Raw genomic sequence first — 54,530 nt, forward strand, 5'->3', positions numbered from 1 at the left:
TGCGATTTGTCACGGCGACAATGGCGAAGGGCAGAAGGTGGCGGGCGAGTACGTGATGCCGCCGTTGTGGGGCAAGGACTCCTACAACTGGGGCGCCGGCATGCACCGGATCAATACCGCGGCGTCGTTCATCAAGTACAACATGCCGCTGGGCAAGCCGGGCAGCCTTAGCGATCAGCAGGCCTGGGATGTGGCGGCCTGGGTCAACCGCCATGAACGGCCGCAGGATCCGCGGCTGGTGGAAGGCTCCATCGAGAAGACGCGGGTGAAGTTCCATGCCAATGACGGGGTGAACCTGTATGGGCAGAAGGTCGATGGTGTGCTGATAGGGCAGGGCACCGGTAGCTGATGTATTGCCTGTACTGGCCTCCTCGCGGGCTTGTCCGCGAAGAGGCCAGTACAGGAAACCCCGATTTCCTGTCATCCAACGGGCATGGATGACAGCAATATTTACGATCCACCGGAACTATCTACACTAGGTTATCTCTATCTTCCCATCGATCGGCCACAGGTAGGGCATTGTAAGGTGACTGCCGCCTGATTAGACTGCGCCGAATTCCACTGGCCTAGCCTTTTGTAAGGACGTATATGATCAAAAAATGCTTGTTCCCGGCAGCCGGTTACGGCACCCGCTTCCTGCCCGCTACCAAAGCCATGCCCAAGGAAATGCTGCCGGTGGTCAACAAGCCACTGATCCAGTATGGCGTTGAAGAGGCACTGGATGCCGGTCTGAACGAGATCTCCATCGTCACCGGGCGCGGCAAGCGTGCTTTGGAAGACCACTTCGACATCAGCTACGAGCTGGAAAACCAGATCAAGGGCACCGACAAGGAAAAATACCTGGTTGGTATCCGTCGCCTGCTCGACGAGTGCTCGTTCTCCTACACCCGCCAGACCGAAATGAAAGGCCTGGGCCACGCCATCCTGACTGGCCGCCCGCTGATCGGCGACGAGCCGTTCGCCGTGGTGCTGGCGGACGACCTGTGCGTGAACCCGGAAGGTGACGGCGTACTGACCCAGATGGTCAAGCTGTACAACCAGTTCCGTTGCTCGATCGTCGCCATCCAGGAAGTCGATCCGCAGGAAACCAACAAGTACGGCGTGATCGCCGGCGACATGATCCGTGACGACATTTTCCGTGTCACCAACATGGTCGAGAAGCCAAAGCCGGAAGACGCCCCGTCGAACCTGGCGATCATTGGTCGCTACATCCTGACCCCGGACATCTTCGACATCATCGCCAACACCGAGCCGGGCAAAGGTGGCGAGATCCAGATCACCGACGCCCTGATGCAACAGGCGCAGAACGGCTGCGTGATCGCCTACAAGTTCAAAGGCAAGCGTTTCGACTGCGGTGGCGCCGAGGGTTACATCGACGCGACCAACTTCTGCTTCGAGAACTACTACAAGACTGGCAAGGCTTACTGATAAGCCGCTACTTGTATCAAAGCTGATAACTGGGGCTGCTTTGCAGCCCTTCGCGGGCACGCCCGCTCCTACAGGTATTGTGCAGGCCTTTAAGGTTGCGCCGGTACTGTGGAGCGGGCGGGCCCGCGAAGGGTCGCAAAGCGGCCCCAGTGCGTTATGCTGGGCGCCTGCCTAGGAGAGTGAATACATGGCCTACGATTTTGATCTGTTCGTGATTGGTGCCGGGTCCGGCGGTGTGCGCGCGGCGCGGTTTGCCGCCGGCTTCGGGGCAAAGGTGGCAGTGGCAGAGAGCCGCTACCTGGGCGGCACCTGCGTCAACGTCGGCTGCGTGCCGAAAAAGCTGCTGGTGTACGGCGCACACGTCGCCGACGAACTGGAGCAGGCCGCAGGCTTCGGCTGGACCTTGGAAGAAGGGCACTTCGACTGGGGCACCCTGATTGCCAACAAGAACCGGGAAATCGAGCGCCTCAACGGCATCTACCGCAACCTGCTGGTCAACAGCGGGGTTACCTTGCTGCAGGGGCATGCGCGCTTGACCGGTGCCAATGAAGTGGAAGTGGAAGGCCAGCGCTACACCGCCGAGCACATCCTCATCGCCACCGGTGGCTGGCCACAGGTGCCGGACATTCCGGGCAAGGAACTGGCCATCACCTCCAACGAAGCCTTCTACCTCAAGGACCTGCCACGCCGGGTGCTGGTGGTGGGCGGTGGCTACATTGCCGTCGAGTTCGCCGGCATCTTCCAGGGCCTGGGGTCGGCTACCACACTGCTGTACCGTGGCGACCTGTTCCTGCGTGGCTTCGACGGTTCGGTGCGCACGCACCTGAAGGAAGAACTGGAAAAGCGCGGCCTCGACCTGCAGTTCAATGCCGACATCCAGCGCATCGACAAGCTCGAGGACGGCAGCCTCAAGGCCACCCTCAAGGATGGCCGCGAGCTGGTCACCGATTGCGTGTTCTATGCCACCGGCCGGCGCCCGATGCTGGACAACCTGGGCCTGGAAAACACCGGCGTCGAGCTGGATGCACGCGGTTACATTCGCGTTGACCAGCAGTACCAGACGACCGCGCCGTCGATCCTGGCCATTGGCGACGTGATTGGCCGCGTGCAACTGACCCCGGTGGCTCTGGCCGAGGGCATGGCCGTGGCCCGGCGCCTGTTCAAGCCTGAGCAATACCGCCCGGTGGACTACCAGAACATCCCCACCACAGTCTTCAGCCAGCCTCCCATCGGTACCGTGGGCCTGACCGAGGAGCAGGCGCTGGAGGCCGGGCACAAGGTGCAGGTATTCGAGAGCCGCTTCCGTGCGATGAAACTGACCCTGACCGACATCCAGGAAAAGACCCTGATGAAGCTGGTGGTCGATGCCGAGACCGACAAGGTGCTGGGCTGCCACATGGTTGGCCCCGACGCCGGCGAGATCATCCAGGGCCTGGGCATTGCCCTGAAGGCCGGTGCGACCAAGCAACAGTTCGACGAAACCATCGGCGTGCACCCGACGGCGGCCGAAGAGTTCGTGACCATGCGCACCGCGACGCGCTGACTCAACGGAACGCATACCGTTGTAGGAGCGGCCTTGTGTCGCGATGGGCTGCGAAGCAGCCCCCAGTATTTCTGCAATCGTGAGATACACAGGGGCTGCTTCGCAGCCCATCGCGACACAAGGCCGCTCCTACAGGAGTGACACGACCATGGAGTCAGGGGCATGACCCCGCAATCCTTTGCTCAGCCCATTCCCTTCTATTAGTTACTACCGGTTATAGCCAAAACCAATCAAAAGCATGAGCTTTGCCAATGAGCCTTTATCGGGACCAGCGGTTAGGATTCTCTCCATCAACTGATTCCAACCCCATGAAGGAGCGTCTCTCATGCCAATTATCAACAGCCAGGTCAAACCGTTCAACGCCACCGCCTACCACAAAGGCGAGTTCGTCCAGGTCAGCGAAGCCGACCTGAAAGGCAAGTGGTCTGTCGTGTTCTTCTACCCGGCCGACTTCACCTTCGTCTGCCCGACCGAGCTGGGTGACCTTGCTGACAACTACGCCGAGTTCCAGAAGCTGGGCGTGGAAATCTACGGTGTGTCCACTGACACCCACTTCACCCACAAAGCCTGGCACGACACTTCGGACACCATCGGCAAGATCCAGTACCCACTGATCGGTGACCCGACCCACGTCATCTCGCGCAACTTCGACGTGCTGATCGAAGAAGCCGGCCTGGCCGATCGCGGTACCTTCGTGATCAACCCGGAAGGTCAGATCAAGATCGTCGAACTGAACGACGGTGGTGTAGGTCGCGATGCTGCCGAACTGCTGCGCAAGGTGAAGGCTGCCCAGTACGTTGCCGCTCACCCAGGCGAAGTTTGCCCGGCCAAGTGGAAAGAAGGCGAAGCCACCCTGGCCCCGTCGCTGGACCTCGTCGGCAAGATCTAAGCCGATGTGTATGTCGCGGGCGGTAGCCAGCCGCCAAAGCTGAAGTACCTACCGCCCCGTAAAGCGCCCGGGCGAGTTCGCCTGGGCGTTTTTGTATCCGAGTTTTGAAAAAGGAATCGCCCGTATGTTGGACGCCACGCTTAAATCGCAACTGAAAACCTACCTGGAGCGGGTCACCCAGCCGATCGAGATCGTTGCCTCCCTCGACGACGGCGCGAAATCCCGCGAATTGCACGACCTGCTGGTGGAAATTGCCAGCCTGTCGAACCTTATTACCTTCAGCGCGGACGGCAGCGATGCCCGTCGTCCATCGTTCTCGCTGAACCGCCCGGGAGCCGACATAAACCTGCGCTTCGCCGGCATCCCCATGGGCCACGAATTTACCTCGCTGGTGCTGGCACTGCTGCAGGTCGGGGGCCACCCGTCCAAGGCCAGTGCCGAAGTGATCGAACAGATCCAGGCGCTGGAAGGCGAGTTCACCTTCGAAACCTACTTCTCGCTGTCGTGCCAGAACTGCCCGGACGTGGTCCAGGCGCTGAACCTGATGGCGGTCCTCAACCCCAACGTACGCCACGTGGCCATCGATGGCGCGCTGTTCCAGGCGGAAGTGGAATCGCGCAAGATCATGGCGGTGCCGAGCATTTACCTGAACGGCGAAGTGTTTGGCCAGGGCCGCATGGGCCTGGAAGAAATCCTCGGCAAGATCGACACCAACGCAGGCAGCCGTCAGGCCGAAAAGATCAACGCCAAGGACGCCTTCGATGTGCTGGTGGTCGGTGGTGGCCCGGCCGGCGCCTCGGCAGCCATCTATGCCGCGCGTAAAGGCATCCGCACCGGTATTGCGGCCGAGCGTTTCGGCGGCCAGGTGCTCGATACCCTGGCCATCGAGAACTTCATCTCGATACAGGAAACCGAAGGGCCGAAGCTGGCCACGGCGCTGGAAGAGCACGTCAAGCAGTACGACGTGGACATCATGAACCTGCAGCGCGGTGAAGCGCTGATCCCGGCCACCGATGGCGGCCTGCACGAAGTACGTCTGGCCGGCGGTGCCTCGCTCAAGGCCAAGACCGTGATCCTGGCTACCGGTGCCCGCTGGCGTGAGATGAACGTGCCGGGCGAACAGGAATACCGCGCCCGTGGCGTGGCTTACTGCCCGCACTGTGACGGCCCACTGTTCAAGGGCAAGCGCGTGGCGGTGATCGGTGGAGGCAACTCGGGTGTGGAAGCGGCCATCGACCTGGCGGGTATCGTCGCCCAGGTAACGCTGATCGAGTTCGACAGCCAGCTGCGTGCCGATGCGGTACTGCAGCGCAAGTTGCACAGCCTGCCGAACGTGAATGTGATCACCAGTGCGTTGACCACCGAAGTGCTTGGCAATGGCGAAAAGGTGACTGGCCTGCGCTACAAGGACCGCACCACCGACCAGCAGCATGAAGTGGCGCTGGAGGGCATCTTCGTGCAGATCGGCCTGCTGCCGAACACCGACTGGCTGAAAGGCACCGTCGAGCTGTCGCCACGTGGCGAGATCATCGTCGATGCCAAGGGCCAGACCAGCATCCCTGGTGTGTTTGCGGCGGGTGACGTGACGACTGTGCCGTACAAGCAGATCGTGATTGCGGTAGGTGAGGGGGCCAAGGCATCGCTGGCGGCCTTTGACCACCTGATCCGCACTTCGGTACCGGCATAAGCCTGTACCGGCCCTTTCGCGGGCATGCCCGCAGGTTCTGCACAGGTCTTGAGATTTGTGAGGAACCCTGTAGGAGCGGGCATGCCCGCGAATGCGTCAGAACTGACAAAGCTGAATCTGAGGATGTCTATGATTACTGCAGACACCCTCAGGAATCACACCCATGACCCTGATCAGCCGCGAACCCTGGTGGCTAGTCCCCCCGAAGCCCGGGCAGCAAGAGCAGGACCTGCACTGGGGCTACCTGGAAATCTATGCCGACGGCCGCACCGTGTTCGTCGACCAGCGCCCCAGTGACCGGGAGCTGGCCGAGCGCAAGAGCTGCCGCAACTTCCCCGACCCCGAGCCGTGACGGCTCAGCCTTCCAGTTCGGCCAGGCGTGCTTCCAGCGCCGCGATGCGCGCTTCGAGGGCTTCGATGCGTTCTTCCGACACATTGCCGCCGCTGCTGCGTGCCCCACCTTCTTGTTGCCGGGCAGCCAGGATTGCCTCGATTTCGGCCGGGTCGCCCAAAGCATGGGTGTAACGGTCTTCGCGCTGGCCGGCCTGACGCGGCAGGTGCAAGGCCAGGCCGCGCGATATCAGGCGCTCCAGCTGGTGCTGGATCTGCTCGGTGTCGTCGAAGTCGTGCAGGCGGTTGCTGCGGGTCAGCAGTTCGTTGAGGGTTTGCGGCCCGCGCAGGAACATCAGGCCCATCAGCACCAGTTGCGCCGGCACCAGCTCAAGCGCCTTGTCCACCCGTTGTTCCCAACGGTCGGCGCGGCTGCCCATCTGCAGGCGGGTCATGTCCTGCCCTTCGAGGGCGCGCAGGGCTTGGCCGACCTGGCCTTGGGTGAGGTTCATGACCGGCTCGCGACTGGTCTTCTGGTTGCAGGCCAGGACCAGGGCGTTGAGGGTCAGCGGGTAGCTTTCCGGGCTGGTGGCCTGCTTCTCGATCAGCGAGCCGAGAATACGGATCTCGATGCTGTTGAAGCGGCCTTCGCCGGCGGTTTCGTGTTCTGACATGGCCCTGTCTCATTGCTGGGGAAAGGCCACTAGCCTAGGTAAAGCGCCAGGCTTAAGCAATCACTGGGATCATCGCCGGCAAGCCAGCTCCCACAGGTACAGCACAAGCCGTAAGGCCGGCACTATCCCTGTGGGGGCTGGCTTGCCTGCGAAAGGGCCGCAAAGCGGCCCCGGCAAACTCAAGCGTTGCGCCGCTCTTCAGCCTGGCACGCCGCCGCGGTAAACAGCACATCGGTCGAAGAATTCAGCGCCGTCTCGGCCGAATCCTGCAGCACGCCGATGATGAAGCCAACCGCCACCACTTGCATGGCAATTTCGCTAGGGATACCAAACAGGCTGCACGCCAGTGGAATCAGCAGCAGCGAGCCACCGGCCACGCCCGAGGCGCCGCAGGCACAGACCGCCGCCACCACGCTGAGCAGCACGGCGGTCGGCAGGTCCACCATAATACCCAGAGTATGCACCGCCGCCAGGGTCAGCACGGTAATGGTGATGGCGGCGCCGGCCATGTTGATGGTCGCACCCAGCGGGATCGACACCGAATAGGTGTCCTCATGCAGGCCAAGGCGCTCCGACAGGGCCAGGTTGACCGGGATGTTGGCTGCCGAGCTGCGAGTGAAGAACGCGGTGATACCGCTTTCGCGCAGGCAGAGCAGGGTCAGCGGGTAGGGGTTGCGGCGGATTTTCCAATATACGATCAGCGGGTTCATCACCAGCGCCACGAACAGCATGCAGCCGATCAGCACCGCCAGCAGGTGCAGGTAGCCGAGCAGGGCGCCCAGGCCCGATTGGGCCAGCGTGGCGCTGACCAGGCCAAAGATGCCCACCGGGGCGAAGCGGATGACCACGCGTACGATCAGGGTCACGCCATTGGACAGGTCCTCTACCACGGTGCGGGTGGTTTCGCCGGCATGGCGCAGGGCTACGCCCAGGCCGATGGCCCAGGTCAGTACGCCGATGAAGTTGGCGTTGAGCAGGGCGTTGATCGGGTTGTCGACCGCACTCAGCAGCAGGTTCTGCAGCACCTCGGTAATGCCCCCCGGCGCGCTCAGCGCAGCGTCGCTGGTAGTCAGCACCAGGTTGGACGGGAACAGCATGCTGGCGACCACGGCGACTACCGCAGCGCTGAAGGTGCCCAGCAGGTACAGCCAGAGAATCGGGCGAATATGGGTTTCCTGGCCGTGACGGTGGTTGGCGATCGATGCCATGACCAGAATGAACACCAGCACGGGCGCCACCGCCTTGAGGGCGCTGACGAAGACTTTCCCGAGGAAGGCCATGTCGCGGGCGATGGCGGGCGCAAGCAGGGCCAGGGCGATGCCGGCGATCAGGCCGATGACGATCTGCGTCACCAGGCTGGTTCGGTTGAGGAAGCGGAGGACGGGGGTCATGTGCAACGATATCCCAGCATGTTCAAAAAGGGCGCGACTTTACCATAGACCTTCGTCGAGCAGGGCGGCCTGAAGAAGTCAGCGCCCGCGCCGCCGCGACACCCGCGCCTCGATGTTCTTGCGCCCGATCAGCAGTGGCGGCTTCTCCACTACCGGCTCGTCCGCCAGCCATTTGTACATCACCAGGCAGTCCACCAGCCCCAGGCGGGCATGGCGGTAGGCCTTGGGCAAGCGGCCAACGGTTTCGAAGCCCAGCTTGTGCCACAGCGCCACTGCCACCTCGTTGGTGGCCACCACCGAGTTGAACTGCAGGGCCAGAAAGCCCTCCTGGCGTGCCTGTTTCTGTGAGTGCTCGCACATCAAGCGCGCGACGCCGCGGCCGCGTGCCGTTTCACAGACCATGTAGCCGCAATTGCCCACGTGCCCACCGGGCCCGGCGGCATTGGCCTTGAGGTAATACGACCCCAGCATCGCGCCGTCTTCCTCGGCCACGAATGTGCGCATGGGCAGTTCCAGCCACAGCTGGCGGGCCTGTTCAAAGCTGAGGGCCGGGTCGAATGCGTAGGTTTCACGGGCTTGTACGACGGCCTGGAAGGTGGGCCAGAAGCGCTCGAAGTCTTCCGGCGTCATGGGGCGGATGTGGATCATGCGGGTTCCTGCAAGGGCTGGGCCGCCCAGTCTGGGTGGCGCGGCGCCGTCGCGCAAGGGCGGCGACGCCATTTGCGCTCAGCTGTTGGCCTTGCCCACTGCATCCATGGCACGTGCCGAGTAGACCAGCGCGGCGCCGGCATTCATCGCCACGGCCACGCCCAGGGCCTCGGCGATTTCCTCGCGGCTGGCGCCGTGTTTGACGGCCTGCTGTGAATGCACGGCGATGCAGCCATCGCAGCGGGTGGTCACGGCCACGGCAAGGGAGATCAGCTCGCGGGTCTTGGCGTCCAGGTGGTTGGTCTTGGCCCCTGCGCCGCTGGCGGTCATGTAGCCAGCCACGGTGTCAGGGGATAGCTGCTTGAGATCGCCGATGCCGGCCATCAACTGCTTACGGTAGGCGTCCCAGTCCATCATGCTCATCGTCTTCACCTTGGGGAGGTTGCGAGTGGAGCTTTCAGGCTAGTCGAAGAGTGGAAAGTGTGAGGCTTGTACTTTGGTTGTTTGCGCGCAGGCCTTTGGACTGCGCGCAACCATATCGATCAGATATAGATGAACACCAGCACCAACGCCGCGACGAACGCCCACTTCTCCAGATAGTAGCGCGTGCGGTTGCGCTTCTTCAGCGCCTTGCCACGTTCGCGGATCTTGTAGATGCGGGTGAACAGCCGGTTGATGCCACCGGTCTTGTCGCCGGCATCGTTGGGGGCGGCGGCAGCGGCCATGACGTTGCGGCTGAACCAGCGGTTGAACGCGGTTGCCCAGCGGTACTTGAGCGGGCGTTCCACGTCGCAGAACAGGATGATGCGGTTGTGCTCGGTGGTATTGGCCGCGTAGTGGATGTAGGTCTCGTCGAAGACCACGCCCTCGCCATCGCGCCAGGAATATTTCTCACCGTCCACATCGATGTAGCAGCCATCGTCGTTCGGCGTGTCCAGGCCCAGGTGGTAGCGGTACGAGCCGGCATACGGGTCGCGGTGGCGCACCAGCTTGGCGCCCGGTGGCAGGGTGGCGAACATGGCGGCCTTGACCGTGCCGATGCCTTTGAGCAACTCGGTGGTGCGTGGGCACAGGGTCATCGCCGACGGGTGGCTTTCGCCGTACCACTTCAGGTAGAAGCGCTTCCAGCCGGTCTTGAAGAATGAGTTGAAACCGACATCATCGTAATTGTCGGACTTCTTGATTTCGCCCACATGCAGCAGTTGCTGGGCTTCCTGGCGGATTTCCTGCCAATGGTCCTGCAGCGTCTGCAGTTCGGGGAAGGCCTCCACCGGCAGGTACGGCTTTGCAGGGTGCCGGGAAAACAGGTACAGGAAGCTGTTGATCGGCGCCAGGAAGCTGGAGTGGTCGCCCAGCTGACGGGTCAGCTTGTGGCGGACGCGACCGCGCAGGTGAACATAGGCGATCGAGAGGATGAAGATGAGGACTAAGGCGATTTTCATGGGCGGATACGTCAAGTAATGGCCATGCGTGATGGCTAAGCCCGCCAGCATAAACAATCGAGCCGATGCTTTGTAGGAGAATGTTACGCAGCGATGGCAGACCTTGGTACAAGCGTCACCGCTGTACCAAGGTCTGCATGGCGATGCATCAGGCCAGAGTGACCTCGATGCGGCCATCCGTGATGCGATGGTCCCTGCCTTGGTAACTGACTACATAATCAGTAAAGTCGGCGGTCAGGGTCTTTTTATCCACGTTCCACTCATGCTGCAGGCGGCCTCCGCTCAAGAGATAGTGCATACCGCCAATCGAGAAGAACAGGCGTGCATGTTGTTCACTGAACAGCATCATGATGCCTTGGATTGCGTTGTCCACTTGCTGTCTGGCGATGAGTTGGATGCGGCCGTCCTGAAGTATCTTGGATTCGATGGTTTGAGCGTCAAGGTTACCCAGCGAGGGGAAAATGGCGGGGTCGAGGTTGGCGGTGACCCGGCCGGTGCCGTTGGTCCTTGCATCTTTGGCCAGTGACAAGGACAACGAGCCATCCACGATCTCGACCATGCCCATGGTGTGTTCAATGGTGTAGTGGAACGTTGCGGCAAATGCCTTGGAAGCCTCATCCATCTCGGTAATATCGATTGAGCCCCCGGTCGCCCAACCTGAGCGACCAATCGAAGTCGAACCGAAATAGGCGTTGATCTCGGCTTTCTCGCCTGCACCGATCTTGAGGGATGCGCCCGCCACCAGGTAACGTTCCGGGATATTCAGGAATATATAGCTATAAGCGGTATCTGATCCCTCCGTGTACTGAATGGCGAAAAATGAGCGGTTGCCATTACTGACATCTGTATCTATGGCATCAGTCGTGAACTCGCGCTCACGCTGGTTGCCCCACTTCAGTTTCGCTTGCATGGCAGGCTGGGTATTCCGTGTTTGCTGGTGCTGTTTCATGGCCGTATCTATGTGATTGAATTGAGGCCTCAGCGTATGGTTTGGGTGCCTGCCCGCGAAACTGACAGACCTGCGGGTTTCCCAACGCATCAGTACGTGCTTTGCCATCTCGAGGAGCGGCACGATGACACCGGTCAGCGGACGTATCGAAAAACCATTCAAGCGCCTGTTCTTCGCCTTGCCGGTCAGCGATGCCCAGCGCCGCGCCCTGGCCCAGTGGCGACGTGGCCTGAACCTGCGCAGCGGCAAGCCGGTGCCGGCCGCCAACTTCCATGTGACACTGCTGTTTCTCGGCGATGTGGATACCGCCCATGTGCCTGCTATTTGCGCGGTGGTCGACCAGCTGGCGCTACCGGCCACGGCACCACGGTTGTTGCTGGACCGCCTGCAGGTATGGCAGCGGGCCAGTGCACTGGTGCTGGAGGCGCAGCAGACCCCACCGGCCCTGTTGCAACTGGTGTACAGCTTGCAGCAGGCGCTGCTGCCGTTGGGGGTGGAAGCGGCCGACCGCGAGTATCGCCCGCACCTGACGCTGGCCAGGGATTACCGCGGCCAGCCGCCAGAAGCCAGCAGCGCGCCGGATTTCTACCTCGCCGCCCGCCATTTCACACTGTACGAGTCGCGCAAGGGCGCTTACTGGCCATTGGCGCAATGGCCGCTTTCAGGCTGATTCAGGCCATGGCCTCGCAGTCTGCGAACATCTGCTCGCCCAGCGTGCGTGCAGTGTGCAGGTGCAGTGCCGGGGCTGCGCCCTCGCTGTCGTCCAGCAGGGTGGAGCTGAGTACCTCGGCGCCGCAGTAGTCGAAGATGCCGTGCTCGATCTGCACGCGCATCGCCTCGCCATAGCCGTGACGTTCGAAAGTGCCGCTGTCGGCACCGGCGACACCGACCAGGTGCACCTTCATGCCGCGCAGCTTCTTGACGGTGATGCCCCCTTCATAATCGAAGGCCCAGCCATTGCTGAACACCCGCTCGACCCAGCCTTTGAGCAAGGCCGGCAGCGACCACCAATAGATGGGGTAGACCAGCACCAGCGCATCGGCGCGTTCAATACGCGCCTGCTCCCTGAGTACATCCGCCGGCGGGGCTGCCAGCCTGCGGTGCACCGCATGGTCGGCCAGGCCGAAGTGCGGGTCGAAACCTTCACTGGCCAGGTCGGCGATTTCGCTGCCGTGGCCGGCGTTGGCCAGGCCGGCGGCGATCTGTCGGGCCAGGGCATGGGTGAGGGATTGCGGGTCGTGATGACCGACGACGATCAGGGCATGCATGGTGGGCTCTCCAAGATTGGGATGCAGGGTTACCCAGAGCGCTATATACTCAAGGTAAGTTACGTTTAGTAAGTTACTTTTGGTAGGTAAACGATGTCAAGCGATGATCAAGGCCGCTCGCGCAAGCGCCTGAGCCGCGAAGAGCGCCGTCTGCAGTTGCTCGATGTGGCCTGGCAGCTGGTACGGGAGGAGGGCACCGATGCCTTGAGCCTGGGGCGTTTGGCCGAGCAGGCGGGGGTGACCAAGCCGGTGGTCTATGACCATTTCGAAACCCGGACCGGGTTGTTGGTGGCGCTGTACCAGCAATACGATGCACGGCAGTCGCGGATGCTGGAGCAGGCGCTGGCGCGTTGTGACGCTAGCCTGGCCAGCCGCGCCGGAGTGATTGCCGAGGCGTATGTGGACTGTGTGATGAGCCAGGGGCTGGAGATACCCGGAGTGTCGGCGGCATTGGCCGGCTCGCCGGAAATGGAAGCGCTGAAGCGGGCCTATGAGCAGCCGTTTCTGGACAAATGCCGTGAGGCGTTGGCCGGGTTTTCGCCCAGTGGCAACATCGGGGTGGCGGGCATGCGCTTGCTGGTGGGGGCGGCGGATGCCTTGTCGCAGGTGGCTGCTGCGGGGGAACTGGAGGTGGGGCAGGCCAAGGCCGAATTGCAGGCAGCAATAGTGGCGATGGTCGAGCGGCAATGAAGCCTTGAGAGTGCCTCGGCTGCTCTGCAGCCCATCGCCGGCAAGCACCACCTCCACTGCATCGACCTCAAGCCTTGTGCAGTATCTGCGGGAGATTGCCCAGCCCTTTTGGGCTGCGCTGTCGCGCAGAGAACAACTATCGCTCGTTTGTCGCGTCCTTTGTAGGAGCAGCCTTGTGCTGCGAACTGGCCGGCACAAGCAATAGACAGGCTTTGGCAGTATCGGCCTCTTCGCAGCACAAGGCTGCTCCTACAGAACCTTGCTGAACCAATAAATCATGTGTTGTTCCATGAGAGCCGGCTTGCCGGCGATGGGGCCAGGGCAGGCGATTACACCGGCAGGCTCTGGTACGGCAATTCATCCCCCGGGCTGCGGGCGAACTGGCGCTTGTACTCGCGGCTGAACTGCGAGGTGCTCTGGTACCCCACCCGGTGCGCGGTCTGCGCCACCCCCAGGCCTTCGCCGATCAGCATCTGCTGCGCCTTCAGCAGCCGCAGGCGCTTGAGGTACTGCATCGGCGCCATGTCGGTGCAGCGCTTGAAGTGCTCGTGGAAGGTCGAAACGCTCATGTTGGCGCGTGCGGCCAGCGCTTCAACGCTCAGCGGCTCGGTGTAGTGTTCGCGCAGGTGGGCAAGGGCGGCGCCGATGCGGGCGAAGTGCCCTTGTTGCTCCACCAGCGCCCGCAACACGCCCGCTTGTGGGCCGCGCAAGGCGGTGTACAGCACCTCGCGTACCCGCGCCGGGCCCAGCACCTTGGCGTCCACCGGGTCCTGCAGGCAGCGCAGCAGCCGTTCCACGCATTCGCGCATCGGCGCATCGAGTGCAGCCGAGGTCATTGAATGCGGGGTTTGCGCCTGCACCGCGGCATTCGGCGCCAGGGCCATGCTTTGCACCAGTTCACCCAGCACGCCGCGGTCGATGTCCACCGCCACGCCCAGCAACGGTGCTTCGGGGGTGGCAAAGGTTTCGCACATGAACGGCACCGACAATGCCTGCACCAGATAATGCCCGGCGCCATATTCCAGGGTACGCGGCCCCAGGCGCGCCAGCTTGCTGCCCTGGGCCAGGATCATCAGGCTGGGTTCGTAGATCTGCGGGCTGCTGGCCACATAGTGGTCCCAGCTCAGCACCTGCACCTGGGGCAGGTGCGTGGGCACGAAGCCCGGGCGCGTGGCAAGGCTGCGGATCAGTGTGCAAAGCGGCGCATTGGCGTCGACGTGGCGGGTCAGTTGCATGATGGACCTGGGCAGAGAATCAGACAGTTTGATCATCGCAGAATGAACGCTCGGCGCCAGATGCTGCATGGCATCTTCGGAGAATCAGGCATCGATACCGGAGAATCAGTCGTGGGCGAAGCGACGCATGGCGCGCAGAATGCGCAGCCTGAATCGTTTCACTTCATAGCGAGGCCCTGCATGTATACCGCCATCGGTTACGCCGCCCAGACCCCCACCAGCCCTCTGGCTCCCATGACCTTCGAGCGTCGCAGCCCGCGCCCTGACGACGTCGCCATCGACATCCTTTACTGCGGCGTATGCCACTCCGACATCCACCAGGCGCGCAACGAATGGGGCATTGCCGTGTACCCGCTGATGCCTGGCCACGAGATCATCGGCCGCGTCACCGCCGTGGGCGACAAAGTGACCACGCACAAGGTCGGCGACCTGGTCGGCGTTGGCTGCATGGTCGACTCGTGCCGACACTGCGAAGCCTGTGCCAAGGACCTGGAGCAATATTGCCTGGAAGGCCCGACCATGACCTATGCCACCCCGGACCGAGTCGACGGTAGCAACACCATGGGCGGTTACTCCAGCAGCATCGTGGTCAGCGAGCACTTCGTGGTGCGCATCCCGGCCGGCATGGACCTGCCCAGCGCCGCGCCAATCCTCTGCGCCGGCATCACAACCTATTCGCCACTCAAGCACCACGGCGTCGGCCCTGGTCACAAGATCGGCATCCTCGGCATGGGCGGCCTGGGCCACATGGCCATCAAGCTGGCCAAGGCGCTGGGCGCCGAAGTGACCCTGTTCACCCGTTCCCAGGCCAAGGCCGACGAAGCCCGCCGCCAGGGTGCCGACCATGTGATCGTGTCCACTGATGCCGAGCAGATGCGAGCAGCAGCAGGCCGTTTCGACTTCCTGCTCGACACCATCCCGGTGCAGCACGACCTCAACCCGTACCTGGAAACCCTGAAATTCGATGGCGTGCACATCCTGGTCGGCCTGATCGAGCCAATCGACCCGGCGGTTCATGCGGCCAATCTGGTGATGAAGCGCCGGGTGCTGGCGGGGTCGTTGATCGGTGGTATTGCCGAGACACAGGAAGTGCTGGATTTCTGCGCCGAGCACGCGATTCGTTGTGATATCGAGTTGCTGGATATCCGCAACATCAACCAGGCGTATGAGCGGATGATTGCCGGGGATGTGAAGTACCGGTTCGTGATCGATATGGCTACTTTGCAGGGCTGATTGGTTGCCTTCCCCGGCCTGTTCGCGGGCGAGCCCGCGAACAGGCCGGGGCAGGCAATGAAGATGCTGGATGTGTTACCAGGCCAATGCCCTGTCCCAGCCTTTCCAGAACAACCACCGCCGTACCTCGCCATGCGCCCCGGTACCGATCTGCCAGGCCGGGCGCCCGTTGTCCAGGGCAATCACCGAAACGAACCCGGCATGGCTCGCCGCTACCAGCGTACGCCCGTCGGCACTGATATCCAGCGCACTGATGGTCGACCCCAGGTAATGCTGCCAATGCTCCGTGCCATCTTCGCCAAATGCCCGCAGGTAACCATAGGCATCCCCCACGATATATTCGCCCTCGCGCGCCACGCCGGCATACACCCGTGCGCCATCCTGTACCAGCGGGGTACGCGGGTCCTGGCTGTAGTAGTCGGTATCCAGCCCCGGCAAGTCGGCCACCCTGACGGCCAGCGTGGCACCGCTATAGAAATGGCAGGCATTGACTATCAACTGGTCACCTGCACGATTGAACAGCGCAAAGTGCGGATACTCGCTGGCCGGGCCGATGGCCGCCACGGGCCGGAGCTGATCATCCAGCACCAGGTGGCGGCTGCCTTGCTCGCCAACCACGATCAACCGACCATCCGCCGATACCGCACCGTGCTCCATGCTCAGCCCCAGGCTGATGTCGTCCGGGTCGGTGCCTTCGTCCAGTTCGTCGAGCACCCGCGCCTGGTGCGGCAGCAGGCGGGTCGCGCCGTGGCGGGTCAGCAGGAAGATACCCTCGGCACTCACCAGCAGCACCCGCTGGCCATCCGGGAAGGGGATCAGCGTGGTCGGCGTGGGCGGCAGGTCGAAGGGCTCGAACGGGTAACCCGGCGGCAACCCCTCCAACCCCGTGGGCCAGGCCAGGCGCAGCACCTGCGGGCCGCCCCAGCCATCGGTCACGCGTATGCCCTCGGCATTGGCCAGGGCGAAATAGCGGCGGGCCGGGCAGCGGCCGAAGTGATCGACGCCGATCACCGGGGTCACCCCGAGAGGGTCGATGCGCACCACCTGGCCTTTGTCATGCGGCATGCCGATACGTGCCAGCAGGCTGCCATCCTCCAGCAGCAGGACGTTGCCGATACCTTGCCCGTGCTCCTTGATCAGCGGCAGCAAGGGGTGGTGGGCGGGCGGCCAGGCTTCGCGGAAGGCTTGCTGCTCAAAGGCTTCGACGCCGGGCCGGTTGGCTGCTTGCAGGGCCTGCAGCCAGGCATCGAGCAAATGCTCGGTGGCCTGCGGCAGGGGCTCTTCGAGGTCATCCCAGCCTTGCGCGCGGCCCTGCGCGACATAGTCGTTGACGGCCTGGGCATAGGCGGTGACCGCCTGCTGCCACTGTTGCTGCTGGGAGTGCTGCTGGTCCATGAGCGGATCGGGCTCCTTGTTGCATACGCGTTCGCACAAAGCGCGCATGTTACTCCTTCTGCCCGCCTCGCGGTTGTGAGCCCCCGGCTTGACGCGTACCATGCCGGGCATTCCTTCCAATAACAAAGCGTGCGTCGACACCCCGGCAAGTGGGTGGCTGACGTGCGTCCTGTTGCCTTGCCTGCGGAGAAGCGGTTTGTACCCATGAATGGACCCATACCCACCAACATGCCACCCACGGCGGGTAGCGGCAGCTGGCTGAGCGTCATTGCCCTGGCCCTGGCGGCCTTCATCTTCAACACCACCGAGTTCGTCCCGGTGGCGCTGCTCAGCGACATTGGCCGCAGCTTCGACATGAGCACCGCGCAAGTCGGCCTGATGCTGACCATCTACGCCTGGGTAGTGGCGCTGGCCTCGCTGCCGATGATGCTGCTGACGCGCAACATCGAGCGGCGGCGGCTGTTGCTGTTCGTGTTCCTGGTGTTCATCGTCAGCCACTTGCTGTCGTGGATGTCACAGAGCTTTGCCATGTTGCTGGTCAGCCGTATCGGTATAGCCCTGGCGCATGCGGTGTTCTGGGCCATCACGGCTTCCCTGGCGGTGCGCGTGGCGCCGCCCGGGCAGCAGGCCAAGGCGCTGGGCCTTTTGGCCACTGGCACCACCCTGGCCATGGTCCTGGGTATCCCGCTGGGCCGCGTAGTGGGTGAAGCGCTGGGCTGGCGCATCACCTTCCTGAGCATTGCCGGGGTGGCGCTGGCGACCATGCTGTGCCTGATGAAGTCGTTGCCGCTGCTGCCCAGCCAGAACTCGGGCTCGCTGCGCAGCCTGCCGATACTGTTCAAGCGCCCGGCGCTGGTGATCACCTATGTGCTGGTGACGCTGGTGATTACCGCGCAGTTCACTGCCTACAGCTACATTGAACCGTTTGCCCTGCACGTGGCGCAGATAGGCGGAGAGCGCACCACGCTATTGCTGCTGCTGTTCGGCGGCGCCGGGGTGTTCGGCTCGGTGCTGTTCAGCCGTTACAGCGACCGCTTCCCGCATGGCTTCCTGGTAGGTTCGATCGGCCTGCTGGCGGCGTGCCTGTTGCTGCTGTTGCCGCTGTCGGGCAACTTCTATGTTTTCGCCGCGTTGAGCATGTTCTGGGGTGTGGCGATCCTCAGCTTCAGCCTGTCGCTGCAATCCAAGACCCTGAAACTGGCGTCCGATGCCACCGATGTGGCCATGGCGCTGTTCTCGGGTATCTACAACATCGGTATTGGCGGTGGCGCGTTGCTGGGCAGTATCGTCAGCAGCCAGCTGGATGTGGCGGATATCGGCCTGGTGGGCGGTAGCGTGGCAGTGGCCGGGTTGCTGCTGGCTGTGGCCAGCACCCGGCAGTTCCGCGAGGCGCTGACGCACTGACCTGGCGCTGGCGCGTTCTTTGTAGGAGCGGCCTTGTGTCGCGATGGGGCGCGCAGCGGCCCCGGATTTCAGCGTCACAGCGAATATCGCCGGGGGCTGCTGCGCAGCCCTATCGCGACACAAGGCCGCTCCTACAGGCTCAAGCCAGTACGGCAGCCCATGCAGAAATCAACAGCAGCCCCGCCAACACCTGGTTGAACACCCGCAACCGCCGCGGTGCCTGCAACCATCGCGCGCTGCCCACCCCCAGCAGCGCCCACGCCGCCATGCATGGCAGGGCAATCAGCCAGAACACCAGCGCCAGCTGCCATACCGGCAACGACGGCGAGGCAAACACCCCGACCACCGCCACGGCCATCAACCACACCTTGGGGTTGACCACTTGCAACGAGGCTGCGCTGAGTGCGCTGAAGCCTTGCGCCGTGGTCGCCTGCAGCGGAGCGGCGGCACTGCGCAGCATCTTCCACGCCAGCCAGCTCAACCACAAAACCCCGGTCCAGCTCATCAACTGCTGGGCCAGCGGGTGGCGCAGCAGCAGTTCACCCAGCCCCAGGCCCACCATCAGCACGATCGCCGCTGCGGCACCGCAGGCCGCAACGACCGGCGCCAGGCTCGCGCACAGGCCAAAGCGGGCCCCATGGGCAAGAATCAACAGGTTGGTCGGCCCGGGGCTGATGCTGGATACCAACGCAAACAGGATGAAGGGCAACAACGACTGCGACATGATCAAGGGCTCCGGATAAACGAAGCACCATGCTCGCTGCCCGCCGCCTTTCAGTCTGGAAGGTTTGAGCAGCGCCTGCGGTAGTCGGCCGGGGTCAGCTGGTAGGCACGGCGGAACCAGCGCCCCAGGTGGCTCTGGTCGGCAAAGCCCAGGGCCATGGCCACTTCGGTGGGAGTCTGGCCCTGGGCGAGCAGGCGCCGCGCCCGGGCCAGGCGCAGCTGGATCAGATAGGCATGCGGCGCCAGGCAGAATGCGGCCTTGAATGCGCGGGTGAGGCGGAAGCGGTCGATGCCACAGGCTTGGGCCAGGTCTTCCAGGCCGATGTCGCGCTCCAGGTTGGCGTGCAGGTAATCCCGCGCGCGCTGCGCGGTCAGCGGCAGGCGCGGGTCCGGGTTCAGGCGCCGGCGCCAGTGCAGGTGGCGGGTCAGGCAGGCCAGCAGGTCGTCCATGGCCGTCTGCCGGACAATGCGCAAGTCCTGGGTATGCACGGCCTGGAAGGCGAGGGCAGTGGCACGCGCCAGGCGCTCATCGTGGCACAAGGTATCGGCGAAGCTGGGCAGGCTGTCGCCCGGCGCGTGTTCGAAAAGTGCCCGCAGTTGGCTGTCCACCCAGGTGGGTTCCAGGTACAGGGTCGAATAGGTGAAGCCGTCCTCGGTGGGCGCATGGCCGTTATGGATTTCACCGGGCTCCAGCAGGAATACGTTCCCCGGCGTGCTGCGATGGCGCACTCGCCGGCAATCGAATTGCTGCACGCCCTGCTCGGTAACGCCAACCAGGAAGCTGTCGTGCCAGTGCGGGTCGTAGGCATGCCCCACGAAATGCGCGCGGACCGACTCGATGCCGGTGTCGGCGTCTTGCTTGAGGTCGATCCAGTTGCTCATGGGGGCGTGCCGTGGCAGAAATCGTTACCTTAGCGCAACGGCCAGGCTCAGTCTGGAACGATTGTGCAACCGTTGGCCAGCGCCCGGTTACGCAAGGCCTCGAAGCGTTCGCGCAGCCACAGATGCAGTTGCGCCACTGCGGGCGTGAGCTGCTTTCGGTGCGGGCACACCAGGGTGACCGGGGCGGGTTCACCAAAGTGCTCGGGCAGGATGATTTCCAGTTCGCCGGCCGCGATGTTGGCGCTTACGTCCAGCCACGACTTGTAGACGATGCCTTCGCCCTGCAAGGCCAGGCGGCGGATCACGTCGGCATCGTCGCTGATCAGCGGCCCACGCACCTGCACGGTGCGGTTGCCCACCCGCCACTTGTCGTAGACCCGGTTGTGCTGCATATACAGCAGGCAGGCATGCTGCTGCAGGGCGTCGGGCGTGAGGGGGCGGCCGTGACGGGCCAGGTAGTCGGGCGCCGCCACCAGCACCCGGCGGTTCCAGTCTGCCAGCGGCAGGGCAATGTAGTTGGCGTCCTGGTTGAGGCCGTAGCGGATCGCCACATCTACCGGGTCGCGGTTGAGGTCGGCAATCTGGTCAGACAGGAAGAAGCGAAGGTGCAGGGCCGGGTGCTCGCGGCGGAAGGCGCTCAGCCACGGCAGCAACATGTTGCGGCCCAGGTCGGACGGTGCCGAAACCTGCAGAGTACCGCGCAGGGTGTTGGCGTTGCCATGCAGGTCTTCACGCCCCTGGCGCAGGCTCTCCAGCACATTCAGGGCAGTCGGCAGGTACAACTCGCCTTCGGCGGTCAGGCGCAGGCTGCGGGTAGTGCGGGCGAACAGGCGCACATCCAGGTCGCGCTCCAGGCGCTTGATCGCGGCGGCCACCTGCCCCGGCAGCAGTTCGGCCTCATGGGCGGCGGCGGTAAAGCTGCCCAGCACGCTGCTGCGGACGAACAGTTCGAGGTCGGCGATGCGCAGCATTTTCACTCCAGGGATGAAAGTGTTGCTGCATTGTGCCGGTTTTTCTTTTCTGCAGGAAAGATAAGATGCCCGGCAAATCCCCTGTTCATTCCCGGAGTTGTTGCATGGATACCGTCTCGCTGGCCAAGCGCCGCTACACCACCAAAGCCTACGATGCCTCGCGCCGCATTCCCCAGGCGACTGTCGATGCCTTGCTCGAACAACTGCGCCATAGCCCTTCCTCGGTCAACTCGCAGCCGTGGCATTTCATCGTTGCCGACAGCGCCGAAGGCAAGGCTCGCCTGGCCAAGAGCACCACAGAGCGCTATGCCTACAATTCGCCGAAGATCCTCGATGCCTCGCATGTGATCGTGTTCTGCACCCGAACCGAGATGACCGAAGCGCACCTGGATGCCGTGCTCCACCAGGAAGGCGCCGATGGCCGCTTCCGCGATGAGCAGGCGCGTGCCGGGCAGAACCAGAGCCGCCGGCATTACGTCGACCTGCACCGCTTCGATCAGAAGGACCTGCAGCACTGGATGGAAAAGCAGACCTACCTGGCGTTGGGTACTGCCTTGCTGGGGGCTGCGGCACATGGGCTGGATGCCACCCCGATCGAAGGCTTCGACAGCAAGATTCTCGATGCCGAGCTGGGCTTGCGTGAGCGTGGGTTCACCAGTGTGGTCATTCTCAGCCTGGGCTATCGCAGCGAGGCGGACTTCAATGCCGGGCTGAACAAGTCGCGGTTGCCGGCTTCGCAGGTGTTCACCTTCCTGTGAGGTTGCCGGGGCCGCTCTGCGGCCCCGTCTTTCCGGTCGGCTTGCAAAATCCGGCATATGCCGCATACTTGTCGGCAAACGCCGGAAAGGAGAGCGCCATGCTTGCCGAAGTGCTTCGCGACAATGGTTACCACGAGTACCGGGCGCGCCTGCATGCACTGCTGGAAATCCCCGAACTCGCCAGTGACTTCGAAATCCACACCCGTATCACCCATGGCTTCGCTGCCACCTGGCTGGTGAAACTGACCGAACTCGGCGTGTTCACCCCTTTGGAGCGTGACCAGATCATTCCCCTGCGCACGCTGAAAACCCGCATCGAACGTGACCAGCCGCTGACCGTGGAAGAAAGCGACCGGCTGTTCCGCTCGGCCCATATCACCGCCATGGCCGAAGCCGTGTTCGGTGAAGCGGGCAAGGCAAAACGCTGGCTGTCCAAGCCCAAGGAGCGCTTCTCGGGGCTGACGCCGATGCAGATGCTCACCACCCAGCAGGGCACCACCCAGGTCGAGGAGATGTTGCTGCAGATCGCCGAGGGCTTCGGCCTGTGATTCTGTGGCGTATCAGCGCCTATGCAGACTTGAGCGGAACGGGCGGCTTGCGTGTCAGCGGCCGCTGGCACCAGGCGGGCCGGCCAGTGGTATATGCCGCCACCAGCCCGGCCGGGGCAATGCTGGAGGTGCTGGTGCACCTGGAGATCGACCCTGAGGATTTCCCCACCACCATGCGGCTGCTGCGTATCGAGTTGCCCGACACCGTTTCGCAAGCGCAGTTGCCTGCCTTGCAGCCTGGCTGGTCGAGCCAGACCGAACTGACCCGGGGCCTGGGCAACCGTTTTCTGGATGAGTGTTCGGCGTTGCTGCTGCCGGTGCCGAGCGCGATCATGCCCAGCACCACCAATTACCTGTTCAACCCGCGCCATCCGCAGGCAAACAGCGCCAGGCTCGAGGTCGAGGACTTCACCCCGGACAGCCGGCTGTTTTAGGGAAGTTTCACCAAAGTGCCGCTGACGCCGCTGTCAGCACCCGGCCAAAAACTTCGAGGGCCTTGTCCACTTCGGCCTCGTTGCTGAAACGCCCGATGCTCAGGCGCACGCTGTTACGTGCCTGGCGTTCATCCAGCCCCAACGCGAGCAGCACATGCGAGGCTGCATTGCTCGCCGAATTGCAGGCCGAGGTGGTTGACAACGCCAGCTCGCTGGCCAGCGCCGCGCTGTTGAAGCCCTTGCTGTCGATACACAGGTTCAGCGTATGGGGAATGCGTTGTTTGGCGCAGCCGTTGAGGGTGACGCCGGGCAGGGCCAGCAGGCCTTCACGCAGGCGCCTGGCCAATTGTTCGAGGCGCAGGTGTTCGCTGTCGCCGGGCTGGCCGGCCAGGGCAAAGGCACTGCCCATGCCGGCAATCTGGTGGGTCGCCAGGGTGCCGGAACGCAGGCCTTGCTCATGGCCGCCGCCGTGCATCTGCGCACGCATCAGCGTGCGGGCGCGTGGCCCCACGTAGAGCGCACCGATGCCCTTGGGCCCATACACCTTGTGCGCCGAGAACGACATCAGGTCCACGGCCATGGCGTTCAGGTCGATGGCCAGTTTGCCCACCGCCTGCGCCGCATCCACGTGCAGCAGGGCACCGTGGGCACGTACCTGTTCGCCAATCGCGGCAAAGTCGGTGATCGTGCCCAGTTCATTGTTCACCGCCATCAGCGATACCAGGCGGGTGTCGGCGCGCAACGCTGCCTGCACCGCCGCAGGCTGAATCAGGCCGGCGGCATCCGGTGCCAGGCGGGTAACGGCCCAACCCTGGCGCTCCAGTTCGGCCACCGTATCGAGCACGGCCTTGTGTTCCAGTTGGCTGGTGATCAGGTGCCCGGGCTGGCCGAGGCCCTGGGCAATGCCCTTGAGCGCCAGGTTGTTGGACTCGGTCGCACCTGAGGTCCAGACCAGTGCATCGGCCTGCGCGCCGACGCGTTCGGCCACTTGCTGACGGGCCTGCTCCACGGCGTGGCGGGCTGCCTGGCCGAAGGCATGGCCACTGGACGCCGGGTTGCCGAAGTTGCCCTGGCTGCCAAGGCAGGCGAGCATGGTTTCGATGACCCGGTCGTCGACCGGAGTGGTGGCGGCGTAATCGAAATAGAGCGGGGCGCTGGGCATGAGGGCGGGTCCGTGTCTGTCGCCGTGAAATCGGCAATCGTTGGAGCAAGCGTACCCGCTACTTCGGAGATATTTTTCACTTCCAGCGGCTCTATTCTGGAAATGATCAAGAAAAATTTCTATCTATCAAGTTTTTCTTGGAATTTTTTTCTCCGCATCCCGCCATTCTGTTCAGGCTGGTTCCGAGGCCCTCTCTTCCTCGGCCACCACACGTTCGCACAACTCGGTGATCTGCTCGCGCATCCAGCGGTTGGCCGGGTCCTGATCGGTGCTTTCATGCCAGTACAGGTGCGTTTCCAGCGCAGGCACCTCGACCGGCAGTGGCTGGTAACGCAACTGATGGCGGCGGGCGAAGCGCTCGGGGACGGTCATCGCCATGTCGGTCTGCTGCAACACCTGCGAGGCCATAAGGTAATGCTGCGAGCGCAAGGCAACCTTGCGCTGCACGCCCATCTTGCCCAGGGCCAGGTCGACATAGCCCAGGCCGTTGCGGCGGCTGGAAATATGGATGTGGGTCATGCCCAGGTAGTTGTCGAGGGTCAGCTTGCTGTCGGCCAGCGGGTGGCCCTGGCGCAGGGCGCAGACATAGCGGTCTTGCATCAGTTTGACGTGGCGTACCTGCGGGTCGGTGTTCAACGGTGCGTCGATGGCGAAGTCCAGGCGGCCGGCGGCAAGTTCCTTGGTGGTCTCGCGGCGCTTGCACAAAAAGCTTTCGATCAGCACCGCCGGCGCCAGGCGGCGCAAGCGCTGGAACAGCGGCGGCAGGATTACCGCTTCGGTCAGGTCGGTCATGCTGATGCGGAAAGTCTTGTTGGCCTGTTGCGGGTTGAAAATGCGGCTTTCCTGCACCGAGGTGCGCAACAGTGCCAAGGCATTGCGCACCGGGCCGATGATGTTCTGCGCCATGGGCGTTGGCACCATGCCTTGCGCGGTGCGCACGAACAGCGGGTCATTGAAGGTTTCGCGCAGCCGCGAAAGGGCGTTGGACACTGCCGGCTGGGTGATGCCCACGATCTGCCCGGCGCGGGTCAGGTTGGCTTCGGTGTAGATCGCATCGAACACGATGAACAGGTTGAGGTCGACCTTGCTGAGGTTCATGGGCGCCGCTCTTTGTTGGAATTATTGGCCGATCATATATCGGTTATGAATGTTTATACACGCGGAAAATAGGCTAGGTGGATGAGGCCATGCTGCTCTAGGCTCTGGCCCATGTACTCCGAACCGTGAAGGTAGCCCCGATGGATTTCGCCTATTCGCCCAAGGTCCAGGCACTGCGTGAGCGCGTCAGCGCGTTCATGGAGGCCTATGTCTACCCCGCCGAGGCGGTGTTCGAGCGCCAGGTCGCCGAGGGTGACCGCTGGCAGCCCACCGCGATCATGGAAGAACTCAAGGCCAAGGCCCGCGCTGAAGGGCTGTGGAACCTGTTCCTGCCCGAATCGGAATACGGTGCCGGCCTGAGCAACCTGGAATACGCCCCGCTGGCGGAAATCATGGGTCGTTCGTTGCTCGGCCCGGAGCCGTTCAACTGCTCGGCGCCGGACACCGGCAACATGGAAGTGCTGGTGCGCTATGGCAGTGAAGCGCAGAAGCGCCAGTGGCTGGAGCCGCTGCTGCGTGGCGAGATCCGTTCGGCGTTCGCCATGACCGAACCGGACGTGGCCTCCTCGGATGCCACCAACATGGCCGCCACCGCCGTGCGTGACGGTGACCAATGGGTAATCAACGGCCGCAAGTGGTGGACCTCCGGCGCTTGCGACCCGCGCTGCAAGGTAATGATCTTCATGGGCCTGTCCGACCCTGAAGGGCCACGCCACCAGCAGCACTCGATGGTGCTGGTGCCCACCGATGCGCCTGGGGTGAAGATCGTCCGCCCGCTGCCGGTGTTCGGCTATGACGATGCTCCCCATGGCCACGCCGAGGTGCTCTTCGAGAATGTGCGGGTACCGTATGAGAACGTGATCCTGGGTGAAGGCCGTGGCTTCGAAATTGCCCAGGGGCGCCTTGGCCCCGGCCGTATCCACCACTGCATGCGCTCGATCGGCATGGCCGAGCGCGCGCTGGAACTGATGTGCAAGCGCTCGGTGGAGCGTACCGCCTTCGGCCGGCCACTGGCGCGTCTGGGCGGCAACGTCGACAAGATTGCCGACTCGCGCATGGAGATCGACATGGCCCGGCTGCTGACGTTGAAAGCGGCCTACATGATGGACACGGTCGGCAACAAGGTGGCCCGCAGCGAGATTGCGCAAATCAAGGTAGTGGCGCCGAACGTGGCATTGAAGGTGATCGACCGGGCGATCCAGATTCATGGGGGGGCAGGGGTGAGTGGCGATTTCCCGCTGGCTTACATGTACGCCATGCAGCGCACCTTGCGCCTGGCCGACGGGCCAGATGAAGTGCACCGGGCGGCGATTGGCAAGTATGAGATCGGCAAGTACGTGCCGGCGGAGATGATGCGTAGCGGGCGGTGATTTACCGGCTTGTTCCGGGCTCTTCGCGGGCTTGCCCGCGAAGACGCCCTTGAAGGCTCACTGGTTCCTCTGGATGGTCAGACCCGCATCTGCGGGTCTTCCTCCTTCTCGCTGACTGTACGATCGGCATTTGAAGGCTGCTTGGATTGACCATTCTTGATTTCCGGCTTTTCCCCCCGCGTCTTGACCAACGAAACCACCACCCCACCCAGCAACAACCCGAACGTCACCCCCAGCGACAGCAATGCCGGCACCTTGCCCACCATGCCGTGGTAGAAGATCTTGCAGCCAATGAAGATCAGCACCAGCGCGAGCGCGTACTTGAGGTAAACGAACCGGTGCATCAGCGCCGCCAGCGCAAAATACAACGAGCGCAAGCCGAGGATGGCGAAGATGTTGGAGGTGTAGACGATGAACGGGTCCTGGGTGATGGCGAAGATTGCCGGGACGCTGTCGACGGCGAACACCAGGTCGGCCAGTTCGATCAGCACCAGCGCCATGAACAGCGGGGTGGCATGGCGTAGCGCCTTGTGCTGCCCGGGCGGGGTCTGCTGCACGAAGAAGTGCGAGCCGTGGATCTGCTCGGTGACCCGCATGTGCCGACGCACGAACTTGAGGATCGGGTTGTTGGCCAGGTCGGGGCGGCTATCTTCCTTCGACAGCGCCATCTTCACCCCGGTAAACAGCAGGAAGGCACCGAAGATATACAGTACCCAGGCGAAGTTCTGCACCAGCGCCGCGCCCACGCCGATCATGATCGCCCGCAGGAACACCACCCCGAGGATGCCCCAGAACAGCACGCGGTGCTGGTAGCGGCGGGGGATGGCGAAATAGCTGAAGATCATCGCCATGACGAACACGTTGTCCATCGACAGCGACTGCTCGACCAGGAACCCGGTGTAGAACTCCAGCGCCGACTGCGCGCCCAACTGGTACCAGACACCGACGCCGAACAGCACGCCGACGCTGAAATAGCCCGAATACAGCAGCAGGCTCTCGCGCATTTCGATTTCCCGGTCGTGGCGGTGCAGCACGCCGAGATCGAGTACCAGCAAACCGATGACGATGGCCATGAACACCAGCCACAACCAGGTGCTGGTGCCGAGGAACGGGGTGGTGAGGAATGTGTGTAGAGCTGTCATGAGCCCCTCCTTGAATGTCGACGTTGCATGGCAACAGTGATCCGACATGGCGGCCTGGCAGCCGTCAGAGGGGCCCGGTATCACATGGGCTTGAGCCTAGACCCGTTTGCCGGTGATGCCGAATGGGGAGCTGTTACATTTCTTTGCCAAGCACGGCACACACTTAAGCACGCTTCTTGTAGGAGCAGCCTTGTGCTGCGAAGAGGCCGGTCAACCTTGCACAAATGTGTTGGCCATACTGGCCTCTTCGCAGCACAAGGCTGCTCCTACAGGGTGTGTGCTGCTTTCAGATCAATGCACCCACACTTCCACCCGGCGATTACGCAGTCGCCCTTGCTCCAGTTCGTTCCCTGCCACTGGCAGTTCATCCCCCATCCCCGTCACCTCCAGCACCTCCACGCCATCGCGCGCCAGCTCACGACGCACCGCCTGGGCCCTTAGGCGGGAGAGCAGGGCGGCGCGACCGGGTGTCTCCTTGGGGTCGCCAAAGCCCACCAGCACCGCCTTGCGCTGCAACTTGCCCGCTTGGCGCAGGTAGTCGGCAACCCGCTGGACATCGCGCAGGGCCTTGTTGTCGAGGCTGGCGCTGCCTTCCTGAAAGCGGAAGTTAACGCTCAACCGCTGTGCCTGCTGGGCCAGGGTGCGATAGCGCGGCGGCATGTCGGCCTGGGGTGCTACAGATTGGGCCTTGATCTGCTGCGAAACGAAACCCTGCTGGGCGACGATCGCCTGGCCCGCCGGGCTCTGAGCGAAATCGGCCAGGGCCTTGGCCTGGGGCTTGGGGTTGGCCGGCAGATAGAAATACAGGCGCCGCGATAGCGGGTAGTCCTCGCTGGCCACCAGTGCACGCTCCGGTAGCATGGCCGGCGCGTCACCTTCGGCCACCGCCAGCACCTTGGCCCCATGCACCGCCGCCAGGCTGCTGAAACCGATGGCCTGGCGGTCGGTGCTCACTCGCGCGGCCAGCTCGTCGCTGGACTCGAAACGTTGGGCCTGGGCTGAAAGTTCGCTTTGCTGGGGTTCCAGCACGAGGGCCTTGAAGGTCTCAAAGGTGCCGGAGCGGTCGTCACGGGCGTACAGGTGGATGGCCCCGCCGGCAACACCCAATTGCTCCCAGCGCTGGATCTGCCCGGCAAAGATCTGTGCCAGTTGCCCCGTGGTGAGCTGTGGCAGCGGGTTGTCGGGGTGAACGATGACCGCGACGCCATCCAGGCCGATGACTTGTTCGGCGGCAGCGGCGCGCAGGTCGCCCAAAGCCTGCAGTTGGCTTGCTTCGTTGTCGTTGACAGGTCGCGACGCGGCGGCCAGGTCGGCCTCGCCATGGCCCAGGGCGACGAAGCCGGTGCTGGAACCGTGTGCGGCGATGTCGATGCGCAAAGGCTGGCCACGCGTATCGCGAGCGGTGATGACAGTCTCGTTGGCCAGCTTGCCCGGGTATTGTTCGATGGCGGTAGCTTGCTGCGCGCGCAATTGCCCTTGCACCAGCGCCGGCAGCAAGGCCGCGCCGATGGTGTTGGAGCCTTGGACGCGCAGGTGAGCGGGCTCGGCCAGGGTCGCCAGCGGTAGCAGGGTGAGCAGCAAGACAAGCAGGCGGGGCATGCCGGAAGGCCTATGGCATAGAGATGGCCGGCAGATTACGACAGTGGCGTGATGATAATGTGACAGTCCATGGGGCAGTGGGCTTTGCCTGATGCTTGTAAGTTCGCGTTAATGGGGCTGCTGTGCAGCCCATCGCCGGCAAGCCAGCTCCCACAGGGGCCGTGCCAATCCTGAAATCTGCGCTGTACCTGTGGGAGCTGGCTTGCCGGCGAAAGGGCCGCAAAGCGGCCCCAGCGGTATCAATGCGCCCCGGCAGACTTGCTCAGGTCACTTTCTGCCCACTCGGTATAGATGCACGCATCCGCCACCGCCCAGCGCACCTTCACGGTATCCCCCGGCTGCATCGGCATGCCCGCCGCCGACAACGCCTTTACCGTCAGCTCGGTACCGCCCGCTGTCACCACATGGCAGGTCTGGCTCTCGCCCAGGAACAGCACTTCACCAACCTTGGCACTGACCTCGTTCCAGCCCGCCGGCAGCGGCTCGCGCGCGGCTTGTTCGGCGGTCAGGGCCAGGGCCTTTTCCGGGCGCACCATGATCAGTGCATCCTGCGAGGCGGCCAGGCCCGGGGTCAGGCGGATGGCCACCGGCTGGCCCTCGAAGCTGCCCGCGCCATTGCTGCTGGCCTTGATCCGCAGGAAGTTGGAGTTGCCCAGGAACGAGGCGACGAAGGCATTCGGCGGGTTCTGGTACAGGTCGTAACCGGTGCCCAGGCCGACGATCTTGCCATGGCTGAAGATGGCGATGCGCTGGGACAGGCGCATGGCTTCTTCCTGGTCGTGGGTGACGTAGACGATGGTGATGCCCAGGCGCCGGTGCAACTGGCGCAGTTCGTCCTGCAGGTCTTCGCGCAGCTTCTTGTCCAGCGCGCCGAGCGGTTCGTCCATCAGCAGGATGCGCGGTTCGTACACCAGCGCCCGGGCGATAGCCACGCGCTGCTGCTGGCCACCGGACATCTGCGACGGCTTGCGGTGGGCGAACTTCTCCAGCTGCACCAGCTTGAGCATGGCATCGACGCGCTTGCTGGTTTCGCTGGCACTGAGCTTGCGAATGGCCAGCGGAAAGCCGATGTTGTCGCGCACGTTCAGGTGCGGGAACAGCGAATAGCGCTGGAACACCATGCCGATGTCACGCTTGTGCGGCGGCACGTTGACCAGTGACTGGCCATCGACCAGGATCTCGCCGCTGCTCGGCGTTTCGAAGCCTGCCAGCATCGACAGGGTGGTGGACTTGCCCGAGCCGCTGGAACCGAGGAAGGTCAGGAACTCGCCGTCCTGGATTTCCAGGTCGAGGTTGTCCACGGCGGTGAAGTCGCCGTAGTGCTTGTTCAGGCCGCGCAGGCTGACCAGGGTCTTGCCGTGCGCGTTGTCTTTGATCACTGCACTCATTGTTGTTTTCTCCGCGCGCTCAGGCGTTGGCTTCGGTGCGCCGGCGCAAGGCGGCGGCAATGAACATGACAAGCAGCGACAGGCCGATCAGCAGGGTCGAGGCCACGGCGATGACCGGGCTGAGGTCCTGGCGCAGGGTGGTCCACATCTTCACCGGCAAGGTCTGCAGGTCGGGGCTGGCCATCATCACGCTCAGCACCACTTCATCCCACGACACCAGGAAGGCGAACAGGCCGCCGGCGATCATCCCCGGGCGAATCGCCGGGAAGGTCACCTTGAAGATCGCCTGCAGGCGCGAGGCGCCGCAGATCACCGCGGCATCCTCGATGGATTGGTCGAACAGCTTCAGCGAATTGATGATCGAGATAATGGTGAAGGGCAGGGCGACGATCACGTGGCTGACCACGAAGGCGAACAGCGTGCCGGTGTAGCCGAGCTTGAGGAACAGCGCGTACACCGCCACGGCAATGATCACCAGTGGCACGATCATCGGCATGGTGAACAGCCCGTACAGCAGCTCGCGGCCCGGGAAGCGGCCACGCACCAGGGCAAACGCGGTGGGCAGGCCGAGCAGCACGGCGGCGATGGTGGTCAGCACGGCCACCTTCAGGCTGGCCAGCGCGGCGTCCATCCACTCCGGGTTGGAGAAGAACTGGCCGTACCACTTGAAGGTCCAGCCCGGCGGCGGGAACACCAGCCACTGCGACGAGCCGAACGACAGCAACACGATGAACACCACCGGCAGCAGCAGGAAGGCCGCGATGACCCCGGTGGTCAGGTACAGGCCCGTACGCAGCGGGCGGCCCATGGCATTGGGAGACAGGAGCATGGCGGTTTACCTCGCGTTGCCAACCGGGGATTCCGGCTGCAGCTTCAGGTACAGGTAGAAGAGCACCAGGGTGATCACCACCAGCAGTGCGGCGGCGGCGCTGGCCAGGCCCCAGTTGAGGAACGACTGCACCTGCTGGATGATGAACTCGGGCAGCATCATGTTCTGTGCACCGCCCAGCAGGGCCGGGGTGACGTAGTAACCGAGCGACATCACGAACACCATCAGTGCCCCGGAGAACAGCCCCGAGCGGCACAGCGGCAGGAACACTTTCCAGAAATTGGTCCACGGGCTGGCGCCACAGATCGAGCCGGCCTGCAGCACCATCGGGTCGATGGCGTGCATGGTCGCCTGCAGCGGCAGCACGATGAACGGGATCATGATGTAGCTCATGCCGATCACCACGCCGGTCAGGTTGTGCACCATTTCCAGCGGGGCATCGATGATACCCATGGCCATCAACGCCTTGTTGATCACCCCCGAGCTCTGCAGCAGCACCAGCCACGAGTAGGTGCGCGCCAGCAGGCTGGTCCACATCGACAGCAGCACGATGTTCAGCAACCAGCGGCCCCAGCCCTTGGGCACCAGGGTAATTGCCCAGGCCAGCGGGAAGCCCAGCAGCACGCTGATCAGGGTGACCACGCCGGCCACCGAGAAGGTGTTGAAAAGCACCCGCGCATAGGCCGAGTTGGCGAACAGCTGCTCGTAGTTGCCCAGGCCCGGCGTCGGCTCCAGCACACCGCGCAGCAACAGGCCGGCGAGCGGGGCGAAGAAGAACAGGCCAAGGAACAGTAGCGCCGGCAGCAGATTGCGGCTGCCTTTCCAGCGCTGGCTCAGGCTGACGCGGCGGGGGGCCGTTCCCGGGGCGCCGGTGCCCGTGGGGGCACCTTGCGCGTTATGCAGGGCGTTGATGGCGACTTTCATTTGACCAACCACTCATTCCAGCGGGCTGCGATGGCCTGGCCGTTCTTGGCCCAGTAGGCGAAGTCGAGGGTGACCTGGTCCTGGGCGTAGGCGGTCGGCAGGTTCTGCGCAAGGTCTTTGTCCAGCTTGGCCACGCTGTCGACGTTCACCGGCGCGTAGGCGGTCTTGTTGGCGAACTCGGCCTGGCCTTCGGCGCTGCTGGCGTTGGCCAGGAACTTCATGGCCGCGTCCTTGTTCTTGGCACCTTTGGGGATGACCAGGAAGTCGGCCATGACCAGGTTCTGCTTCCAGCTCACGCCCACCGGTGCACCGTCTTGCTGCAGGGCATAGACGCGGCCGTTCCAGAACTGGCCGAGCGAGGCTTCACCCGAGGCCAGCAGTTGCTGCGACTGGGCGCCACCGCCCCACCAGACGATGTCTTTCTTGATGGTGTCGAGCTTCTTGAAGGCGCGGTCCAGGTCCAGCGGGTACAGCTTGTCGGGGGCTACGCCGTCGGCCAGCAGGGCCAGTTCCAGTACGCCTGGGCTGGGCCATTTGTACAGGGCGCGCTTGCCAGGGTAGGTCTTGGTATCGAACAGGGCGGTCCAGTCCACCGGTTTGTTGGCACCGAGCTTGCCTTCGTTGTAGCCGAGCACGAAGGAGAAGAAGAACGAGCCGACGCCATGGTCGGAGACGAAGCGCGGGTCGATCTTGTCGCGCTTGATCTGGGTGAAATCGAGGGGTTCTAGCAGGCCTTCGCTGGCGGCACGCAGGGCGAAGTCGGCTTCGACGTCGACCACGTCCCACTGCACGTTGCCGCTTTCGACCATGGCCTTGAGCTTGCCATAGTCGGTGGGGCCGTCCTGGACGACTTTGATGTCGGTGGCTTTGGTGAAAGGTACGGCCCACGCTTCTTTCTGGGCGTCCTGGGTGGTACCGCCCCAGCTGACGAAGTTCAGGCTGTCGGCGGCCTGGGCAGCCTGACATGCCAGGGTCAGCAGGCTGGCGGACAGCACTGCGGTTACACGTTTGCTCAACAGCATGGTTACGCCCTCGTTGCTTTTGTTATTCGAGGCGGGGCTTGTGGTGCGCCCGCCAATAGTGTTCGGGGAGCAGCTAAAACAAAGTGTTTTTTGGCCGTTTTTGATTGTAGGTGCCGGCCTGCAGATTCAAGGTCTACGGGATATCATATTATGGTATTCCAAACTTTTGGCAAGAGGTATGAGGCTACCGGCCATCACTCCGTCCTCTGCAAGTTGCCGCGAACCTTTGTAGGAGCGGCCTTGTGTCGCGAAAGGGCCGCAAAGCGGCCCCCGGATTTCAGCGTCGACACATGAATTGTCGGGGCCGCTTCGCGGCCCTTTCGCGACACAAGGCCGCTCCTACACGGGCCTGTATCAGCTCACCAGTCCGGGCTCGAAGGGGATGCTTTGCACGACCTCCAGCTCATACCCCGCCAGCCCCGCGTATTTCAGCGGCGGGCCCAGGTGGCGCAGCTTGCCCACGCCCAGGTCCTGCAGAATCTGCGCGCCTGTACCCACCTCCGAGTACACCTTCGATTGCCCACGCTGGTAAGGCCGCACCGGCTGGGTCAGCTGCGGCACGCGTTCCAGCAGCGCCTGCGAGGACTCATGGTTGGCCAGGATCACCACCACGCCGGCGCCTTCCTCGGCCACTTTCTGCAGCGCCGCCCAAAGCGTCCAGTTGGCGGGGCCGGCATATTCGGCGCCGACCAGGTCGCGCAGCGGGTCGATCACGTGCACTCGCACCAGGGTCGGCTGCTCGCGGCGGATATCGCCCATGACCATGGCCATGTGTACGCCACCTTCGATGCGGTCTTCGTAGGTGACCAGGCGGAAGGTGCCATGCACGGTCGGCAGTTCGCGTTCGCCGATGCGCTTGATGGTCTGCTCGGTGCTCAGGCGGTAGTGGATGAGGTCGGCGATGGTGCCGATCTTGATGCCGTGCCGGGCAGCGAACACCTCCAGGTCCGGGCGGCGGGCCATGGTGCCGTCATCGTTGAGTACTTCGACGATAACCGACGCCGGGGTGAACCCGGCCAGGCGCGCCAGGTCGCAGCCGGCTTCGGTGTGGCCGGCGCGCGTCAGTACACCGCCTTCGCGGGCGCGCAGGGGGAAGATGTGGCCGGGTTGCACCAGGTCTTCCGGGCGGGCGTTGGGGGCCATCGCCGCTGCCACCGTACGTGCCCGATCAGCAGCGGAAATACCGGTGGTAACGCCCGTGGCAGCCTCGATCGACACGGTGAAGGCGGTGCTGAAAACGCTGCCGTTGGCCGGCACCATCTGCTCCAGGCCCAGACGTTGGCAGTGATCGTCGGTCAGCGTCAGGCAGATCAGCCCGCGCGCTTCACGGGCCATGAAGTTGATGGCCTGGGCGTCGCAACGCTCGGCGGCGATCAGCAGATCGCCTTCGTTTTCCCGGTCCTCGTCATCCACCAGCAGGACCATCTTGCCTTGCCGGTAGTCCTCGAGGAGTTCTTCGATGGTGTTGAAAGCCATGTTGCACGCTCACTGTGGTGGGATGATTATTATGGTATACCATCATACACAAATATCGCCGTAACAGGAGAGCAGCGCATGAAGGCCTATTGGATCGCCCATGTGGACGTGAACGATCCCGAGCAATACCAGCAGTACACCCAGCGCGCCCCGGCTGCCTTCAAGGCATTCGGCGGCCGTTTCCTGGCCCGTGGCGGGCGTAGCGAGGCAATGGAAGGGCGGCCTACCCCTCAGCGTAGCGTGGTGATCGAGTTCGATTCGTACGAGCAGGCGCTGGCGTGTTACCGGTCCGGGCTGTACCAGGAGGCTTGCAGCCATCGCCAGGGGGTGGCGAAGGCTGAGGTGATCATCGTCGAAGGGTTGAGCCCTGAGTGATGGCTGTTGGCCCTATCGCCGGCAAGCCAGCTCCCATAGAACAACACATGACTCAATGGTTCGGCGAGGTTCTGTAGGAGCAGCCTTGTGCTGCGAAGAGGCCGGTACTGACAAAGCCTGTCTGTTGCTTGTACCGGCCTCTTCGCAGCACAAGGCTGCTCCTACAAAGGCCGCGTCAGACGAGCGATATTTGTTCTCTGCGCGACAGCGCAGCCCAAAAGGGCTGGGTAATCTCCCACAGGTTAAACACTGCCTTGAAGACCTGTGCAGTACCTGTGGGAGCTGGCTTGCCGGCGATAGGGCCATTACTGTCGAAGCAGAAACTCAAGGCATGCCCGGCAATTCATGCGGCCGCAGGTCGAACACCAGCACCTCGGCATCCACCCCATTGCCCAGCTCCAGCACCTGTTCCTGCCTCACCCGCACCCCATCCCCTTCATTCAGCACTTGCCCATTGAGCTCGATGCTGCCCCGGGCCACATGCACATAGGCATGGCGGTTTTCCGGCAAGTTCAGGGTGGCACGCTCGTCACCGTCGAACAGGCCGGCATACACCCGCGCATTCTGCCTTACCTGCAATGACCCCTCGGCGCCATCCGGCGAGATGATCAGGCGCAGCTTGCCGCGCTTTTCCTCGGCACTGAAATGCTGTTGCTGGTAACGCGGCGTTGCCCCCTGCACGTTCGGTACGATCCAGATCTGCAGGAAGTGCACCGGCTGCACCTGGCTGTGGTTGAACTCGCTGTGGGCCACGCCGTGGCCAGCGCTCATCAGCTGCACATCGCCCGGGCGGATCACCGAGCCGGTGCCCAGCGTGTCCTTGTGCTCCAGCGCGCCTTCCAGCACGTAGGAGAAAATCTCCATGTCGCGGTGCGGGTGTTGACCAAAGCCCTTGCCGGGGATGACGCGGTCGTCGTTGATCACCAGCAGGTCCGAGAACCCTTGCTCGTCCGGGTTGCGGTAGTGGCCGAAGGAGAAGGTGTGGAACGATTTCAGCCAGCCATGAAAGGCCAGGCCGCGGTCTTTGGCGTTGCGTACGGTGAGCATGACGGACCTCCTGAACCGGCAGGGCACCAGGCCCTGCCGCATGCGTGGATAAGGTTACTGCAGGTGCACTTTCAGCTCGCCGGCGGCCTGGCGCATGGCCGCTTGCACGGCCGGCACCTGATGCAGCGGGTTGAGCAGCCCGTAGTCATGGATCATGCCGTTGTACCGCACCGAGGTCACAGTCACGCCAGCGGCATTCAGCTTGCGAGCATAAGCCTCACCTTCATCGCGCAGCACGTCGAACTCGGCCGTCTGCACCAGTGCCGGCGGCAGGCCCTTGAGCTGTTCACTGCTGGCCCGCAGCGGCGAGGCGTAGATCTGTTCCCGGGCCTTGGCGTCGGTGGTGTAGTTGTTCCAGAACCATTTCATCATCCCGGTGGTCAGGAAGTGCCCCTCGGCAAACTGCTTGTACGACGCAGTTTCGAAGCTGGCATCGGTCACCGGCCACAACAGCAGCTGGAAACGCAGGGCCGGGGTGCCGGCCTCTTTGGCTTTCAAGGCCACTACTGCCGCCATGTTGCCGCCGACGCTGTTGCCGGCCACGGCCAGGCGCTTGCCGTCCACGCCAATTTCCTTGCCGTGCTCGGCCACCCAGCGGGTGGCGGCGTAAGCCTGGTTGATCGCCGTCGGATAGTGCGCTTCCGGCGACGGGGTGTAGTCGACGTAGACCGCCACTGCGCCAGAGCCAACCACCAGGTCGCGGATCAGCCGCTGGTGGGTCGGGAAATCGCCGAGCACCCAGCCGCCACCGTGGAAGAACATGAACACCGGCAGGTCACCCTTCACGTTGGCCGGGCGCACCACTTGCAGTTTGATCGACTCGCCGTTGGCCTGGATGGCGCGTTCCTTCACCTCGATACCCGAGAGATCGACCTTGACCGAGGCCTGGGCACCGGTCAGCACCGCGCGGGCGTCTTTCGGGCTGAGCTGCTCCAGTGGCTTGCCGCCGCCTTGTTCCAGGGCTTCGAGGAAGGCCTGGGTGTGCTGTTCGATACCCGGGCTGCCAGCGGCGAAGGCGCTGGAAACGGACAGGGCCAGAAGGGAAGCGGTAAGGGTTTTGTGGACAATGTTCATGAGCGAATCCTTTTCTGTTGAATGTTGGTAGTGGGCGTCTTGCCTGGCCTTCAGGGCCATCGCTGCGACTTGTGCGTAGATTAGGGAGATGCGTTGATGGGAAAAAGCCGCTATAAAGCGTTTGACTGTCACCAAGAGCGAGACAATGAACCCTTACGAAGACATGCGGATCTTTGCCCAGGTCATGGAAGCTGGCAGTTTCACTGCGGCTGCCGACCGCCTGGGAATGTCCAAACAATCGGTCAGCCGGCGCCTGATGCAGCTTGAGGAGCGCCTGGGCGTGCGCCTGCTCAACCGCTCCACGCGGCGCCTGGATGCCACGCCGCTGGGCCAGCACTACTACCAGTCGGCGCTGCGCCTGCTCGGCGAAGTGCAGCAGGTGGAGCACGACATCAGCGGCCAGGCCCAGGCCTTGCGTGGCACCTTGCGTCTGAGTGCGCCGCTGTCGTTCGCCATGGCGCACCTGGGGTGCCTGCTGACCGAGTTCCTGCAGTTGCACCCGCAGGTGGATGTGGAGGTGGATTTGAGCGACCGCGCAGTGGACCTGATCGGCGAGGGCTATGACCTGGCGCTACGGATTGGTGCGCTGGAGGATTCCAGCCTGATTGCGCGGCGCATTGCCAGTGTCGAGCGGGTGTATTGTGCGAGCCCGGCGTACCTGAAGGCTCGGGGCGTGCCGGCCAGGCCGGAGCAACTGACTGGGCATGATTGCCTGCCGTATGGTCATTCGCGGCAGGTGCAGTGGCAGTTCCGCCAGGGCGGCAAGGTACAGGCGATCCAGGTAGTCGGGCGGATGCGGGCTAACAACGGCGAGCTGCTAAGGGATGCGGCGATTGCCGGGATGGGGGTGACTTATCTGCCAACCTTCATCGTGGGACAGACGCTGGCGGATGGGCGACTGGTGAAAGTGCTGGATGAGTGGCAGCCGCCAGCACTGCAGTTGTCGGCGGTGTACCCCCAGCACCGGCAGGTGGCGCGGCCGGTTCAGGGGTTTGTGAACTTCCTGCGTGAGCGCTTGGTGCAGCTCTGACCTTCGGTACCGAGTGCGCTTCTTCGCGGGCACGCCCGCTCCCACAGGTACTCCAGAGCCCCCAAGCCCAGTGATGACCCTGTGGGAGCGGGCGAGCCCGCGAACACCGGCGCAGCCGGTGCCAGCCACCGCGTTGGCTTCTTCGCGGGCCTGCCCGCTCTCACAGGTACTCCACAGCCCCAAGCCCAGTGATTACCCTGTGGGAGCGGGTTTACCCGCGAAGAGGCCGGTGCAGGTCAACGCATCAGTTCATCTACCCCGACCCACCCACCATCGAACTCATCCATGGCATCCAGCACCGCTTCACGGAAATACGCCAGCGATGCCCGATCAAACAGCAACTGCAGCGCCGGCCTCTCATCGCTCCCCACATTCAGCACGATCACGTTGATCCGCGCCGCCGAGGTCTGCGCCACCGCCCCAACGGGAAACGCCCGGGCGCGCAAGTCCACCCCGCACAACTTGGCCATCACCGCGCTGCAATGCACCCCCGACAGCTGCAGCCAGGCATGGCTATCCTGGCGCGGCAGCAGGTAGTTGCGCCGAGCATCCTGCACCCACCCACCCTCTTCGGCAGCCACCCGTGCACCGCCGTCGGCAAGGCTGCCCAGCAGCAGGTACTCGGTCTGCGACAAGCGCGCTACCCAGCCACCGTCTTCCTGGCGCACGGCCTGGTTGGGTAGCGACGGCAAGCGGTAGCCACGCACCTGCAGGCAAGCGGCACTGTCGCCCCCACGAAACCCGACCCGTGCCAGATCGGTCAGGTCAGTCAACGCGCAGGTATGCAGCAGTTCGGCCCGCGGGCCGGGTGAAATAAAAGCTTTGGCTTGCAAACTGGTCATGGCTCAGAGCTCCTGGCGCAGGTTGTCGGGATCGTGAAACGGCAGTGGCACCACCTTGGCATTGACCATCACACCGCCCTCCACGCGGATCGGGATGTGCATGCCAGGCGTGGCCTGATGGGCACCGGCGTAAGCCAGGCCGATGATCTGCCCCAGGGTTTGCGAGTATTCGCAGGATGTGACGTTGCCGCTGATGTCCGCCCCGTCCAGCACCAGATGCCCCTCCAGCGGCTGCGGGCTGCCCTTGGGCAGGGTGAAGCCGACCAGTTTGCGCTTGAGCGGCTGCGCTTCGAGGATCTCGATCGAGCGTTTGCCGACGAAGAATGGCTTCTTGCGGCCGATGGCCCACTGCATGTCGATCTCCGCCGGGTGGGTCATGCCGTCGGTGTCCTGGCTGATGATCACGTGGCCCTTTTCCAGGCGCAGCAGGCGTTGGGTCTCGACGCCGAACGGGCGAATGCCCAACCCCGCGCCGGCCTGCATCAAGGTATCCCACAGGCGCTCGGCGTGGCGCGCCGGCACGTGCACTTCGTAGCCCAGTTCACCCACAAAGCCCACCCGCAGGATGCGCGCGGCAATGCCGGCCACTGTGCCCTGGCGTACGCCGAGATAAGGGAAGGCCTCGGCCGACAGGTCCACATCGTCACACACCTTGGCCAGCACCTGGCGTGACAGCGGCCCGGCCAGGTTGACCGCGGCCAGGGCGGCGGTGACGTTGGTGACGTCCACATCCAGGCGCCATTGCGCATTCCACTTCAGCATCTGCTGGTAGATGCGGTCGACACCGCTGGTGGTGGCGGTGACGTAGAAGTGCTGCTCGCCCAGCCGGGCGCACACGCCGTCATCGATCACCACGCCATGCTCGTTGGTCATCAGCGCGTAGCGGGTGCGGCCGATGGCCAGCTTGGCGAAGCCGAAGGTGTAAAGGCGCTCCAGCAGTTCGGCGGCGTCGGGGCCGCGCACATCCAGGCCACCGAGGGTGGAAACGTCGATCAGGCCGACCTTCTCGCGCACATGGCGGGCTTCCTCCTGCATGCAGCGTTCGCGGTCCTCGGGCTTGCCATAATAGGCAGGGCGCTGCCAGATGCCGGCCGGCATCATCTTCGCCCCGGCTTCCAGGTGGCGGCGGTGCATTGGCGTTTGCCGGTACGGGTCGAAGGCGCGGCCGGCGACGTGGGCCAGTTTTTCCGCCTGGAACGGTGGACGGGCGGTGGTCACCCCGGTTTCGCTGATGCTGCGCCCGGTGGCGTGGGCCACCAGGCGGGCGGTCGGCAGCGCCGAGTGGCGGCCCTGGGACGGGCCCATGCCGACCGTGGAGAAGCGCTTGACCAGTTGCACATCGCGGTAGCCGCTGCGCGTGGCGTTGACGATGTCGCGCACTTGCAGGTCTTCGTCGAAGTCGACGAAATCCTTGCCCTTGGGGTGGGGGAAGATCGGCCAGGGGAAGTTGACCTTGGCTTCGGCACTGAACACGGGCTGCACCGGCGCTTCCAGGCCCAGCGCTGCCAGCGCATCGGCAGCCCCGCGAGTGGCGTCGGCCAGCACATTGCCCAGTGCGTGACGGCCGTTCACCGAGCCGGCGATGTCCAGCCCGGCCGGCAGGTTGCTGATGGCGAACTCGTCGCGGTTGACGTCGTAGGCCAGCTTGCCGCCAGCCTGGCACGGCAACTGGTACACCGGCATGTAGCCTGCCGACATGCACAGCAGGTCGCAGGCCAGGCGCAGGCCATGCGGGCCGACCTTGCCCTGGCCGGTGATCGGGCGAATATCCACGCCACTCACGTGGCGCATGCCCGCTTCGTGCAGGGCTTCGTACACGGTGCTGCCCAGGTGCACGGGTATATTGCGGCGCTTCAGTTCTGCGGCCAGTGCGGCATCGGCTGGCGCAGCGCGCATGTCGACCACCGCGGCCACGGCCACGCCTTGGTCCTGCAGGTCGAGGGCGGCCAGGTAGCCGTCATCGTGGCCGGTGAGGATTACCGCGCGCTGGCCGGGTTTTACCGCGTACAGCTTCATCAGCCGCTGCACGGCGCTGGTCAGCATGACCCCCGGCAGGTCGTTGTTGCGGAACACAACTGGCTGGTCGAACGAACCGGCCGCCACCAGGCAGCGGCTGGCGCGCACCTTGTACAGGCGCTTGTGCTGGATCACCGGCAGGTAGTTGTCGGTGAACCAGCCGTTGCAGGTGGCGTCCAGCAGCACCTGGATGTTCGGGTGGCCCTCGACGGCAGCCAGCAGTTCCTGGCGCAGGCTGGTAGCGCGGGTGCCTGCAATGTCGAAGCGGGCGTAGGTGAGCGAGCCGCCAAGTACCGGCTGTTGCTCGATCAGCAACACCTTGGCCCCGGCATTGGCCGCGTCCAGTGCCGCACGCAGGCCAGCCGGGCCAGCGCCGATGACGGCCAGATCGACGAACAGATAGGCCTTGTCGTAGTACTGCGGCCTGAAGCCTAGGTCGAGCACGCCCAGGCCGGCCTTCTTGCGGATCAGCGGCTCCCACACCTTCCACATGCCCTTGGGCTTGTAAAAGGAGCGGTAATAGAAGCCCACCGGCATGAAGCGCGAAAACTTGCCCAGGTAGGCGTCGCGATCATGCGTCAGGCTACCGTTGAAGTTCTGCCCTTCGACTACCTGGCCATCGCGGGCGGCTTCCAGGTCGGCCAGCACATTGGGCTCGTCCGGCAGCTGCACCAGGGTGTTGGCATCCTGCCCGGCCATGCTCAGCGGGCCGCGCGGGCGGTGGTACTTGAACGAGCGCGACAGCAGCCAGCGGCCACTGCCGAGCAGGGCGCTGGCGATGCTGTCACCGGCAAAGCCCTGGCAGGCCTGGCCGTCGAACTGGAAGTGCAGGGGCTGCTCGCGGTCGATCAGCAGGCCCATGGGCGCGGGGAGGCGAGTGTGGCTGTTCATCCGGCAATCTCCGGGGTGGCGGCGGGGGTGAAGTCGACGCGGCGGTCGAACAGTTCTTTCGGGTCGAAGGTGCGCAGCACCTGGTCGCTCACCGTGTGGCGTTCGGCCAGGAACCAGTAGCTGGAGGCGTTGTGCAGCCACCATTCGATCACCACGCCGGCAAGGTTGTCGCTGTTGAACACATAGTCGGCCCATTCCGCATCGCTGCAGCTGGCCGGGTCGGGCATATGCCTGAATTCGCCGCCGTAGGTGAACTCGCTGATATTGCGCGGGCCGTTCAAGGGGCAGGTCAGGATCTTCATCGTCGTCGCTCCTTAGTGGCTGGCCGCGGTGGCGCCCATTTCGTTGACTTGCTGGAAGCGGCTGAAGCGCTCCAGGGCAAAGGGTGCGATCAGTTCCGGCACCTTGCCGCCACTGGCGACCAGCTCGGCCATGGTCTTGCCGCAGATCGGCGTGGCCTTGAAACCCCAGGTGCCCCAGCCGGCGTCCAGGTAATAGTTGTGCACCGGCGACAGGCCCATGATCGGGCTGTAGTCCGGGGTCATGTCGGTGATCCCGGCCCACTGGCGCATCAGCTTGGCGTTGGCCATGAACGGGAACATCTCGATGGCGTGTGCCAGCAGGCTCTCCTTGAGGTCGAGGGTGGAGCGGGTGTTGTACAGCGGGTATGGGTCGGAGCCGCCGCCAAAGACGATTTCGCCGCGGCTGGTCTGCTGCACGTAGCAGTGCAGCGCCGAGGAGCTCACCAGTGGGTCGAGAAACGGCTTGAACGGCTGGGTGACCATGGCCTGCAGCGGGTAGGTGTGGATCGGCGCACGAATGCCGGCCTTGGCCATCAGCAGCGAACTGGCCCCGGCCACGGCCTGCACCACGCAACCGCACTGCACGGTGCCACGGTTGGTCTTCACCGCCTCGATGCGCCCGTTGCGGATCAGCAAGTCCTGCACTTCGGTCAGCTGGTGGATCTCGACGCCGCGCTTGGCCGCCTGCCTGGCGTAGCCCCAGGCCACTGCGTCGTGGCGGGCGGTGGCACCATCGATGTGCCAAAGGCCGGCGAGCACCGGCAGGTGACCGGGGTCGAGGTTCAGGCTTGGCACCAGTTCGTGGATCTGCTGGCGGTCGATCATCTCCGTGCGGCCACCGAAGTGCTTGTTGACCTCGGCGCGCTGGCGGAAGGCGCGCACGGTGGCGTCGGTGTGCGCGAGGGTGAGCTGACCGCGCTCGGAATACATGATGTTGAAGTCGAACTCGTTCGACAGGTTCTGGAACATGCGCACCGATTCTGCGTAAAAGCGCACACCCTCACTGGTGAGGTAGTTGGAGCGGATCACCGCTGTGTTGCGCGCAGTATTGCCGCCGCCCAGGTAGGCCTTTTCCAGCACGGCGACATTGGTGATGCCGTGGTACTTGGCCAGGTAGTAGGCGATGGCCACGCCGTGGCCGCCGCCGCCGATGATCACCACGTCATAGCGTGGCTTGAGTTCGCACGGTGGTGGCAGGTCGACCTCCACCGGGTAATCGGCGCTCAGGCCGTATTTCAGCAGGGCGAAAGGCATGCGGTGCGCTCCTGGTGGGCGGCCTGTTGTTGCAGGTCGAGGGCGAGCAGGGTGTTTTTCATCAGGTAGGCGATGGTCATCGGGCCGACGCCGCCGGGCACCGGGGTGATGCCGGCCACCTGGGGCAGGGCGGCGGCGAAGTCGACATCGCCGACCAGGCGGCTGTGGCCGCCTTCGTCGATGCGGTTGATACCGACATCGATCACCACCGCGCCGGGCTTTAGCCAGTCGGCACCGATCAGCCGCGGCTTGCCCACTGCGGCCACCAGGATGTCGGCCTGGCGGCACAAGGCCGGCAGGTCGCGGCTGCGCGAGTGCACCACGGTCACCGTGCAGTCGGCCTGCAGCAGCAGGGCGGCCATGGGCTTGCCGACGATGTTCGAGCGGCCGACCACCACCGCATGCTTGCCACGCAGTTCGCCACAGGCATCGCGCAGCAGGCGCATGCAGCCGCTGGGCGTGCACGGGGTGAGCACATCGCGGCCCTGGGCCAGGCCGCCGACGTTCTCGCTGTGGAAGCCGTCCACATCCTTCAGTGGGCTGATCGCCTGGAGAATGCGGTGTTCGTCGATATGGGCCGGCAACGGCAGTTGCACGAGAATGCCGTTGACCTCGGTGTCGCGGTTGAGGCGGTCGATCAGGGTCAGCAGCTCGGCCTGGCTGGTGTCTGCGGGCAGGCGATGCTCCAGCGAGCGGATGCCCACCTCTTCGGCACGCAGCACCTTGTTGCGCACGTACACCTGGCTGGCAGCGTCGGCGCCGACCAGCACCACCGCCAGGCCCGGTTGCACGCCGCCCTGGCGCAGCTCCTGCACCTGCTCGCGTACCTCGGCCAGCACCCGCGTCGCGGTAGCCTTGCCGTCGATCAGCTTGATACTGGGAATGGCGTTCATTTGAAGATCACCGTGCGGTCGTGGTTCAGGAACACCCGATGCTCCAGGTGGTATTTCACGGCGCGGGACAGGGCGATGGTCTCGGTGTCGCGGCCGATGGCCACCAGGTCATCCGGTGTGTAGGCATGGTCCACGCGCTGCACTTCCTGCTCGATGATCGGGCCTTCGTCCAGGTCGCTGGTGACGTAGTGGGCGGTGGCACCGATCAGCTTCACCCCGCGCTGGTAGGCCTGGTGATAAGGCTTGGCGCCTTTGAAACCGGGCAGGAACGAATGGTGGATGTTGATCGCCCGGCCTGACAGCTGGCGGCACAGGTCGTCGGAGAGGATCTGCATGTAGCGCGCCAGCACCACCAGTTCGGTGCCGGTGTCCTCGACGATGCGCAGCAGCGCGGCTTCCTGTTCGGCCTTGGTGTCCTTGCTGACCGGCAGGTAGACGAAACGGATGCCCTGGCGCTCGGCCATCGGGCGCAGGTCCAGGTGGTTGGAGACCACGGCGGTGATCTGCATGTCCAGCTCGCCCTTGGCATGGCGGTACAGCAGGTCGGACAGGCAGTGGTCGAACTTGCTCACCATCAGCAGCACGCGCATCGGCCGGGCACTGCTGTGCAGGCTCCACTGCATGTCGAAGCGCTGGGCGACATCGGCGAAGCCGGCTTCCAGCTGCGGTGTGTCACCCGTGACACCGGTGTTGTAGCGGAACACCGCGCGCATGAAAAAGCGCCCGTTGTCCTCGTCGTCGAACTGCGCCATCTCGCTGATGTAGCAACCGTGCTCGGCCAGGTAGGTGGTCACCGCGGCGACGATGCCGGACACGGCCGGGCAACTGACGCGCAGGATGAAGTGATCGGGAGCGGGATGCATGTCGGATAGGCCTCGTGATGGAGTGGGGCAGGTCGGGCACAAGGGCAAAAGAGGCTTCGCGTGGAGGCGAAGAAATATTTCTTGGCAGGAATATAAATTTCCTTTAGGCGATTTATAGGCGAAGAGGCGGGTGACGGTCTAGAGGTTTGTGAATTTTTTTTGCCTGGCAGGAAAGTTTTAGCCGGGACCTGTAGGAGCGGGTTCACCCGCGAATAGGCCGGTACAGGCTATGATTGCTCCATGAGCACTACACCGCCTCTGCGCCAACCTTGCCCCCCTGGCGCCTGCGACTGCGGCCGCGAACACCTGGTCGATCACCCGCAGGCCGCTCAGCGCATCCTCCTGCTGACCCGCCAGGAAGAGAAACGCCTGCTCGACCGCCTGGAAAACCTCAAGGACCTGGAAGACCTGCAACGCCTGCAGCAGCGGATGTATGAAAACCTCGGCATTCGCGTGCACATTGCCCCCGGTTTCAACGAAGTGCGAACCATGCGCGGCATCGTCATCGAACTGGACGACCAGCCCGGCCTATGCCGCAAGACCCGGCAGTCGATCCCGGCGGCGATCCGCCGTGGGCTGGAGCGCAACCCGCAGGTGGCCTTCCGCTTGCTCGATACCCACGACCTGTTGCGGGATACCTGAAGACCGCGTCAGCCCCACTAATTTTTTCGCCGCACGCCACGTCTACTTGAAAGCCCCCCTGCGCCAGGCGCGCAGCGGCACCCATCACTCAAGGAGACAGGCAATGACTTCCGTTTTCGACCGCGACGATATCCAGTTCCAGGTAGTGGTCAACCACGAAGAGCAATACTCGATCTGGCCCGACTACAAAGCCATCCCCAACGGCTGGCGTGCCGTAGGCAAGAGCGGCCTGAAAAAGGACTGCCTGGCCTACATCGATGAAGTCTGGACCGACATGCGCCCGCTGAGCCTGCGCCAGAAAATGGCCGAAGCCGCCGCCCAGTGACTGCATTGAACCTGCTGTGCCTGCCGTATTCCGGGGCCAGCGCCATGGTCTACAGCCGCTGGCGGCGCAAGCTGCCGACGTGGCTGCAGGTGCGCCCGGTGGAACTGCCCGGGCGTGGTGCGCGCATTGCCGAGCCACTGCACACCGACATGCAGGCCCTGGCCCGGCAACTGGCTGCCGAACAGCGCCTGGCGGCCAGCACCCCCTACGCGCTGCTCGGCCATAGCCTTGGCGCCTTGCTGGCCTTCGAGCTGGCCCATGAGCTGCAAGCGCTGGGCTGCCCGGCGCCACTGGCCCTGTTTGCCTGCGGTACCGCAGCGCCGACCCGCCGCGAGGACTACGATGGCAAGAACTGGCGCGAGCCCAAGAGCGACGCCGAGTTGATCGGCGAGTTGCGCGAGCTTCAGGGCACGCCCGAGGAAGTGCTGGCCAACGCCGAGCTGATGAGCCTGACCTTGCCCACCCTGCGCGCCGACTTCCTGCTGTGTGGTACCTACGCCTACCGCCAGCGGCCGGCGTTGCAGTGCCCACTGTACGTGTTGGGCGGCATGCAGGACCGCGCCAGTGACGAGCAATTGCAGGCCTGGCGCAAGGAAACCCTCGGGGCGTTCTCGCTGCAGATGTTCCCAGGCGGCCACTTCTTCATCCATGAGCATGAAGACCGGGTGCTCGCTGCACTCACCGCGTCGCTGCAGCCGCTTCGGCTGTCCGCCTGATTGACGTCACCGCTTGCCTGGGGGAGGCTAGGCCTTTTCCCAGGCAAGAGGCAGACAATGCTGATCGATCCCCACAAGGCCACGCTGCTGGTCGTCGACATCCAGGAAAAACTCATCGGCGCCATGAGCGACCCTGAAGGCACCCGCGCGCGGGCCCGATGGCTGCTGGCAGCGACGAACGAGCTGGAACTGCCGACGGTGATTTCCGAGCAGTACCCCAAGGGCCTGGGCCATACCTTGGCCGAACTGCTGGCCGCAGCGCCGGCCGCCGAGGTGGTGGAGAAAAGCCATTTTTCCTGCGTGGCCGCCGAGTGCCTGCCAGCAAGTCTGATGGCGCGCGAGCAAGTGATTGTCTGTGGCATGGAAACCCACGTCTGTGTGTTGCAGACCGTGCTTGGCCTGCTGGCACTGGGCAAGCAGGTGTTCGTGGTCGAGGATGCCTGTGATAGCCGTACGCCGGCGAGCAAGGCCGCAGGGCTGGCGCGCATGCGGGCCGCGGGGGCGCAGGTGGTGACCCGCGAAATGGTTCTGTTCGAGCTCATGGGCAGTGCCAGCCACCCGCTGTTCCGGCACATCAGCAAGACCTACCTGGTCGGTGAACAGCCCTGAACGGCCGGTTACTGGTTGCCGGGTTGATGGCCCTGGCGCTGCTTCAAGGCTGCGCCGGGCGTCGTGAGGAAGCGCCCGAGACGGACCCGGCCAAGGTCCGCGCCCAACTGCTGCGGCTGTTACCCGCCCAGGCCAAGGACCGCGAGGGCTGGGCCCGGGACATTCAGGTGGCGTTCGAGGCCCAGCGAATTGCCCCCAGCAAGAGCAACCTGTGCGCGGTGCTGGCGGTGACCGAGCAGGAATCGACCTTCAATGCCGACCCGCAAGTGCCCAACCTGGGGCGTATCGCCCGAGAGGAAATCGACCGCCGCGCTGCGCGCCTGCACATCCCCAAGCTGCTGGTCGACGGTGCACTGAAGGCGCCGTCGGGTAATGGCAAGAGCTACCAGCAACGTTTGCAGGCGGTGCGCAGCGAGAAGCAGCTGAGCGAACTGTACGACGAAGTCATCGCTCGCGTACCGCTGGGCAAGACCTTGCTGGGCGGGCTGAACCCGGTGCATACCGGAGGGCCGATGCAGGTCAGCATCGACTTTGCCGAAAAGCATGCGCGGGATTACCCCTACAGCCACGACGGCAGCATTCGCCAGGAAGTGTTCACCCGGCGCGGCGGCATGTATTTCGGTATCGCCCACTTGCTGGGCTATTCGGCCAACTACGATCGCCAGCTGTACCGCTTTGCCGATTTCAACGCGGGCTGGTACGCAAGCCGCAATGCGGCATTTCAGGCGGCACTGAGCAAGGTGACGGGGGTAACGCTGGCGCTGGATGGCGACCTGGTGGCGCCGGGCTCGATCATGCCCGGGACCACTGAAAAGGCGGCACGCAAACTGGGAGGAAAGCTGGGCCTGCGCAACCCGCAGATTCGCAGCCAGCTGGAGCAGGGCGATAGTCTGGCCTTCGAGGACAGCAAGCTGTACAGCGGGGTGTTCGCCCTTGCTGATGCTGCGGCCGGCAAGCCGGTGCCACGGGCGGTGCTGCCGGGGATCCAGCTGAAAAGCCCGAAGATCACCCGCAAGCTGACCACGGCGTGGTTTGCCGGGCGGGTGGATGAGCGTTATCAGCGGTGCATGAAGCGTTAATGGTGGCCTGGCTGGCGAGCGCGGTCCTGTAGGAGCGGCCTTGTGTCGCGATGGGCTGCGCAGCAGCCCCAAGATTGTGCAGCACCGCTGAACCCTTGGGGCTGCTGCGCAGCCCATCGCGACACAAGGCCGCTCCTACACAGGGACCGTGCAGGCCTGTGGGACTGCGAGGAGAACATCAGCTTTCGCCCAATGCCCCAACCACACGGTCGACGCTGGCTTTCAGCCCCGCAAACGCATCCTCAGGGTCACTTTCCACCACCACCAGCTTCGCCCCGGACGCCTTGATCACCTCGGCCACAGCCGCTTCCGGCTGCCGATGGTCCAGCACCAGCGCCACATCCTGCGCTTTCAGGTTGTCCCCTAGCGCCTTCAGCGCAGTCGCATCCCACTCGGCTGGCAGCGGCTGCTCGACCACGTCCAGGTTCAACCCGCTGGCCAGATAACCCAGCCGTTCCGACAGGCTCACCACCGTCAGGTTGTCGACCTTGGCCAAGCGTGTCTGGCTGCTGGCCGAAAGCTCCAGCAACTGGCGTTTGAGCCCGGCCAGGTTGCCCTGGATCTGCGCCTTGTCGCCCGGCGCCAACCGCTCCAGGTCATTGGCTACCACGTCGGCCATGCGCCCGAAGTTGGTCGGGTTGAGCCAGGGGTAGGCGCCATAGGCCTCGTCGCCGCTCACCGCTATGCCCGGCAGCGCGCCATCCACTGGCCGTGCGGCGTCGATTTCGACGATCCGGATATTGCTACGCCGGGCCATCGGGTACAGCGGGTCGTCACGCCAGATCGAGCGCACGCCGATCACCGCGTCGGCCTGCTGCGCGGCCTTGTGCAGGCTGGCGCCACCGCGACCGCTGAAATAGGAAGGCTGGCGGCTGGCAGGCAGGTTGGCGGGTGCTGCACGCTTGAGTTGCACCTTGGTGCCCTCGAGCAAGGCGCTGGCCAGGCTGTGGGTGACGGGCAGGGTGGTCAGCACTTGCGTGGCGAAAGACAGCGACGGCAGGCTGGCCAGGGCCAGCGCCAGGGTCAGGCGTTTCAGGTTCATGCCGGGTTTCCTTGCAGGCGGGGGATGAGGGCGCGGGCCAGCGCCGCCAGCGCGAAGCAGATGCCCGCGACCAGGATGATCGCGGCGCCGGACGGCACCGGCAGGTCGAAAACGATCGGCAGCAGGATGCCCAGCAGCGTGCTCAGCGTGGCGATCAGCACCGACAGGAAGAAAAAGCCCTTCAGCGACTGGCTGACCAGGCGTGCGGCGGCAGCGGGGATCACCAGCAGCGCCCCGACCAGGATCGCCCCGATCACCTTCACCGAGGCCACGGTGACCAGGGTCACCAGTACCACGAACAGGTAGTCCAGGGTTTTCACCGCCACCCCGCGCACGGCTGCCAGCTGTGGGTTGAAACTGGCCAGCATGATGCGGTTGTACAGCGGCACTGCCAATGCCAGCACCAGCACCGCGACGATGCCCAGCACCACCAGGTCCTGGCTGCTGACGGTCAGCACCGAGCCGAACAGCACGTTCTCGAGGATGTGCACGTTGATCTTGCCTGCCAGCATCAGCAGCAGGCTGGCACCCAGCGCCAGCGACACCGACAGGAACACGCCGATCAGCGTGTCCGGCGACAGCCCGGTGCGGTTGCGCAGGAAGTTGAGCAAGATGCCGAACAGCAGGCAGTAGCCGAACAGGCTGCCGTAGGGGCCGGTGTAGGGCTCGCCCAGCAGGATGCCGATGGCCACGCCGGTCAGTGCGGCGTGGCCGACGGCTTCGGAGAAGAAGGCAAAGCGCTTGACCACCACCAGGGTACCCAGGCCGCCCAGCACCGGGCCGATCATCAAACCGGCCAGCAAAGCGTTGACCACGAAGCCGTAGGCCAGCGCCTCGGGCAGGTAGCCGGCAGTGGCCCAGTCCTGGACCGTTTGCCGAAAGATTTCAAAACTCATCAGGCAAGGCTCTCGCTACGCGGGTGAACGGAGAACAGGCCGAGCAGGCGCTCTGGGGTCAGGGCCTGGGCGGGTGGGGCGTCGAACAGTACCTGGCGGCTCAGGCCGGTAACCCGGTCGGCCAGGCGCAGCACCGCCTCCAGGTCGTGTTCGATCCACAGCACGGTGGTGCAGGCCTGGCGCCAGCCCTGCAGCAGTTGTTCGAACACCTGGATGCCGGCTTCGTCCAGGGCCGACATCGGCTCGTCCAGCACCAGCAGTTGCGGCTCGGGAATCAGGCCCTGGGCCAGCAGCACGCGTTGGCGTTCGCCACCGGAAAGCGCGCCCATGCGCCGTTTGCGCTTGTCGAGCATGCCGACCTGCGCCAGGGCTGTGTCGATGGCCGGCTGCACGCGATGCGACAAGCCGAGGAAAGCAGGGCGGCGCTGGCACATGGCAGCCATGAAATCGTCCACGGTTATCGGCAGGCCACGGTCGAATTCCAGCGCCTGCGGCACATAGCCGATCACTTCGCGTTCGCCGGGCCAGTGCAGGGTCAGCTGGCCCTGGTGCGGCATCTGCCCGAGCAGGGTCTTGATCAGCGAACTCTTGCCACCGCCGTTGGGGCCGACGATGGCATGCACGCTGCCGGCGGCGACGTTGAAGCTGACCTGTTCGAGGATGCGGGTGCGGCCCAGGGTCAGGTCGATGCCGGCGAACTCGATGCGCGGCCCGCAGGCTGTCACCAGGTTGGCGGCGGCGGTCATGCGCGGTTCTCCTGGATGGCGCGGACCACGGTGTCGAGGTTGCGCTTCATCTCCACTTCGTACTTGTCCTTGGTGTATTCGCCGTAGGAGATGTGCGTAAGCGGGTACAGGCGCACGCCGGATTCACGCTGGATGGTTTCGACATAGGCCGACGGGAAGTCCATTTCCGAGAAGATCACCCGCACGTCCAGCGCCTTGAGCTGGTCGATGGTCTTCTTCAGCTGGGCCGGGCTGGGTTCGATGCCATGGGCTGGCTCGACCACCGCAGTCACCTCCAGGCCGAAGTCACGTACCAGGTAGTCGTAGGCGGCATGGATAGTGGCGACCCGGAAGGTGGCGCTGGGCGCCTCGGTGACCTTGGCCAGTGCTTCGGCGCGCAGTGCGCGCAGGCGCTTGGCATAGGCGCGGGCGTTTTGCGTGTACAGCTTGGCGTTGTCCGGGTCGAGCTTGCCCAGTTCGCGGGCGATGTTGTTGACCTGGGCGATGGTGGTGCTGATCGACAGGAAGGTGTGCGGGTTGACCACCTTGCCGGCGCCGCGGGCGGCAATGCCGGTGGCCGCCAGCAAGGGTACGTTCTGGTTGGCCTCGATGGTGTTTATGTCGGGCTTCTCGCTGGCGGCGATCATGCGGTCGGCGAAATCGTCATGGCCGACGCCGTTCAGTACCACCACGTCCAGGGTACCGATGCGCTTGATGTCCTCGGCCCGTGGCTCGTAGGCATGGGGGTTGAACCCTGCCGGAATCAGCGGCACCACTTCGGCCTTGTCGCCGACGATGTTGCTCACATAGCTGTAGTAGGGGTGCAGGGTAATGCCGATACGCAGGGGCTTGCCGTTATCGGCCAGGGCCTGTGCCGGCAGGGCAATGGCCAGGAGCAGGGCGAGGGCGGAGCGGAGCATGGGGAAGTCCTTGGGTTCAATGACGGTGTTCGCGGGTGACCCCGGCGTCGTAATGGCTGACCACCTGCTGCCAGCCGGCGGCGATCAGGGCGGCCTGGCCAAGGTCGTCCGGGGTCACGGCGGCGCTGTCGCGGCGCAGCCAGACATCGGCCTGGCCGGTGCTGTCGGCCGGCAGGATCAGCAGCAGGCTGCCGGCCACTTCCGGGGCCTGGCTGCGGCCAAGGTAGGCCCCGGTCTCCAGCCACGACCATTGGTGGCTGCCGCGGCTCTGGCTGCCGGCATCGACCACGAACGGTGGCAGGCCTTCCTCGGCAAGTGCCTGTACGCTGGGCGCAGCGGTGTTCTCTTCACGCAGCAGCTGGATTTCGTCGAAGGCCACCCGCAAGTCGGTGTACAGGCCTTGCTCGGCGGCGGTCAGGTCGCGACGGGCGTCTATCTGGTGGCTGGCGATGGCCTGTTCATCCTCGCGTTCGCCGCGCAGCAGCACCACACCGATGGCGAGTACCACGATCAGCAGGCTGACCAGCAGCACGTACAGGGTTTCGTGCCCGGCGCCGGCCGGGCGAATCACTTGGGCGCGGCTCATGGCTGGGCTATATCGGCGTAGTCGACTTCCACCACGTGCCCGGGGCCGGCATCGAACAGCACGTAGAACTCGCCGTCCGGGCGCTTGAAGGTCAGGGTCGAGTCATCACCGAGCTTGCCGCCGACCAGCACCTGTTCGTCGTAGCCGATCACATCCAGGGTAACTCCGGGGGCGCCGCTGCCGTCCGAGAAGCCGCCGGTGCACTTGACCTGGCCGCCGGCCAGCTCTTCACACTCGCACATCGGGTTGTGCGCCAGGGCCGGGCAGGCGGCCAGCACCAGCAAGGGCAGGGCGAGGGTGCGTATCAGGTGTTTCATTTCTTGCCTCCTTGTTTCTCGAGCCAGGCCACGGTGGCTGGCGATGCCTTGGCCAGAGGGACGGACGCCTGGTGCATGCTGCCGTCCCAGCCTTCCAGGGTGATCCAGATCTGCGCGTCGGGCTTGGTGCGTGGCGGGATCGGCAACGAGGTGCCCATGTTGTACGGCGCGCCGAAGAAAATCGTGCCGGCGGCGCGCAGGCTGCGCGGTTTGCCGATGCGCAGGTAGGCCGCCTTGACGCCGTTGACGCAGGCCTTGCACAGCGATGCATTGAAGACCTTGAAGTGGCCGGCCGGGCCATCGGCGCGGGGAGCCTCGTCACGCATCTCGGCCAGGTCCAGGGTATAGGGGCCGACCTGGATGTCGTGGATCACATTGGCGCCGAGCCCTGCTTCGCCGCGAAACAGCTTGGCCTCGGCGAAGTACTTGGGCATGAAGCCCAGCGGGATGAGGATCAGCAGGATGTTCAAGTGAAAACGCCACTTCAGCCACAGTTGCTTCAGCGGGCTGACGGTCACGGCTTGGGCCTGGTTCATGGGCGGATCTCCACTGTGGGTTCATGGCGCGCCATGCGCGGTGCGCGCTCGCTGCGCTTGAGGGCGGCGGCGGTGGCCTGGGCGGTGCGTTTGGTCCAGATCAGCAAACCGCTGAACACCATCAGGGTGAGGACCAGGCCGAAGAAGAACCACACCAGCTTGATCGGCAAGCCGCCGAAATCGCCGGTGTGCAGCGGGCGCATGGATTCGGTGACGAACTCCAGGGCGGAGCGGTCGCTGATCAGGAACTGACTGTCGACATTGCGCGTGTACGGGTTGACCGAGGCGCTTTGGAACATCAGCGGGTACCAGCCTGGTCCGGCCAGGGTGATGTGGCTGTAGGCGGTAGCCGGCAGCGAGATGAAGCTGATCTCCAGCCCCGGGACCGCCAGGCCGGCGATGCGTGCCGCTTCATCCAGGTCGATGCGCGCTGCCGGGCTGCCATTCGGGGTTTGCGGCACGTCCTCACGGGCGATCACCGGCACGATGGGCCGGCTGGAAATGGTGATGTGGTTGTCGGCCAGGATTGCCTGGATCAGGAACCAGGTGCCGGTGATGGAAATGACCGCAATGAACCAGATCGACCAGACCCCGGCCAGGCGGTGCAGGTCGCCCCAGAAAATTCGCGAACCATGGCCGGTGCGCACTGGCTTGAAGAAGCCCCTCCAGAACTTCTTGTACACCACCAGGCCGGTTACCAGCGAAGCCAGCATGGGCAGCCCGAGCAACGACACCAGGTACCAGCCCCAGCTGAAACCGCTGGTGAACGGCACCAGCCACCAGCCGTGCAAGGCGCGGGTGAAGGCTTCGAAGTTGAAGTCCGGGGTCTTGCCCTGGATGGCCCCGGTGTAGGGGTTTACATACAGCGTCGGGCTGGTGCCGTCAGGCAGGGTGACATTGGCCTTGACCGCGAAGTGCGAACCGTCGGGCTGGATCAGCCGCTCCACCACCATGTCCGGCTCGGCCTTGTGCAGGGCGTCCAGTACCTGCTGGAAGCTCAGGCGCTCGGCGTCGGCGT

At 64.2% G+C, this 54,530-nt stretch carries 58 protein-coding genes (2 of these 58 cut by a window edge); 21 read left to right on the top strand and 37 right to left on the bottom strand.

Translation table 11 applies throughout. The annotated features are described in order from the left end of the window. The 6 genes from IMX18_RS08130 to IMX18_RS08155 all read left to right on the top strand — a co-directional run. A protein-coding gene (locus IMX18_RS08130; protein ID WP_054572095.1) for a c-type cytochrome crosses the window boundary here: on the top strand, nt 1-349 show its 3' portion. 566 nt of this gene lie to the left of the window's left edge; the window shows 349 of its 915 coding nt (coding positions 567-915); the start codon falls outside the window, past its left edge; it ends in the stop codon at nt 347-349. Between the two features lie 239 nt (nt 350-588). Next, nucleotides 589-1,428 carry a UTP--glucose-1-phosphate uridylyltransferase GalU gene (gene galU / locus IMX18_RS08135; RefSeq protein WP_013973181.1) on the top strand — a complete coding sequence of 280 codons (840 nt, stop codon included), beginning with the start codon at nt 589-591 and terminating at the stop codon, nt 1,426-1,428. A gap of 187 nt (nt 1,429-1,615) precedes the next feature. Further along, complete coding sequence (gene gorA / locus IMX18_RS08140) at nt 1,616-2,971, top strand: glutathione-disulfide reductase (protein ID WP_217191275.1); 1,356 nt, start codon at nt 1,616-1,618, stop codon at nt 2,969-2,971. 325 nt (nt 2,972-3,296) lie between these two features. Continuing rightward, on the top strand, nt 3,297-3,860 hold the full coding sequence (ahpC, locus tag IMX18_RS08145) for an alkyl hydroperoxide reductase subunit C (RefSeq protein WP_004375926.1): 564 nt from the start codon (nt 3,297-3,299) through the stop codon (nt 3,858-3,860). Between the two features lie 124 nt (nt 3,861-3,984). Then, nucleotides 3,985-5,547 (top strand): alkyl hydroperoxide reductase subunit F, encoded by a 1,563-nt coding sequence (ahpF, locus tag IMX18_RS08150; protein ID WP_217191277.1) that lies wholly within the window; start codon nt 3,985-3,987, stop codon nt 5,545-5,547. 163 nt (nt 5,548-5,710) lie between these two features. Beyond that, nucleotides 5,711-5,899: a hypothetical protein gene (locus IMX18_RS08155; RefSeq protein ID WP_013973178.1), complete on the top strand. Its 189-nt coding sequence runs from the start codon at nt 5,711-5,713 to the stop codon at nt 5,897-5,899. Between the two features lie 4 nt (nt 5,900-5,903). Here IMX18_RS08155 and IMX18_RS08160 read toward each other — a convergent pair whose 3' ends face one another. The 6 genes from IMX18_RS08160 to IMX18_RS08185 all read right to left on the bottom strand — a co-directional run bounded on the left by IMX18_RS08160 (nt 5,904) and on the right by IMX18_RS08185 (nt 10,981). After that, the gene (locus IMX18_RS08160; protein WP_025339663.1) at nt 5,904-6,551 is read right to left on the bottom strand and encodes a YceH family protein; all 648 of its coding nucleotides are present in this window, start codon (nt 6,549-6,551) and stop codon (nt 5,904-5,906) included. Nucleotides 6,552-6,730: 179 nt separating this feature from the next. Then, nucleotides 6,731-7,942, bottom strand: coding sequence for a serine/threonine transporter SstT (sstT, locus tag IMX18_RS08165; RefSeq protein ID WP_015270866.1), 1,212 nt, complete (start codon nt 7,940-7,942; stop codon nt 6,731-6,733). 78 nt (nt 7,943-8,020) lie between these two features. Continuing rightward, complete coding sequence (locus IMX18_RS08170; RefSeq protein ID WP_015270865.1) at nt 8,021-8,590, bottom strand: GNAT family N-acetyltransferase; 570 nt, start codon at nt 8,588-8,590, stop codon at nt 8,021-8,023. Nucleotides 8,591-8,668: 78 nt separating this feature from the next. Further along, entirely contained in the window at nt 8,669-9,013 is a 345-nt protein-coding gene (locus tag IMX18_RS08175) for a carboxymuconolactone decarboxylase family protein (RefSeq protein WP_039614473.1), read from the bottom strand. A 119-nt stretch (nt 9,014-9,132) separates the two neighbouring features. Beyond that, the gene (gene lpxO, locus IMX18_RS08180; RefSeq protein ID WP_015270864.1) at nt 9,133-10,032 is read right to left on the bottom strand and encodes a lipid A hydroxylase LpxO; all 900 of its coding nucleotides are present in this window, start codon (nt 10,030-10,032) and stop codon (nt 9,133-9,135) included. A 148-nt stretch (nt 10,033-10,180) separates the two neighbouring features. Beyond that, nucleotides 10,181-10,981, bottom strand: a complete 801-nt coding sequence (locus IMX18_RS08185) for a hypothetical protein (RefSeq protein WP_054572115.1) — start codon at nt 10,979-10,981, stop codon at nt 10,181-10,183. Between the two features lie 124 nt (nt 10,982-11,105). On the opposite strand from IMX18_RS08185, the gene thpR reads away from it, so the two are divergent. After that, complete coding sequence (thpR, locus tag IMX18_RS08190; RefSeq protein WP_015270862.1) at nt 11,106-11,651, top strand: RNA 2',3'-cyclic phosphodiesterase; 546 nt, start codon at nt 11,106-11,108, stop codon at nt 11,649-11,651. Nucleotide 11,652: 1 nt separating this feature from the next. Here thpR and IMX18_RS08195 read toward each other — a convergent pair whose 3' ends face one another. Then, nucleotides 11,653-12,249: an NAD(P)H-dependent oxidoreductase gene (locus IMX18_RS08195; protein ID WP_217191279.1), complete on the bottom strand. Its 597-nt coding sequence runs from the start codon at nt 12,247-12,249 to the stop codon at nt 11,653-11,655. 93 nt (nt 12,250-12,342) lie between these two features. Between IMX18_RS08195 and IMX18_RS08200 the strand changes: the two genes are divergently transcribed. Continuing rightward, on the top strand, nt 12,343-12,939 hold the full coding sequence (locus IMX18_RS08200; RefSeq protein WP_217191281.1) for a TetR/AcrR family transcriptional regulator: 597 nt from the start codon (nt 12,343-12,345) through the stop codon (nt 12,937-12,939). Between the two features lie 329 nt (nt 12,940-13,268). Here the strand turns inward: IMX18_RS08200 and IMX18_RS08205 are convergent, their stop codons facing one another. Next, entirely contained in the window at nt 13,269-14,174 is a 906-nt protein-coding gene (locus tag IMX18_RS08205; RefSeq protein ID WP_217191283.1) for an AraC family transcriptional regulator, read from the bottom strand. Between the two features lie 180 nt (nt 14,175-14,354). Here IMX18_RS08205 and calA point away from each other — a divergent pair, with 180 nt between their 5' ends. After that, the gene (gene calA, locus IMX18_RS08210) at nt 14,355-15,407 is read left to right on the top strand and encodes a vanillin reductase (RefSeq protein ID WP_102083458.1); all 1,053 of its coding nucleotides are present in this window, start codon (nt 14,355-14,357) and stop codon (nt 15,405-15,407) included. Nucleotides 15,408-15,482: 75 nt separating this feature from the next. Here the strand turns inward: calA and IMX18_RS08215 are convergent, their stop codons facing one another. Next, entirely contained in the window at nt 15,483-16,802 is a 1,320-nt protein-coding gene (locus IMX18_RS08215) for a PQQ-binding-like beta-propeller repeat protein (RefSeq protein ID WP_217191284.1), read from the bottom strand. A 204-nt stretch (nt 16,803-17,006) separates the two neighbouring features. Here IMX18_RS08215 and IMX18_RS08220 point away from each other — a divergent pair, with 204 nt between their 5' ends. Further along, complete coding sequence (locus IMX18_RS08220; protein WP_061304062.1) at nt 17,007-18,206, top strand: sugar transporter; 1,200 nt, start codon at nt 17,007-17,009, stop codon at nt 18,204-18,206. A 139-nt stretch (nt 18,207-18,345) separates the two neighbouring features. Here the strand turns inward: IMX18_RS08220 and IMX18_RS08225 are convergent, their stop codons facing one another. The 3 genes from IMX18_RS08225 to IMX18_RS08235 are packed head-to-tail and all read right to left on the bottom strand — an operon-like array spanning nt 18,346 to nt 20,782. Continuing rightward, the gene (locus IMX18_RS08225; RefSeq protein WP_054572088.1) at nt 18,346-18,930 is read right to left on the bottom strand and encodes a LysE family translocator; all 585 of its coding nucleotides are present in this window, start codon (nt 18,928-18,930) and stop codon (nt 18,346-18,348) included. A 50-nt stretch (nt 18,931-18,980) separates the two neighbouring features. Further along, nucleotides 18,981-19,811, bottom strand: a complete 831-nt coding sequence (locus tag IMX18_RS08230) for an AraC family transcriptional regulator (RefSeq protein WP_217191285.1) — start codon at nt 19,809-19,811, stop codon at nt 18,981-18,983. Nucleotides 19,812-19,858: 47 nt separating this feature from the next. Further along, entirely contained in the window at nt 19,859-20,782 is a 924-nt protein-coding gene (locus IMX18_RS08235) for a LysR family transcriptional regulator (RefSeq protein ID WP_054572087.1), read from the bottom strand. Between the two features lie 104 nt (nt 20,783-20,886). Between IMX18_RS08235 and nfsB the strand changes: the two genes are divergently transcribed. The 3 genes from nfsB (at nt 20,887) to IMX18_RS08250 (ending at nt 22,522) form a co-directional block, all read left to right on the top strand. Further along, nucleotides 20,887-21,540, top strand: coding sequence for an oxygen-insensitive NAD(P)H nitroreductase (gene nfsB / locus IMX18_RS08240; protein WP_054572086.1), 654 nt, complete (start codon nt 20,887-20,889; stop codon nt 21,538-21,540). 98 nt (nt 21,541-21,638) lie between these two features. Further along, a complete protein-coding gene (locus IMX18_RS08245; RefSeq protein WP_217191286.1) occupies nt 21,639-22,088 on the top strand; it encodes an antitoxin Xre/MbcA/ParS toxin-binding domain-containing protein in 450 nt (149 codons plus the stop codon). Next, a complete protein-coding gene (locus IMX18_RS08250; protein ID WP_015270851.1) occupies nt 22,085-22,522 on the top strand; it encodes an RES family NAD+ phosphorylase in 438 nt (145 codons plus the stop codon). The genes IMX18_RS08245 and IMX18_RS08250 overlap by 4 nt, the downstream gene beginning before the upstream one ends. A 7-nt stretch (nt 22,523-22,529) precedes the next feature. On the opposite strand, the gene IMX18_RS08255 is transcribed toward IMX18_RS08250, so the two are convergent. Further along, on the bottom strand, nt 22,530-23,684 hold the full coding sequence (locus tag IMX18_RS08255) for a cysteine desulfurase family protein (RefSeq protein ID WP_054572084.1): 1,155 nt from the start codon (nt 23,682-23,684) through the stop codon (nt 22,530-22,532). A gap of 171 nt (nt 23,685-23,855) precedes the next feature. Beyond that, nucleotides 23,856-24,782, bottom strand: coding sequence for a LysR family transcriptional regulator (locus IMX18_RS08260; protein WP_015270849.1), 927 nt, complete (start codon nt 24,780-24,782; stop codon nt 23,856-23,858). 140 nt (nt 24,783-24,922) lie between these two features. On the opposite strand from IMX18_RS08260, the gene IMX18_RS08265 reads away from it, so the two are divergent. Continuing rightward, nucleotides 24,923-26,152 carry an acyl-CoA dehydrogenase gene (locus tag IMX18_RS08265; RefSeq protein ID WP_015270848.1) on the top strand — a complete coding sequence of 410 codons (1,230 nt, stop codon included), beginning with the start codon at nt 24,923-24,925 and terminating at the stop codon, nt 26,150-26,152. Between the two features lie 77 nt (nt 26,153-26,229). Here the strand turns inward: IMX18_RS08265 and IMX18_RS08270 are convergent, their stop codons facing one another. The 7 genes from IMX18_RS08270 to ribBA all read right to left on the bottom strand — a co-directional run bounded on the left by IMX18_RS08270 (nt 26,230) and on the right by ribBA (nt 34,532). After that, nucleotides 26,230-27,294 carry a TerC family protein gene (locus tag IMX18_RS08270; RefSeq protein ID WP_015270847.1) on the bottom strand — a complete coding sequence of 355 codons (1,065 nt, stop codon included), beginning with the start codon at nt 27,292-27,294 and terminating at the stop codon, nt 26,230-26,232. A 291-nt stretch (nt 27,295-27,585) separates the two neighbouring features. After that, on the bottom strand, nt 27,586-28,893 hold the full coding sequence (locus IMX18_RS08275; RefSeq protein ID WP_015270846.1) for a substrate-binding domain-containing protein: 1,308 nt from the start codon (nt 28,891-28,893) through the stop codon (nt 27,586-27,588). Nucleotides 28,894-29,132: 239 nt separating this feature from the next. Then, a complete protein-coding gene (locus IMX18_RS08280; protein WP_013973156.1) occupies nt 29,133-30,281 on the bottom strand; it encodes an ABC transporter ATP-binding protein in 1,149 nt (382 codons plus the stop codon). 19 nt (nt 30,282-30,300) lie between these two features. Then, nucleotides 30,301-31,110, bottom strand: coding sequence for an ABC transporter permease (locus IMX18_RS08285; RefSeq protein WP_015270845.1), 810 nt, complete (start codon nt 31,108-31,110; stop codon nt 30,301-30,303). Between the two features lie 6 nt (nt 31,111-31,116). After that, a complete protein-coding gene (locus tag IMX18_RS08290) occupies nt 31,117-32,034 on the bottom strand; it encodes an ABC transporter permease (protein WP_015270844.1) in 918 nt (305 codons plus the stop codon). Continuing rightward, nucleotides 32,031-33,056 carry an ABC transporter substrate-binding protein gene (locus IMX18_RS08295; protein ID WP_013973153.1) on the bottom strand — a complete coding sequence of 342 codons (1,026 nt, stop codon included), beginning with the start codon at nt 33,054-33,056 and terminating at the stop codon, nt 32,031-32,033. The genes IMX18_RS08290 and IMX18_RS08295 overlap by 4 nt, the downstream gene beginning before the upstream one ends. A gap of 354 nt (nt 33,057-33,410) precedes the next feature. Next, on the bottom strand, nt 33,411-34,532 hold the full coding sequence (ribBA, locus tag IMX18_RS08300) for a bifunctional 3,4-dihydroxy-2-butanone-4-phosphate synthase/GTP cyclohydrolase II (RefSeq protein WP_015270843.1): 1,122 nt from the start codon (nt 34,530-34,532) through the stop codon (nt 33,411-33,413). Between the two features lie 78 nt (nt 34,533-34,610). On the opposite strand from ribBA, the gene IMX18_RS08305 reads away from it, so the two are divergent. After that, a complete protein-coding gene (locus IMX18_RS08305) occupies nt 34,611-34,907 on the top strand; it encodes a DUF1330 domain-containing protein (protein ID WP_085720578.1) in 297 nt (98 codons plus the stop codon). 324 nt (nt 34,908-35,231) lie between these two features. On the opposite strand, the gene IMX18_RS08310 is transcribed toward IMX18_RS08305, so the two are convergent. Both IMX18_RS08310 and IMX18_RS08315 read right to left on the bottom strand, forming a co-directional pair. Further along, nucleotides 35,232-35,954, bottom strand: coding sequence for a pirin family protein (locus tag IMX18_RS08310; RefSeq protein WP_100412868.1), 723 nt, complete (start codon nt 35,952-35,954; stop codon nt 35,232-35,234). Nucleotides 35,955-36,008: 54 nt separating this feature from the next. Further along, entirely contained in the window at nt 36,009-37,028 is a 1,020-nt protein-coding gene (locus tag IMX18_RS08315; protein ID WP_054572081.1) for an alpha/beta hydrolase, read from the bottom strand. A 145-nt stretch (nt 37,029-37,173) separates the two neighbouring features. Here IMX18_RS08315 and IMX18_RS08320 point away from each other — a divergent pair, with 145 nt between their 5' ends. Next, nucleotides 37,174-38,058 carry a LysR family transcriptional regulator gene (locus IMX18_RS08320; protein WP_054572080.1) on the top strand — a complete coding sequence of 295 codons (885 nt, stop codon included), beginning with the start codon at nt 37,174-37,176 and terminating at the stop codon, nt 38,056-38,058. 236 nt (nt 38,059-38,294) lie between these two features. On the opposite strand, the gene IMX18_RS08325 is transcribed toward IMX18_RS08320, so the two are convergent. The 6 genes from IMX18_RS08325 to purU are packed head-to-tail and all read right to left on the bottom strand — an operon-like array spanning nt 38,295 to nt 45,119. Continuing rightward, a complete protein-coding gene (locus tag IMX18_RS08325) occupies nt 38,295-38,900 on the bottom strand; it encodes an aminomethyltransferase family protein (protein ID WP_054572079.1) in 606 nt (201 codons plus the stop codon). A gap of 3 nt (nt 38,901-38,903) precedes the next feature. Further along, complete coding sequence (locus IMX18_RS08330; protein WP_054572078.1) at nt 38,904-41,807, bottom strand: 2Fe-2S iron-sulfur cluster-binding protein; 2,904 nt, start codon at nt 41,805-41,807, stop codon at nt 38,904-38,906. Continuing rightward, entirely contained in the window at nt 41,804-42,109 is a 306-nt protein-coding gene (locus IMX18_RS08335; protein ID WP_054572077.1) for a sarcosine oxidase subunit delta, read from the bottom strand. The genes IMX18_RS08330 and IMX18_RS08335 overlap by 4 nt, the downstream gene beginning before the upstream one ends. Nucleotides 42,110-42,121: 12 nt before the next feature. Continuing rightward, the gene (locus IMX18_RS08340; protein WP_100412867.1) at nt 42,122-43,363 is read right to left on the bottom strand and encodes an FAD-dependent oxidoreductase; all 1,242 of its coding nucleotides are present in this window, start codon (nt 43,361-43,363) and stop codon (nt 42,122-42,124) included. Then, nucleotides 43,345-44,256, bottom strand: a complete 912-nt coding sequence (folD, locus tag IMX18_RS08345; RefSeq protein ID WP_015270834.1) for a bifunctional methylenetetrahydrofolate dehydrogenase/methenyltetrahydrofolate cyclohydrolase FolD — start codon at nt 44,254-44,256, stop codon at nt 43,345-43,347. Before folD ends, IMX18_RS08340 begins: the two co-directional genes overlap by 19 nt. Beyond that, nucleotides 44,253-45,119, bottom strand: coding sequence for a formyltetrahydrofolate deformylase (gene purU / locus IMX18_RS08350; RefSeq protein ID WP_054572076.1), 867 nt, complete (start codon nt 45,117-45,119; stop codon nt 44,253-44,255). The genes folD and purU overlap by 4 nt, the downstream gene beginning before the upstream one ends. 240 nt (nt 45,120-45,359) lie before the next feature. Between purU and IMX18_RS08355 the strand changes: the two genes are divergently transcribed. The 5 genes from IMX18_RS08355 (at nt 45,360) to IMX18_RS08375 (ending at nt 48,490) form a co-directional block, all read left to right on the top strand. Beyond that, on the top strand, nt 45,360-45,761 hold the full coding sequence (locus tag IMX18_RS08355; RefSeq protein ID WP_015270832.1) for a hypothetical protein: 402 nt from the start codon (nt 45,360-45,362) through the stop codon (nt 45,759-45,761). Between the two features lie 103 nt (nt 45,762-45,864). Beyond that, nucleotides 45,865-46,086, top strand: coding sequence for an MbtH family protein (locus IMX18_RS08360; RefSeq protein ID WP_003256222.1), 222 nt, complete (start codon nt 45,865-45,867; stop codon nt 46,084-46,086). Beyond that, nucleotides 46,083-46,802 carry a thioesterase II family protein gene (locus IMX18_RS08365; RefSeq protein ID WP_015270831.1) on the top strand — a complete coding sequence of 240 codons (720 nt, stop codon included), beginning with the start codon at nt 46,083-46,085 and terminating at the stop codon, nt 46,800-46,802. Before IMX18_RS08360 ends, IMX18_RS08365 begins: the two co-directional genes overlap by 4 nt. Nucleotides 46,803-46,859: 57 nt before the next feature. Further along, a complete protein-coding gene (locus tag IMX18_RS08370; RefSeq protein ID WP_015270830.1) occupies nt 46,860-47,411 on the top strand; it encodes a hydrolase in 552 nt (183 codons plus the stop codon). Nucleotides 47,412-47,437: 26 nt separating this feature from the next. Beyond that, a complete protein-coding gene (locus IMX18_RS08375; RefSeq protein WP_039614842.1) occupies nt 47,438-48,490 on the top strand; it encodes a DUF1615 domain-containing protein in 1,053 nt (350 codons plus the stop codon). A gap of 178 nt (nt 48,491-48,668) precedes the next feature. On the opposite strand, the gene IMX18_RS08380 is transcribed toward IMX18_RS08375, so the two are convergent. The 8 genes in view from IMX18_RS08380 to IMX18_RS08415 are tightly spaced (at most 16 nt apart) and all read right to left on the bottom strand, a layout consistent with a single transcriptional unit that may run on beyond the window. Continuing rightward, entirely contained in the window at nt 48,669-49,532 is an 864-nt protein-coding gene (locus IMX18_RS08380; protein WP_191472504.1) for a metal ABC transporter substrate-binding protein, read from the bottom strand. Continuing rightward, nucleotides 49,529-50,428, bottom strand: coding sequence for a metal ABC transporter permease (locus IMX18_RS08385; RefSeq protein WP_217190160.1), 900 nt, complete (start codon nt 50,426-50,428; stop codon nt 49,529-49,531). Before IMX18_RS08385 ends, IMX18_RS08380 begins: the two co-directional genes overlap by 4 nt. Continuing rightward, the gene (locus IMX18_RS08390; protein ID WP_217190159.1) at nt 50,428-51,174 is read right to left on the bottom strand and encodes a metal ABC transporter ATP-binding protein; all 747 of its coding nucleotides are present in this window, start codon (nt 51,172-51,174) and stop codon (nt 50,428-50,430) included. Before IMX18_RS08390 ends, IMX18_RS08385 begins: the two co-directional genes overlap by 1 nt. Continuing rightward, a complete protein-coding gene (locus tag IMX18_RS08395) occupies nt 51,171-52,073 on the bottom strand; it encodes a metal ABC transporter substrate-binding protein (RefSeq protein WP_015270825.1) in 903 nt (300 codons plus the stop codon). The genes IMX18_RS08390 and IMX18_RS08395 overlap by 4 nt, the downstream gene beginning before the upstream one ends. 16 nt (nt 52,074-52,089) lie before the next feature. Then, nucleotides 52,090-52,659, bottom strand: coding sequence for a DUF6162 family protein (locus IMX18_RS08400; protein WP_015270824.1), 570 nt, complete (start codon nt 52,657-52,659; stop codon nt 52,090-52,092). Continuing rightward, entirely contained in the window at nt 52,656-52,976 is a 321-nt protein-coding gene (locus IMX18_RS08405) for a hypothetical protein (RefSeq protein WP_013973133.1), read from the bottom strand. Before IMX18_RS08405 ends, IMX18_RS08400 begins: the two co-directional genes overlap by 4 nt. Next, on the bottom strand, nt 52,973-53,512 hold the full coding sequence (locus IMX18_RS08410; RefSeq protein ID WP_100412864.1) for a thiamine pyrophosphate-binding protein: 540 nt from the start codon (nt 53,510-53,512) through the stop codon (nt 52,973-52,975). The genes IMX18_RS08405 and IMX18_RS08410 overlap by 4 nt, the downstream gene beginning before the upstream one ends. Beyond that, a protein-coding gene (locus IMX18_RS08415; protein WP_015270822.1) for a PepSY-associated TM helix domain-containing protein crosses the window boundary here: on the bottom strand, nt 53,509-54,530 show its 3' portion. 172 nt of this gene lie beyond the right edge of the window; the window shows 1,022 of its 1,194 coding nt (coding positions 173-1,194); its start codon lies off the right edge, out of view; its stop codon occupies nt 53,509-53,511. The genes IMX18_RS08410 and IMX18_RS08415 overlap by 4 nt, the downstream gene beginning before the upstream one ends.

It is taken from the genome of Pseudomonas shirazica (assembly GCF_015168335.1).
GTDB lineage: Bacteria > Pseudomonadota > Gammaproteobacteria > Pseudomonadales > Pseudomonadaceae > Aquipseudomonas > Aquipseudomonas asiatica.

Bases quoted from the DNA above. Each gene is read 5' to 3' on its own strand.
- lpxO (WP_015270864.1), bottom strand. From the start codon at position 10,032: ATGAAAATCGCCTTAGTCCTCATCTTCATCCTCTCGATCGCCTATGTT.
- IMX18_RS08280 (WP_013973156.1), bottom strand. From the start codon at position 30,281: ATGAGTGCAGTGATCAAAGACAACGCGCACGGCAAGACCCTGGTCAGC.
- IMX18_RS08330 (WP_054572078.1), bottom strand. From the start codon at position 41,807: ATGAACAGCCACACTCGCCTCCCCGCGCCCATGGGCCTGCTGATCGAC.
- calA (WP_102083458.1), top strand. From the start codon at position 14,355: ATGTATACCGCCATCGGTTACGCCGCCCAGACCCCCACCAGCCCTCTG.
- folD (WP_015270834.1), bottom strand. From the start codon at position 44,256: ATGAACGCCATTCCCAGTATCAAGCTGATCGACGGCAAGGCTACCGCG.
- IMX18_RS08320 (WP_054572080.1), top strand. From the start codon at position 37,174: ATGAACCCTTACGAAGACATGCGGATCTTTGCCCAGGTCATGGAAGCT.
- IMX18_RS08390 (WP_217190159.1), bottom strand. From the start codon at position 51,174: ATGACCGCCGCCGCCAACCTGGTGACAGCCTGCGGGCCGCGCATCGAG.
- IMX18_RS08225 (WP_054572088.1), bottom strand. From the start codon at position 18,930: ATGTCGCAGTCGTTGTTGCCCTTCATCCTGTTTGCGTTGGTATCCAGC.
- IMX18_RS08370 (WP_015270830.1), top strand. From the start codon at position 46,860: ATGCTGATCGATCCCCACAAGGCCACGCTGCTGGTCGTCGACATCCAG.
- IMX18_RS08375 (WP_039614842.1), top strand. From the start codon at position 47,438: ATGGCCCTGGCGCTGCTTCAAGGCTGCGCCGGGCGTCGTGAGGAAGCG.
- IMX18_RS08160 (WP_025339663.1), bottom strand. From the start codon at position 6,551: ATGTCAGAACACGAAACCGCCGGCGAAGGCCGCTTCAACAGCATCGAG.
- sstT (WP_015270866.1), bottom strand. From the start codon at position 7,942: ATGACCCCCGTCCTCCGCTTCCTCAACCGAACCAGCCTGGTGACGCAG.
- IMX18_RS08325 (WP_054572079.1), bottom strand. From the start codon at position 38,900: ATGACCAGTTTGCAAGCCAAAGCTTTTATTTCACCCGGCCCGCGGGCC.
- IMX18_RS08290 (WP_015270844.1), bottom strand. From the start codon at position 32,034: ATGAAAGTCGCCATCAACGCCCTGCATAACGCGCAAGGTGCCCCCACG.
- IMX18_RS08155 (WP_013973178.1), top strand. From the start codon at position 5,711: ATGACCCTGATCAGCCGCGAACCCTGGTGGCTAGTCCCCCCGAAGCCC.
- thpR (WP_015270862.1), top strand. From the start codon at position 11,106: ATGACACCGGTCAGCGGACGTATCGAAAAACCATTCAAGCGCCTGTTC.
- IMX18_RS08215 (WP_217191284.1), bottom strand. From the start codon at position 16,802: ATGGACCAGCAGCACTCCCAGCAGCAACAGTGGCAGCAGGCGGTCACC.
- IMX18_RS08245 (WP_217191286.1), top strand. From the start codon at position 21,639: ATGCTTGCCGAAGTGCTTCGCGACAATGGTTACCACGAGTACCGGGCG.
- IMX18_RS08200 (WP_217191281.1), top strand. From the start codon at position 12,343: ATGTCAAGCGATGATCAAGGCCGCTCGCGCAAGCGCCTGAGCCGCGAA.
- IMX18_RS08175 (WP_039614473.1), bottom strand. From the start codon at position 9,013: ATGAGCATGATGGACTGGGACGCCTACCGTAAGCAGTTGATGGCCGGC.
- IMX18_RS08285 (WP_015270845.1), bottom strand. From the start codon at position 31,110: ATGCTCCTGTCTCCCAATGCCATGGGCCGCCCGCTGCGTACGGGCCTG.
- purU (WP_054572076.1), bottom strand. From the start codon at position 45,119: ATGCATCCCGCTCCCGATCACTTCATCCTGCGCGTCAGTTGCCCGGCC.
- IMX18_RS08265 (WP_015270848.1), top strand. From the start codon at position 24,923: ATGGATTTCGCCTATTCGCCCAAGGTCCAGGCACTGCGTGAGCGCGTC.
- IMX18_RS08380 (WP_191472504.1), bottom strand. From the start codon at position 49,532: ATGAACCTGAAACGCCTGACCCTGGCGCTGGCCCTGGCCAGCCTGCCG.
- IMX18_RS08410 (WP_100412864.1), bottom strand. From the start codon at position 53,512: ATGAACCAGGCCCAAGCCGTGACCGTCAGCCCGCTGAAGCAACTGTGG.
- IMX18_RS08255 (WP_054572084.1), bottom strand. From the start codon at position 23,684: ATGCCCAGCGCCCCGCTCTATTTCGATTACGCCGCCACCACTCCGGTC.
- IMX18_RS08195 (WP_217191279.1), bottom strand. From the start codon at position 12,249: ATGCATGCCCTGATCGTCGTCGGTCATCACGACCCGCAATCCCTCACC.
- ahpC (WP_004375926.1), top strand. From the start codon at position 3,297: ATGCCAATTATCAACAGCCAGGTCAAACCGTTCAACGCCACCGCCTAC.
- ahpF (WP_217191277.1), top strand. From the start codon at position 3,985: ATGTTGGACGCCACGCTTAAATCGCAACTGAAAACCTACCTGGAGCGG.
- IMX18_RS08355 (WP_015270832.1), top strand. From the start codon at position 45,360: ATGAGCACTACACCGCCTCTGCGCCAACCTTGCCCCCCTGGCGCCTGC.
- IMX18_RS08270 (WP_015270847.1), bottom strand. From the start codon at position 27,294: ATGACAGCTCTACACACATTCCTCACCACCCCGTTCCTCGGCACCAGC.
- IMX18_RS08315 (WP_054572081.1), bottom strand. From the start codon at position 37,028: ATGAACATTGTCCACAAAACCCTTACCGCTTCCCTTCTGGCCCTGTCC.
- IMX18_RS08340 (WP_100412867.1), bottom strand. From the start codon at position 43,363: ATGCCTTTCGCCCTGCTGAAATACGGCCTGAGCGCCGATTACCCGGTG.
- IMX18_RS08260 (WP_015270849.1), bottom strand. From the start codon at position 24,782: ATGAACCTCAGCAAGGTCGACCTCAACCTGTTCATCGTGTTCGATGCG.
- IMX18_RS08220 (WP_061304062.1), top strand. From the start codon at position 17,007: ATGAATGGACCCATACCCACCAACATGCCACCCACGGCGGGTAGCGGC.
- gorA (WP_217191275.1), top strand. From the start codon at position 1,616: ATGGCCTACGATTTTGATCTGTTCGTGATTGGTGCCGGGTCCGGCGGT.
- IMX18_RS08275 (WP_015270846.1), bottom strand. From the start codon at position 28,893: ATGCCCCGCCTGCTTGTCTTGCTGCTCACCCTGCTACCGCTGGCGACC.
- IMX18_RS08170 (WP_015270865.1), bottom strand. From the start codon at position 8,590: ATGATCCACATCCGCCCCATGACGCCGGAAGACTTCGAGCGCTTCTGG.
- IMX18_RS08400 (WP_015270824.1), bottom strand. From the start codon at position 52,659: ATGAGCCGCGCCCAAGTGATTCGCCCGGCCGGCGCCGGGCACGAAACC.
- galU (WP_013973181.1), top strand. From the start codon at position 589: ATGATCAAAAAATGCTTGTTCCCGGCAGCCGGTTACGGCACCCGCTTC.
- IMX18_RS08185 (WP_054572115.1), bottom strand. From the start codon at position 10,981: ATGAAACAGCACCAGCAAACACGGAATACCCAGCCTGCCATGCAAGCG.
- IMX18_RS08395 (WP_015270825.1), bottom strand. From the start codon at position 52,073: ATGCTCCGCTCCGCCCTCGCCCTGCTCCTGGCCATTGCCCTGCCGGCA.
- IMX18_RS08230 (WP_217191285.1), bottom strand. From the start codon at position 19,811: ATGAGCAACTGGATCGACCTCAAGCAAGACGCCGACACCGGCATCGAG.
- IMX18_RS08310 (WP_100412868.1), bottom strand. From the start codon at position 35,954: ATGCTCACCGTACGCAACGCCAAAGACCGCGGCCTGGCCTTTCATGGC.
- IMX18_RS08335 (WP_054572077.1), bottom strand. From the start codon at position 42,109: ATGAAGATCCTGACCTGCCCCTTGAACGGCCCGCGCAATATCAGCGAG.
- IMX18_RS08405 (WP_013973133.1), bottom strand. From the start codon at position 52,976: ATGAAACACCTGATACGCACCCTCGCCCTGCCCTTGCTGGTGCTGGCC.
- nfsB (WP_054572086.1), top strand. From the start codon at position 20,887: ATGGATACCGTCTCGCTGGCCAAGCGCCGCTACACCACCAAAGCCTAC.
- IMX18_RS08235 (WP_054572087.1), bottom strand. From the start codon at position 20,782: ATGCTGCGCATCGCCGACCTCGAACTGTTCGTCCGCAGCAGCGTGCTG.
- IMX18_RS08385 (WP_217190160.1), bottom strand. From the start codon at position 50,428: ATGAGTTTTGAAATCTTTCGGCAAACGGTCCAGGACTGGGCCACTGCC.
- IMX18_RS08205 (WP_217191283.1), bottom strand. From the start codon at position 14,174: ATGCAACTGACCCGCCACGTCGACGCCAATGCGCCGCTTTGCACACTG.
- IMX18_RS08295 (WP_013973153.1), bottom strand. From the start codon at position 33,056: ATGCTGTTGAGCAAACGTGTAACCGCAGTGCTGTCCGCCAGCCTGCTG.
- IMX18_RS08305 (WP_085720578.1), top strand. From the start codon at position 34,611: ATGAAGGCCTATTGGATCGCCCATGTGGACGTGAACGATCCCGAGCAA.
- IMX18_RS08360 (WP_003256222.1), top strand. From the start codon at position 45,865: ATGACTTCCGTTTTCGACCGCGACGATATCCAGTTCCAGGTAGTGGTC.
- ribBA (WP_015270843.1), bottom strand. From the start codon at position 34,532: ATGGCTTTCAACACCATCGAAGAACTCCTCGAGGACTACCGGCAAGGC.